At 73.7% G+C, this 56,444-nt stretch carries 58 protein-coding genes (1 of these 58 only partly in view); 17 read left to right on the forward strand and 41 right to left on the reverse strand.

Translation table 11 applies throughout. From position 1 onward, the window contains the following. The 3 genes from TOK_RS15305 to TOK_RS15315 all read right to left on the reverse strand — a co-directional run. Nucleotides 1-168 carry the start of an alpha-hydroxy acid oxidase gene (locus TOK_RS15305; RefSeq protein ID WP_098958507.1) on the reverse strand. The gene continues 1,059 nt to the left of window position 1, outside the view, so 168 of the gene's 1,227 nt are visible here — the first part of the coding sequence; it begins with the start codon at nt 166-168; its stop codon lies beyond the left edge, outside the window. 113 nt (nt 169-281) lie between these two features. After that, complete coding sequence (locus tag TOK_RS15310) at nt 282-2,108, reverse strand: DNA polymerase Y family protein (protein ID WP_098958508.1); 1,827 nt, start codon at nt 2,106-2,108, stop codon at nt 282-284. Then, entirely contained in the window at nt 2,105-2,866 is a 762-nt protein-coding gene (locus TOK_RS15315; protein ID WP_253258399.1) for a hypothetical protein, read from the reverse strand. Before TOK_RS15315 ends, TOK_RS15310 begins: the two co-directional genes overlap by 4 nt. Nucleotides 2,867-3,089: 223 nt before the next feature. Between TOK_RS15315 and TOK_RS15320 the strand changes: the two genes are divergently transcribed. Both TOK_RS15320 and TOK_RS15325 read left to right on the forward strand, forming a co-directional pair. Then, a complete protein-coding gene (locus TOK_RS15320) occupies nt 3,090-4,262 on the forward strand; it encodes a glycosyltransferase family 2 protein (RefSeq protein WP_098958509.1) in 1,173 nt (390 codons plus the stop codon). A 4-nt stretch (nt 4,263-4,266) separates the two neighbouring features. Then, nucleotides 4,267-4,449: a hypothetical protein gene (locus tag TOK_RS15325; RefSeq protein WP_098958510.1), complete on the forward strand. Its 183-nt coding sequence runs from the start codon at nt 4,267-4,269 to the stop codon at nt 4,447-4,449. Between the two features lie 12 nt (nt 4,450-4,461). Here the strand turns inward: TOK_RS15325 and purH are convergent, their stop codons facing one another. The 6 genes from purH to sucC all read right to left on the reverse strand — a co-directional run bounded on the left by purH (nt 4,462) and on the right by sucC (nt 11,452). After that, nucleotides 4,462-6,024 (reverse strand): bifunctional phosphoribosylaminoimidazolecarboxamide formyltransferase/IMP cyclohydrolase, encoded by a 1,563-nt coding sequence (purH, locus tag TOK_RS15330; RefSeq protein ID WP_098958511.1) that lies wholly within the window; start codon nt 6,022-6,024, stop codon nt 4,462-4,464. Beyond that, nucleotides 6,021-6,635 (reverse strand): phosphoribosylglycinamide formyltransferase, encoded by a 615-nt coding sequence (gene purN, locus TOK_RS15335; RefSeq protein ID WP_098958512.1) that lies wholly within the window; start codon nt 6,633-6,635, stop codon nt 6,021-6,023. Before purN ends, purH begins: the two co-directional genes overlap by 4 nt. 86 nt (nt 6,636-6,721) lie before the next feature. Continuing rightward, nucleotides 6,722-8,467 carry a DUF6350 family protein gene (locus TOK_RS15340; RefSeq protein ID WP_141566407.1) on the reverse strand — a complete coding sequence of 582 codons (1,746 nt, stop codon included), beginning with the start codon at nt 8,465-8,467 and terminating at the stop codon, nt 6,722-6,724. A 72-nt stretch (nt 8,468-8,539) separates the two neighbouring features. Further along, nucleotides 8,540-9,259 carry a DUF5336 domain-containing protein gene (locus TOK_RS15345; RefSeq protein ID WP_098958514.1) on the reverse strand — a complete coding sequence of 240 codons (720 nt, stop codon included), beginning with the start codon at nt 9,257-9,259 and terminating at the stop codon, nt 8,540-8,542. Between the two features lie 131 nt (nt 9,260-9,390). After that, nucleotides 9,391-10,278, reverse strand: a complete 888-nt coding sequence (gene sucD / locus TOK_RS15350; protein WP_098958515.1) for a succinate--CoA ligase subunit alpha — start codon at nt 10,276-10,278, stop codon at nt 9,391-9,393. Between the two features lies 1 nt (nt 10,279). Then, entirely contained in the window at nt 10,280-11,452 is a 1,173-nt protein-coding gene (sucC, locus tag TOK_RS15355; protein WP_098958516.1) for an ADP-forming succinate--CoA ligase subunit beta, read from the reverse strand. A gap of 253 nt (nt 11,453-11,705) precedes the next feature. On the opposite strand from sucC, the gene TOK_RS15360 reads away from it, so the two are divergent. Beyond that, nucleotides 11,706-12,659: a triacylglycerol lipase gene (locus tag TOK_RS15360; RefSeq protein ID WP_098958517.1), complete on the forward strand. Its 954-nt coding sequence runs from the start codon at nt 11,706-11,708 to the stop codon at nt 12,657-12,659. A 364-nt stretch (nt 12,660-13,023) separates the two neighbouring features. After that, nucleotides 13,024-13,773: a M23 family metallopeptidase gene (locus tag TOK_RS15365; RefSeq protein WP_098958518.1), complete on the forward strand. Its 750-nt coding sequence runs from the start codon at nt 13,024-13,026 to the stop codon at nt 13,771-13,773. A 6-nt stretch (nt 13,774-13,779) separates the two neighbouring features. On the opposite strand, the gene TOK_RS15370 is transcribed toward TOK_RS15365, so the two are convergent. Continuing rightward, complete coding sequence (locus tag TOK_RS15370) at nt 13,780-14,316, reverse strand: SRPBCC family protein (RefSeq protein WP_098958519.1); 537 nt, start codon at nt 14,314-14,316, stop codon at nt 13,780-13,782. A gap of 86 nt (nt 14,317-14,402) precedes the next feature. After that, nucleotides 14,403-16,805 (reverse strand): UvrD-helicase domain-containing protein, encoded by a 2,403-nt coding sequence (locus TOK_RS15375; RefSeq protein WP_098958722.1) that lies wholly within the window; start codon nt 16,803-16,805, stop codon nt 14,403-14,405. 277 nt (nt 16,806-17,082) lie between these two features. Between TOK_RS15375 and TOK_RS15380 the strand changes: the two genes are divergently transcribed. From TOK_RS15380 to TOK_RS15390, 3 genes are all read left to right on the forward strand, one after another. Then, the gene (locus tag TOK_RS15380; RefSeq protein ID WP_098958723.1) at nt 17,083-17,394 is read left to right on the forward strand and encodes a chorismate mutase; all 312 of its coding nucleotides are present in this window, start codon (nt 17,083-17,085) and stop codon (nt 17,392-17,394) included. Nucleotides 17,395-17,464: 70 nt separating this feature from the next. Next, nucleotides 17,465-17,788: a hypothetical protein gene (locus tag TOK_RS15385; RefSeq protein ID WP_098958520.1), complete on the forward strand. Its 324-nt coding sequence runs from the start codon at nt 17,465-17,467 to the stop codon at nt 17,786-17,788. A 492-nt stretch (nt 17,789-18,280) separates the two neighbouring features. Further along, nucleotides 18,281-19,426 carry a hypothetical protein gene (locus TOK_RS15390; RefSeq protein ID WP_098958521.1) on the forward strand — a complete coding sequence of 382 codons (1,146 nt, stop codon included), beginning with the start codon at nt 18,281-18,283 and terminating at the stop codon, nt 19,424-19,426. 113 nt (nt 19,427-19,539) lie between these two features. Here the strand turns inward: TOK_RS15390 and TOK_RS15395 are convergent, their stop codons facing one another. Continuing rightward, nucleotides 19,540-20,244 carry a response regulator transcription factor gene (locus TOK_RS15395; RefSeq protein WP_098958724.1) on the reverse strand — a complete coding sequence of 235 codons (705 nt, stop codon included), beginning with the start codon at nt 20,242-20,244 and terminating at the stop codon, nt 19,540-19,542. 17 nt (nt 20,245-20,261) lie between these two features. Continuing rightward, nucleotides 20,262-21,740 carry a PspC domain-containing protein gene (locus TOK_RS15400; RefSeq protein ID WP_253258400.1) on the reverse strand — a complete coding sequence of 493 codons (1,479 nt, stop codon included), beginning with the start codon at nt 21,738-21,740 and terminating at the stop codon, nt 20,262-20,264. A 93-nt stretch (nt 21,741-21,833) separates the two neighbouring features. Between TOK_RS15400 and TOK_RS15405 the strand changes: the two genes are divergently transcribed. After that, nucleotides 21,834-23,150, forward strand: a complete 1,317-nt coding sequence (locus tag TOK_RS15405) for a PspC domain-containing protein (protein WP_172457579.1) — start codon at nt 21,834-21,836, stop codon at nt 23,148-23,150. Then, on the forward strand, nt 23,143-23,355 hold the full coding sequence (locus tag TOK_RS15410) for a hypothetical protein (RefSeq protein WP_098958523.1): 213 nt from the start codon (nt 23,143-23,145) through the stop codon (nt 23,353-23,355). Before TOK_RS15405 ends, TOK_RS15410 begins: the two co-directional genes overlap by 8 nt. A gap of 172 nt (nt 23,356-23,527) precedes the next feature. On the opposite strand, the gene TOK_RS15415 is transcribed toward TOK_RS15410, so the two are convergent. Next, nucleotides 23,528-24,469, reverse strand: coding sequence for a methylenetetrahydrofolate reductase (locus tag TOK_RS15415; protein ID WP_098958725.1), 942 nt, complete (start codon nt 24,467-24,469; stop codon nt 23,528-23,530). A 187-nt stretch (nt 24,470-24,656) separates the two neighbouring features. Further along, a complete protein-coding gene (gene guaA / locus TOK_RS15420; protein ID WP_098958726.1) occupies nt 24,657-26,207 on the reverse strand; it encodes a glutamine-hydrolyzing GMP synthase in 1,551 nt (516 codons plus the stop codon). Between the two features lie 58 nt (nt 26,208-26,265). Here guaA and TOK_RS15425 point away from each other — a divergent pair, with 58 nt between their 5' ends. Further along, a complete protein-coding gene (locus TOK_RS15425) occupies nt 26,266-27,018 on the forward strand; it encodes an enoyl-CoA hydratase/isomerase family protein (RefSeq protein WP_141566408.1) in 753 nt (250 codons plus the stop codon). 18 nt (nt 27,019-27,036) lie between these two features. After that, on the forward strand, nt 27,037-27,504 hold the full coding sequence (locus TOK_RS15430; protein WP_098958727.1) for an SRPBCC domain-containing protein: 468 nt from the start codon (nt 27,037-27,039) through the stop codon (nt 27,502-27,504). Nucleotides 27,505-27,733: 229 nt separating this feature from the next. Here the strand turns inward: TOK_RS15430 and TOK_RS15440 are convergent, their stop codons facing one another. Both TOK_RS15440 and guaB read right to left on the reverse strand, forming a co-directional pair. Further along, a complete protein-coding gene (locus TOK_RS15440; protein WP_098958525.1) occupies nt 27,734-28,858 on the reverse strand; it encodes a GuaB3 family IMP dehydrogenase-related protein in 1,125 nt (374 codons plus the stop codon). 92 nt (nt 28,859-28,950) lie between these two features. Next, nucleotides 28,951-30,456, reverse strand: coding sequence for an IMP dehydrogenase (gene guaB, locus TOK_RS15445; RefSeq protein ID WP_098958526.1), 1,506 nt, complete (start codon nt 30,454-30,456; stop codon nt 28,951-28,953). A gap of 230 nt (nt 30,457-30,686) precedes the next feature. Here guaB and TOK_RS15450 point away from each other — a divergent pair, with 230 nt between their 5' ends. Next, nucleotides 30,687-31,043 carry a DUF5319 domain-containing protein gene (locus TOK_RS15450; protein ID WP_098958728.1) on the forward strand — a complete coding sequence of 119 codons (357 nt, stop codon included), beginning with the start codon at nt 30,687-30,689 and terminating at the stop codon, nt 31,041-31,043. A gap of 85 nt (nt 31,044-31,128) precedes the next feature. Here the strand turns inward: TOK_RS15450 and TOK_RS15455 are convergent, their stop codons facing one another. The 5 genes from TOK_RS15455 to TOK_RS15475 form a co-directional block, all read right to left on the reverse strand. Continuing rightward, nucleotides 31,129-32,556, reverse strand: coding sequence for an anti-sigma-D factor RsdA (locus TOK_RS15455; RefSeq protein ID WP_098958527.1), 1,428 nt, complete (start codon nt 32,554-32,556; stop codon nt 31,129-31,131). 2 nt (nt 32,557-32,558) lie between these two features. After that, the gene (locus TOK_RS15460; protein ID WP_098958528.1) at nt 32,559-33,131 is read right to left on the reverse strand and encodes a sigma-70 family RNA polymerase sigma factor; all 573 of its coding nucleotides are present in this window, start codon (nt 33,129-33,131) and stop codon (nt 32,559-32,561) included. An 888-nt stretch (nt 33,132-34,019) separates the two neighbouring features. Then, nucleotides 34,020-34,616: a response regulator transcription factor gene (locus TOK_RS15465; RefSeq protein ID WP_013677394.1), complete on the reverse strand. Its 597-nt coding sequence runs from the start codon at nt 34,614-34,616 to the stop codon at nt 34,020-34,022. Nucleotides 34,617-34,782: 166 nt separating this feature from the next. Next, entirely contained in the window at nt 34,783-35,988 is a 1,206-nt protein-coding gene (locus TOK_RS15470; protein ID WP_098958529.1) for a hypothetical protein, read from the reverse strand. A 2-nt stretch (nt 35,989-35,990) separates the two neighbouring features. Continuing rightward, nucleotides 35,991-37,016, reverse strand: a complete 1,026-nt coding sequence (locus tag TOK_RS15475) for a MerR family transcriptional regulator (RefSeq protein ID WP_098958530.1) — start codon at nt 37,014-37,016, stop codon at nt 35,991-35,993. A 218-nt stretch (nt 37,017-37,234) separates the two neighbouring features. Between TOK_RS15475 and TOK_RS15480 the strand changes: the two genes are divergently transcribed. Further along, nucleotides 37,235-37,549 carry a WhiB family transcriptional regulator gene (locus tag TOK_RS15480; protein ID WP_098958531.1) on the forward strand — a complete coding sequence of 105 codons (315 nt, stop codon included), beginning with the start codon at nt 37,235-37,237 and terminating at the stop codon, nt 37,547-37,549. Between the two features lie 106 nt (nt 37,550-37,655). Here the strand turns inward: TOK_RS15480 and groL are convergent, their stop codons facing one another. Continuing rightward, a complete protein-coding gene (groL, locus tag TOK_RS15485) occupies nt 37,656-39,281 on the reverse strand; it encodes a chaperonin GroEL (RefSeq protein ID WP_098958532.1) in 1,626 nt (541 codons plus the stop codon). Between the two features lie 118 nt (nt 39,282-39,399). Further along, nucleotides 39,400-39,690: a co-chaperone GroES gene (gene groES / locus TOK_RS15490; protein ID WP_013677399.1), complete on the reverse strand. Its 291-nt coding sequence runs from the start codon at nt 39,688-39,690 to the stop codon at nt 39,400-39,402. 160 nt (nt 39,691-39,850) lie between these two features. Here groES and TOK_RS15495 point away from each other — a divergent pair, with 160 nt between their 5' ends. After that, nucleotides 39,851-40,483: a zinc ribbon domain-containing protein gene (locus TOK_RS15495; protein WP_098958533.1), complete on the forward strand. Its 633-nt coding sequence runs from the start codon at nt 39,851-39,853 to the stop codon at nt 40,481-40,483. Between the two features lie 33 nt (nt 40,484-40,516). After that, nucleotides 40,517-41,452, forward strand: coding sequence for an aldo/keto reductase (locus TOK_RS15500; protein ID WP_098958534.1), 936 nt, complete (start codon nt 40,517-40,519; stop codon nt 41,450-41,452). A gap of 89 nt (nt 41,453-41,541) precedes the next feature. Here TOK_RS15500 and tsaD read toward each other — a convergent pair whose 3' ends face one another. The 8 genes from tsaD to TOK_RS15540 all read right to left on the reverse strand — a co-directional run bounded on the left by tsaD (nt 41,542) and on the right by TOK_RS15540 (nt 47,865). Continuing rightward, nucleotides 41,542-42,591: a tRNA (adenosine(37)-N6)-threonylcarbamoyltransferase complex transferase subunit TsaD gene (tsaD, locus tag TOK_RS15505; RefSeq protein ID WP_098958535.1), complete on the reverse strand. Its 1,050-nt coding sequence runs from the start codon at nt 42,589-42,591 to the stop codon at nt 41,542-41,544. Next, complete coding sequence (gene rimI, locus TOK_RS15510; protein WP_098958536.1) at nt 42,588-43,064, reverse strand: ribosomal protein S18-alanine N-acetyltransferase; 477 nt, start codon at nt 43,062-43,064, stop codon at nt 42,588-42,590. Before rimI ends, tsaD begins: the two co-directional genes overlap by 4 nt. Beyond that, nucleotides 43,061-43,735, reverse strand: a complete 675-nt coding sequence (tsaB, locus tag TOK_RS15515) for a tRNA (adenosine(37)-N6)-threonylcarbamoyltransferase complex dimerization subunit type 1 TsaB (protein ID WP_098958537.1) — start codon at nt 43,733-43,735, stop codon at nt 43,061-43,063. The genes rimI and tsaB overlap by 4 nt, the downstream gene beginning before the upstream one ends. A gap of 23 nt (nt 43,736-43,758) precedes the next feature. Beyond that, nucleotides 43,759-44,469 (reverse strand): HAD family hydrolase, encoded by a 711-nt coding sequence (locus TOK_RS15520; RefSeq protein WP_098958538.1) that lies wholly within the window; start codon nt 44,467-44,469, stop codon nt 43,759-43,761. Then, nucleotides 44,466-44,933 carry a tRNA (adenosine(37)-N6)-threonylcarbamoyltransferase complex ATPase subunit type 1 TsaE gene (tsaE, locus tag TOK_RS15525; RefSeq protein ID WP_098958539.1) on the reverse strand — a complete coding sequence of 156 codons (468 nt, stop codon included), beginning with the start codon at nt 44,931-44,933 and terminating at the stop codon, nt 44,466-44,468. The genes TOK_RS15520 and tsaE overlap by 4 nt, the downstream gene beginning before the upstream one ends. After that, entirely contained in the window at nt 44,930-46,051 is a 1,122-nt protein-coding gene (locus tag TOK_RS15530; protein ID WP_253258401.1) for an alpha/beta fold hydrolase, read from the reverse strand. Before TOK_RS15530 ends, tsaE begins: the two co-directional genes overlap by 4 nt. Then, nucleotides 46,048-47,232: an alanine racemase gene (alr, locus tag TOK_RS15535; RefSeq protein WP_253258402.1), complete on the reverse strand. Its 1,185-nt coding sequence runs from the start codon at nt 47,230-47,232 to the stop codon at nt 46,048-46,050. Before alr ends, TOK_RS15530 begins: the two co-directional genes overlap by 4 nt. A gap of 102 nt (nt 47,233-47,334) precedes the next feature. Then, nucleotides 47,335-47,865 carry a MarR family winged helix-turn-helix transcriptional regulator gene (locus tag TOK_RS15540; protein ID WP_098958541.1) on the reverse strand — a complete coding sequence of 177 codons (531 nt, stop codon included), beginning with the start codon at nt 47,863-47,865 and terminating at the stop codon, nt 47,335-47,337. 101 nt (nt 47,866-47,966) lie between these two features. On the opposite strand from TOK_RS15540, the gene TOK_RS15545 reads away from it, so the two are divergent. Further along, complete coding sequence (locus TOK_RS15545) at nt 47,967-48,620, forward strand: FMN-dependent NADH-azoreductase (protein ID WP_098958542.1); 654 nt, start codon at nt 47,967-47,969, stop codon at nt 48,618-48,620. 140 nt (nt 48,621-48,760) lie between these two features. Here the strand turns inward: TOK_RS15545 and TOK_RS15550 are convergent, their stop codons facing one another. Both TOK_RS15550 and TOK_RS15555 read right to left on the reverse strand, forming a co-directional pair. Further along, nucleotides 48,761-50,215 (reverse strand): NAD(P)H-hydrate epimerase, encoded by a 1,455-nt coding sequence (locus TOK_RS15550; RefSeq protein WP_098958543.1) that lies wholly within the window; start codon nt 50,213-50,215, stop codon nt 48,761-48,763. A 28-nt stretch (nt 50,216-50,243) separates the two neighbouring features. Then, nucleotides 50,244-50,987: a DUF4333 domain-containing protein gene (locus tag TOK_RS15555; RefSeq protein WP_098958544.1), complete on the reverse strand. Its 744-nt coding sequence runs from the start codon at nt 50,985-50,987 to the stop codon at nt 50,244-50,246. Between the two features lie 374 nt (nt 50,988-51,361). On the opposite strand from TOK_RS15555, the gene TOK_RS15560 reads away from it, so the two are divergent. Beyond that, the gene (locus TOK_RS15560; RefSeq protein WP_098958545.1) at nt 51,362-52,192 is read left to right on the forward strand and encodes a dienelactone hydrolase family protein; all 831 of its coding nucleotides are present in this window, start codon (nt 51,362-51,364) and stop codon (nt 52,190-52,192) included. Nucleotides 52,193-52,206: 14 nt separating this feature from the next. Here the strand turns inward: TOK_RS15560 and TOK_RS15565 are convergent, their stop codons facing one another. The 7 genes from TOK_RS15565 to TOK_RS15595 all read right to left on the reverse strand — a co-directional run bounded on the left by TOK_RS15565 (nt 52,207) and on the right by TOK_RS15595 (nt 56,398). Then, complete coding sequence (locus TOK_RS15565; RefSeq protein WP_098958546.1) at nt 52,207-52,701, reverse strand: WXG100 family type VII secretion target; 495 nt, start codon at nt 52,699-52,701, stop codon at nt 52,207-52,209. Beyond that, nucleotides 52,698-53,024, reverse strand: coding sequence for a hypothetical protein (locus tag TOK_RS15570; protein WP_098958547.1), 327 nt, complete (start codon nt 53,022-53,024; stop codon nt 52,698-52,700). Before TOK_RS15570 ends, TOK_RS15565 begins: the two co-directional genes overlap by 4 nt. 101 nt (nt 53,025-53,125) lie before the next feature. Beyond that, nucleotides 53,126-54,463, reverse strand: a complete 1,338-nt coding sequence (gene glmM, locus TOK_RS15575) for a phosphoglucosamine mutase (protein ID WP_098958548.1) — start codon at nt 54,461-54,463, stop codon at nt 53,126-53,128. An 11-nt stretch (nt 54,464-54,474) separates the two neighbouring features. Then, complete coding sequence (gene rpsI / locus TOK_RS34110; protein ID WP_098958730.1) at nt 54,475-55,095, reverse strand: 30S ribosomal protein S9; 621 nt, start codon at nt 55,093-55,095, stop codon at nt 54,475-54,477. A 35-nt stretch (nt 55,096-55,130) separates the two neighbouring features. Next, nucleotides 55,131-55,574: a 50S ribosomal protein L13 gene (rplM, locus tag TOK_RS15585; protein WP_098958549.1), complete on the reverse strand. Its 444-nt coding sequence runs from the start codon at nt 55,572-55,574 to the stop codon at nt 55,131-55,133. A 213-nt stretch (nt 55,575-55,787) separates the two neighbouring features. Further along, nucleotides 55,788-56,075, reverse strand: coding sequence for a WXG100 family type VII secretion target (locus tag TOK_RS15590; RefSeq protein WP_098958550.1), 288 nt, complete (start codon nt 56,073-56,075; stop codon nt 55,788-55,790). Nucleotides 56,076-56,086: 11 nt separating this feature from the next. Next, on the reverse strand, nt 56,087-56,398 hold the full coding sequence (locus TOK_RS15595; protein WP_098958551.1) for a WXG100 family type VII secretion target: 312 nt from the start codon (nt 56,396-56,398) through the stop codon (nt 56,087-56,089). Nucleotides 56,399-56,444: the final 46 nt, after the last annotated feature.

A 56,444-nucleotide genomic window follows, 5' to 3' on the forward strand; every position in this document is an offset into this window, starting at 1 on the left:
ACGGGGGCGCAGGGCGATCCGGTCGAGCGACTCCCGGTTGCGGCGCAACGTGACCTCGTCGCCCGCGCCGCCGTCGACGATGTCGAACACGGCCCGTGGCAGGCGCCGACGCGCGAGGCTGCGCATGTCCTCGACGTTGTGGACCTGCGCGAGTCTTCCGGACCTCATGACGACTCCTCCCGGACCGGCCGTGATCCGGGTCAACGTACTTTCGTCCTGTAGCTGATGAACGTCCGGGGTCCGCGGCGACGGCTCCGTACGGTACGGAACGGACAGGCCGCTCAGTCGTAGACGGCGGCGAGCCACCACCTGCCCCGGGCGGCCACCAGGAGCACGGCGACGCCGTCGTCGAGCACGACCTGCAGGCGTGCCGTGCTCACCGCTCCGGGCACCCACCAGCGTTGTTGCACCGGCCACGGCCCCGCCCAGCCGACGACCGCACCCGACGGTCCGCCGGAGGTGTCGAGCCGGGCGGGGACGGCGTCGAGCAGGTCGGCCGCGCGGAGCCCGACGGGCGCGCCCGCGGCGTCGAGCAGGACGGCGTGCCGCGGTTCCGGCAGGACCGACGCGGGCGACGGCGCGGGGAGCCGTCCGGGCCAGACGGGGGCCGGCGACAGCAGCCCGGGGCGGGCGGCGCGGACCGGTTTGGTGCGGCGGGTCCCGCGCCGGGCGTTGCGGCGCATGGGTCCGGCGGGCGAGAGCGGTGGCTGGACCCCGGGGCCCGGCTCGCGCGAGCGCCCCGGACCCGCGCTTCCCGTGCGACCCGGCCGGGCGGCGGGGCCGCCGCCCGGTTCGGACGGCCCCGGCTCCGCGGCCGGCGGCTCTCCCGACATCGGACCGGCCCGGTCGTCGGAGACGCCGTCGAGCGTCGCGCGGGCATCGCCCCAGGAGACGAGCCGGACCCGCTCGGCCGGGTCACGGCCGCCGGTGAGCACCGCGGTGACGACCCCGCCCGGCCCCAGCAGCGCCTGCACCCGGACGAGCGCGCGGCCTGCCCGCTCGTCGGCCACCCCGACCTCCCCCCACAGCCCGAGCTGCAGCGCACCTGCGGTGACCGTCTCCTCCGGGGTCAGCCGCATCCGCACGACGGCGCCCGACCCGCCGCGGGTGAGCCACGCATCGAGCTGCCAGCGCACCCGGTCGACCGTGCCCGACGGGGTGAGCGGCTCGGCGCAGCGCCAGATCCGCAGCAGCTCCTCCCCCTGTTCCGTGGTGGCCGCGACGCCCAGCCGGGTACAGGACAGCCCGTGCCCGGCGAGCACCCGGTGCAGCCGTTCGGCGAGACCGCGGGCGGCGAACGCGGCGGCGTCGACCCGGTCGACCGGCGGGTCGAGCTCCAGCTCCACCGCCAGCTCCTCCGGCGGGCACCGCCGCACCGGAGGCCTCGGGTCGAGCCCGCGCGCCAGCCGGTGGGCGAGGACGGCATCGGCGCCGAACCGGGACGCGACGTCGGCCGCGTCGAGCGACCCGAACGCGCCCAGGCTGCGCAGCCCCAGCCGGCGCAGCAGCCCGACCAGTTCGGACCGGTCGACCTCCGGCTCGCGGTCGAGCTCGACGACGTCCATCGCGGCGAGGAACGCCGGCGTGGCCCCGGCCTCGACGGCGACCCCGCGGCGGGCGGCGAGCACCGCGGCGAAGAGCCCGTCGGCCACCCCGACCTGGCACTCGACGCCGGTGCGCGCCGCGACCCGGTCGACCAGCCGCTCCGCGGCCCCGAGCTCCCCACCGAAGAACCCGGCGGGCCCGCGGGCGGGGAGCGCCACCAGCCCCGGCCGGACGACCTCCACCCCCGGCGCCAGCTCCTCCACCGCGACGACGACGGGCTCGAAGAGCCTGGCGTCGCGCTCCGGATCACGCCCCAGCACCGCGAGCTCCGGACAGCGCGACTGGGCCTCACGGCGGCGCAGCCCCCGGCGCACGCCGTGGGTCCGGGCGGTGGCCGAGCAGGCCAGCACCCGGTTGCCGACGACCACCGCAGCGGGCCGGTGCGACGGGACACCTTCGGCGCGGGCGGCGGCGGTGACCGGCCAGTCGGGCGACCAGAGCGCCAGCACCCGCACCGGTTCCTCTCCGCCCGGGGCGGCACGACACCGGGCGGCGGTGCTCATACGGCGGCCACCCGCGCCGGGACCGGGGCAGCAGCCAGGTCCGGCCCCGGTACGGCGATCGCCTCGGGCGCGCCCACCGGCCCGGGCAGCAGCAGCCGGGCCTCGCGCCCGCCCGGGGCGATCCCGCGACCGCGCACCCGCACCCCGGCCCGCCGGGCCCGCAGCCGCCCGGCACCGCCGCCGACCAGCCCGTCCCAGCGCTGCCGGGTGCAGGTCAGCTCCAGGTCGGCGCCCGGCCACACGCCCAGCGCGATCAGCACCGTGCCACGCTGCCGCGCCCGCGCGGCCAGCCGTTGCCGGTCGGCCGCACGGACACCCGCCCGTTCGTGACCGGCGAGGGCCACCACGTCGAGCCCATCGACCAGGGCGGCGACCACCGCGACGAGATCGCGCCCGGGGTCGGGCACGAGTGCCAGCCGGTCGAGCCGGACACCGGCCTCCGCGGCGGCGAGCGCCCCCAGGTCGGGGCGGCCGACCACCGCGGCCCAGGCCCCCGACGCGGAGGCCTCGACCAGCAGCGCGAACAGCAGGGACGTGGCCCCCGGCGCGGCACCGACCGCCACCGTCGACCCCCGGCGCAGCCCGCCTGCCGGCAACACCCGGGCCAGCGGCCCGGGTACGGGCAGGACCCGCCCGTCGTCACCCGGGGTGGGCGCGGCCCGGGCCGGGTCGAGCCGGGCGGGCCGCTCCAGCCGCCGCAGCAGCCCGCGCGCGACCTCGAGCCTGCTCGCCGCGTCGGCCCCCGCGGTCTCCGCCATCGCCCACCCCCGCCATCGTTCGAACCTATGTTCGAACAATAGGCAGCGACACCGACGAACTCAACCGCCCCCCGAGGGACCGTGGACGACCCACCGCAGACCACCGGCGACCGACAGTCACTCGATCGAGGAATGCCGCTCGCAGGTGCCGTGACTGTACGAATATCCCGCCGGGCGAAACGTCGTCCCGGGCCTTCCCTCCCGACTCATTGGAGCGACACACGTGACGCGGGGTCAGAAACGCCGGAGCCAGCTGGCCACCCTCACCCTCGACCTCCCCTCGGCCCCGCTCGACCACTCGCTCGCCCTCCACCACGCCCCCGCGCCGCGGGTCGTCGCCCTCGTCCCCGCCCACGACGAGCAGCGGGCGATCCCGGAGGCGCTCGCGTCGCTGCACGGGCAGACCATGGCGTTGCACCGCATCGTCGTCGTCGCCGACAACTGCACCGACGACACCGCGGTCGTCGCCCGCAGGCACGGGGCCGAGGTCGTCGAGACCACCGGCAACCGCGACCGCAAGGCGGGCGCGCTGAACCAGGCGCTCGACCTGCTGCTGCCCACGCTGTCCGACGACGACCTCGTCCTCGTCACCGACGCCGACTCGATGCTGGTCCCCGGCTTCGTCGAGACCGCGGAGCGGAGGCTGCGCACCGACCACACCGTCGGCGCGGTCGGCGGCGTCTTCCACGGCGAGGCGGGGGCAGGACTGGTCGGGGCGTTGCAGCGCAACGAGTACACCCGCTACGCCCGCGAGATCTCGCGGCGCGCCGACCGGGCGTCGGTGCTCACCGGCACGGCCACCGTCTTCCGCGTCGGGGTGCTGCGCGAGGTCGCGCGCGCCCGGGGCGACCGGCTGCCCGGCCCGGCCGGCCACGTCTACGACCCCGGCGCGCTCACCGAGGACAACGAGATCACCCTGGCCGTGCGCACCCTCGGCAGGCGCACGGTCTCCCCCGCGGGCTGCGGCGTCCTCACCGAGATCATGCCGACGTGGGGCGACCTGTGGCACCAACGCCTGCGCTGGCAGCGCGGCGCCCTGGAGAACCTGCGTGGCTACGGGCTGACCGCCGTGACCGCGCCCTACCTCGCCCGGCAGGTCGGTATGTACCTCGGCATCATCGCGGTCGCGCTCTTCCTGCTGGCCACCACCCTGTTCGCGACGGCAGGCCTGCTCGGTCCACCTGCCGGGATCTGGGTCGGCGTCACCGCGGTGTTCGTCGTCGAGCGGGTGTGGACGGTCCGCGCCCGCGGCTGGAGGGGGATCGCGCTCGCGCTGCCGATGGTGATCGAGTTCGGCTACGACCTGTTCCAGCAGGCGGTCTTCCTGCGCGCGGCTGCCGACGCCGTGCGCGGCCGCCGCGCCACCTGGCATCACCTGCAGCCCCAGGAGGCGTGACCCGGTGTACGCCAAGCTCTGCGCGGTGGGCGGAGGCGTCGCGGCACCTGTCGGGCTGGCCGCCTACGCCGTCGACGACCTGCCGTGGCCGCTGGCGGCACTGTGGCACGTCGTCGCGGTCACGACGCTGCTCGCCGCGGCCCTCGCCCTGCTGCGGGTGCTCCCGAGAGGGCGGGGCCGCGGGTAGCCCGGAACCGACTCAGTGCGCGAAGTGCCGGGTCCCCGTCAGGTACAGCGGAACCCCGGCGGCGGCGGCCGCCTCGGCGACGACGTCGTCACGGATCGAACCGCCCGGGTGCACGACGGCGGCGACGCCGGCCTCGAGGAGGATCTCCAGGCCGTCGGGGAACGGGAAGAACGCGTCCGACGCGGCGACCGACCCGCGAGCCCGGTCACCGGCCCGGGCGACGGCCAGGCGCGCCGAGTCGACCCGGTTGACCTGCCCCATCCCGACGCCGACGGCAGCGCCGCCCGACGCCAGCAGGATCGCGTTGGACTTCACCGCGCGGCAGGCCCGCCACGCGAACAGCAGATCGGCGAGCACCTCGTCGGAGACGGGCTCACCGGTCGCGAGCGTCCACGAGGACGGGTCGTCGCCGGGGGCGTCGATCGCGTCGCGCTGCTGCAGCAGCAGCCCACCGGAGATCGCCCGCTGCTCCACGCCGCCGCGGCGGACGTCACCGTCGATACGCAGGAGCCGGACGTTCTTCTTGCGCTGCAGGATCTCCAGCGCCTCGGGCGAGTAGGACGGGGCGAGGACCACCTCGGTGAAGATCTCGGCCACCTGGCCCGCCATCTCCGCGTCGACCTCGGCGTTGACCGCGATGACGCCGCCGAAGGCGCTCAGCGGGTCGGTGGCGTGGGCCTTGCGGTGCGCCTGGGCGACGTCCATGCCGACGGCGATGCCACAGGGGTTGGCGTGCTTGATGACCGCGACCGTCGGCACCTCGCCGTGGTCGTGCGCGGCGCGCCAGGCGGCGTCGGCGTCGACGTAGTTGTTGTACGACATCTCCTTGCCGTGCAGCTGCTCCGCGCCCGCGAGACCACCACCGGTGCCGTCGAGGTAGAGCGCCGCGGCCTGGTGCGGGTTCTCGCCGTAGCGCAGCGTCGCGGCGCGCTCCCAGGTCGCGCCGGCCCACTCCGGGAACGGCCCGCCCTCGGGGTCGGCCGCCAGCACGCTGCCCATCCAGGACGCGACGGCGACGTCGTAGGTCGCGGTGTGCCGGAACGCGTCCGCAGCGAGCCGGCGCCGGTCGGTCAGGTCGAACCCGCCCTGCTTCACCTGCTCGAGCACCCACGCGTACCGCGACGGGTCGACGACCACCGCCACGCTGTCGTGGTTCTTCGCCGACGCCCGGACCATCGCGGGGCCGCCGATGTCGATCTGCTCGACGCACTCCTCCGGCGTCGCGCCCGAGGCCACCGTCTGCGTGAACGGGTAGAGGTTCGACACGAGCATGTCGAACGGGGCGATGCCCAGCTGCTCCAGCTGGGCCAGGTGCTCGGGCTTGCGGGTGTCGGCCAGCAGCCCGGCGTGCACCCGCGGGTGCAGCGTCTTCACCCGGCCGTCGAGACACTCGGGGAAACCGGTCAGCTGCTCGACCGGTGTCACCGGGACCCCGGCGTCGGCGATGCGCTGCGCCGTCGACCCCGTCGACACGATCTCCACGCCGAGCGCGTGCAGGCCCGTCGCGAGATCGAGCAGCCCGGCCTTGTCGTACACGCTGATCAGGACCCGTCGAACCGGTCTGCGCTCGCTCACGGAAGGTCACCTCTCGTCCGGTCGCGCCCGTCGCGGACGAGCGCGGCGACGGTGCCCACCAGCAACCGCCGCTCTGTGATCTTGATGCGTTCGTGCAGCTCGGCCTCTGTGTCGCCGGGCAGCACCGGAACCGCCTCCTGGGCGAGGATCGGTCCGGTGTCGACGCCGCTGTCGACCAGGTGCACCGTCGCACCACTGATCTTGACCCCGCGGGCCAGCGCGTCGCGGACCGGATGGGCTCCGGGGAACGCGGGCAGCAGCGCGGGGTGGGTGTTGATCATCGGGCACGTGATGCCCGCGAGGAAGGCCGGCCCGAGGATCTTCATGAACCCGGCCGACACGACCAGATCGGGGCGGTGCGCCGCAACGGCCTCGGTGAGGGCGACGTCCCACGCCGCGCGGTCGGGATGTGCGGAGACGGGGACGGAGAAGGTGTCGACGCCCGCGGCGCGTGCCCGGTCGAGCGCACCCACGTCGGTGCGGTCGCTGCCGACGGCGACCACGCCCCCCGGGTAGCCGGGGTCGGCGACGGCGTCGAGGAGGGCCTGCAACAGGGTGCCGGTGCCCGATGCCAGGACCACTATCCGGCTGCGGACGGGCGACGCGGGCACACCACTCCTCGGGCACGGCGGGGCGACGGGTAGGAAGGTCGAGGTCAGCCTAGGCCGAGGTCGCCGTCACACCGTCGCCGCCCCGGTCACCAGTCCGCGTCGCCGTCCGCCTCTCGCTGGGCGACGAGCTCGGCGACGGTCTGCGGCTTCCGCGCCGCCGCATCCCCGTCCCGCTGCTCGCCCGCCCCGACGTCGGGCCCCGGGGCGTCGATGTCGATGACCGTGCCGGCGTCGTCGTTCGGGTCCGCGTCGTCGGGCACACCCTCACGGTCCTCCCGACGGCCCCGGGCAGCCGTGACGGTGCGCGCGGGGTCGTCGGGACCGGACTCGTCCGGCTCGGCCGCGTCGTCGACGTCGGAGTCGCGCTCGTCGGAGTCGCGCTCGTCGGTCTCGTCGGCCTCGGCATCGACCTCGGCATCGGCCTCGGCATCGACCTCGGCGTCGGCATCGGCCTCGGCCTCGGCGTCGGCGTCGGCCTCGGCGTCGGCCTCGGCATCGACCTCGGCGTCGGCATCGGCATCGGCATCGGCATCGGCCTCGGCGTCGACCTCGGCGTCGGCGTCCTCGATCTCCTCGAACTCGGGCTCCTCGACCAGCGCGACGGCGCCGGGCACTGAGCGCTGGAACGTCGCCACCAGGAGGGCTGGACCACCGACCCACAGCAGGACAGCGGGCAACAGCAGCTCCGGACGCAACCGGACCGGGTCGAACTGGCCCGCGGCGAGCCGGCCCCCGGCGAGCAGCGCGGCGACGACCATCCCGACCGCGACGAGCACTGCCGCGGCGGCGGTGGCACGCAGCCGGAGCCGGACGTCGGGGACGTCGGCCAGGGCGCGTCGGCAGGCGGCGCCGACCACGGCACCGACGGCCAGCGGGACGAGCAGGACCCCGAGCACCCAGGCCGGCGGCGGAGTATCGGGCAGCGCGGCGAGCAGCGGGAACGGCATCCGCGGCCCGGCGGCGACGGTGAAGGGCGACGCCGCGGCGGCCCCGACGGAGACCCCGGGCCCGAGCAGCCACGACGCCCCGGCGACGACGGCGTTGGGAAGGTAGGCCGTCGCGAGGACGAAGACGCCGAGCGTGGAGCCGAAGCCGGGCGCGAGCGTCGCGAAGGTGGCCTCGACCTCCCCCGCCCGCAGCACCATGCCGACGGCGAGGACGGCCGCCCCGGCGGCGAGGAGCGCGAGGAGCCCGGCGGCGGCGCCGTGGAGGGCGGGCGGCGCCCAGCGAGGGAGGCGGGAGCGCCACTCGGTGGGGACGCCGCACTGGCGCAGCAGCCCGAGCCCGGCGGCGAGGGTGGCGACGACGCCGGCCCCGACCATCGCGGCCCAGGGTGCGACGGACACGGGTGCGGCGGCGGGCAGCAGGGCGCTGGCGAGGACGGCGACGGCCGCGTGCGCACCGGCCTGGGCGGCGAGGACGGCTCCGGCGTCGGTGCGCAGCCGGCCGCCGAGGCGCCGGACCGACCAGCGGGCGCCGGCGGCGACGACGAGCACGAGGACCAGCGTCGGCAGCAGCGGGAGGACGCTCAGCGGGGCGCCGACGACGGTCAGCGGGATCTGGTGCGCGGCCAGCCACAGCGGGATGGCGGTGGCGAACACGCCGTCGACGGACATGCCGGTGCCCGCGGTCAGGACGACGAGCGCGGCCGCGGGCAGCAGGATGCCGTAGCTGACCAGCACGGTCCCCATGGCGGAGGCGAGGAGGACGCGGAGGCGGTCGAGGCCGTCGCCGGGGTTCCGGCCGGCGGCCGCATGGTTGTCCGGGGCCGGGTCGGGGGCGTCGGGCGTGGCCGGGACCGACCGGGGCCGGGGAGGGTGGGTGCGGCTCACGCCGTCCACCATCTCAGCGCGGGCGGCCCGAGTCGGTCAGGCACGCCGGGCGCTCGTGGAGGGCGGCGTGGCTCACTGCTGCTGTGTGGGGGGCTGCTGCTCGCCGGTGGCGCCGTGGTGGATGGTCTGCGTCGAGTCGCCCGCGGGCTGCGGGACGGCCTGCTGCTGGCCGGTGTTCGGGCTGCCCCAGCCCTGCGCGCCGTAGGAGGGCTGCGACTGCGGCTGGCCGTAGGGCGAGGGCTGCGGTCCGGTCGGTCCACCGTAGGCGGGCGGCTGCTGGGCGCCGTAGCCGGGCGGCGGCTGCTGCATGTATCCGCTCTGGTAGGGCTGGCCGTAGCCGGGGGGCGGGCCGTAGGCGGTGGGCGGCTTGGGCGCCGGGGGCTTGATGATGCCGAGGTCCATGAGCACGACGACGACGGCGCCGACGGCCTCCAGCAGGCCGAGGATCATGACGATGATGATGATCGTCGGCAGCGAGGCGCTGGAGGAACCGAGGCCACCGGAGACGGCCGACACGGCCGAGGACGCGGCGAGCGAGCCCTGCAGGACGGCGAGGCCGCCGACGAGGGCGACGACGGCGCCGGGCAGGACGAGCGAGCGCCGGATCAGGCCGGCCGCGACGAGCAGCCCGCCGATCATCAGCATCTGCTGGCCCTGGGTGAGGTACAGGAAGATCGCACTCGAGAACGAGCAGAGGTAGACGACGATCCCGAGCGCTCCGACCCCCATGGCGACGAACCGGACCGGGCCTTCCAGAGCCTTGGCCTGCTGGGCCTCGGTCTGCTGCGACATCGAGCTTCCCCCTCGTCGCGCGACCGGGGCCGCACGTCGTCCTGCGAATCAGTTTGGGACGGTAACCCATCCGGTGGACCCACCATTGGCGGGTCCACCGGAGGAGCCGGTGCCGGCCTCGGAGCGCGCTCCTAGAGGCCCGCGATGATCTCCCGCATCAGGTCGGCGGTCTCGGACGGCGTCTTGCCGACCTTGACCCCGGCGGCCTCGAGGGCCTCCTTCTTGGCCTGGGCGGTGCCCGCGGAGCCGGAGACGATGGCGCCGGCGTGGCCCATCGTCTTGCCCTCGGGGGCGGTGAAGCCGGCGACGTAGCCGACGACCGGCTTGCTGACGTTGGCCGCGATGAAGGCCGCGGCCCGCTCCTCGGCGTCGCCACCGATCTCACCGATCATCACGATCGCGGCGGTCTCGGGGTCGGCCTCGAAGGCCTCGAGCGCGTCGATGTGCGTGGTGCCGATGATCGGGTCGCCGCCGATGCCGATGGCCGTCGAGAAACCGATCTCGCGCAGCTCGTACATCATCTGGTAGGTCAGCGTGCCCGACTTCGAGACGAGCCCGATCCTGCCGGGGCCCGCGATGTCGGCCGGGATGATGCCGGCGTTCGACTTGCCGGGCGAGATGATGCCGGGGCAGTTCGGCCCGATGATGCGGGTCTTGTTGCCCTTGGCCACGGCGTGCGCCCAGAAGTAGGCGGAGTCGTGCACCGGGACACCCTCGGTGATGATCACCAGCAGCGGGATCTCGGCGTCGATCGCCTCGATGACCGCGTCCTTGGTGAACTTCGGCGGGACGAACGCGACGCTGACGTCGGCGCCGGTCTCCTTGATGGCCTCCTCGACGGTGCCGAAGACCGTGATGTCCTTGCCGCCGATGCCGACAGTGGTGCCGGCCTTGCGGGCGTTGACACCGCCGACGATGTTCGTGCCGGCCGCCAGCATCTTGGTGGCGTGCTTGGTGCCCTCGCCGCCGGTGATGCCCTGGACGATGACCTTGCTGTTCTCGTTGAGGAAGATCGACATGTCAGGCCCCCGCAGCCGCGAGCTCGGCGGCCTTGTCGGCCGCGTTGTCCATCGTGTCCACCTGCGTGACCAGCGGGTGGTTCGCCTCGTCGAGGATGCGCCGACCCTCGACGACGTTGTTGCCGTCGAGCCGCACGACCAGTGGCTTGGTGGCGGCGTCGCCCAGGATCTTCAGGGCCTCGACGATGCCGTTCGCGACCGCGTCGCACGCGGTGATGCCGCCGAAGACGTTGACGAACACGCTCTTGACGTCGGGGTCGCCCAGGATGACGTCGAGACCGTCGGCCATGACCTGGGCCGAGGCGCCGCCGCCGATGTCGAGGAAGTTGGCGGGCTTGACGCCGCCGTGCTTCTCGCCTGCGTAGGCCACGACGTCGAGCGTCGACATGACCAGCCCCGCGCCGTTGCCGATGATGCCGACCTGGCCGTCGTCGAGCTTGACGTAGTTGAGGCCCTTGGCCTTCGCCTTGGCCTCGAGTGCGTTCTCGGTGCGCTCGTCGACGAGCCCGGCGTGGTCGGGGTGCCGGAAGTCGGCGTTCTCGTCGAGGGTGACCTTGCCGTCGAGCGCGATCACCTTGTCCTGCGGGTCGCGGACCAGCGGGTTGACCTCGACGAGCGTGGCGTCCTCGGAGACGAAGGTCTCCCAGAGCTTCACGATGACGTCGGCCGCCTCGCCGGCGACGGCGGCGGGGATCTTCCCGGCAGCGACGATCTCGGCGGCCTTGGCCTTGTCGACCCCGGCGATCGCGTCGACCGGGATGCGCGCCAGGGCGTCGGGACGCTCGACCGCGAGCTGCTCGATCTCCATGCCGCCCTCGGCCGAACACATGGCCAGGAAGGTGCGGTTGGAGCGGTCCAGCAGGAACGAGAAGTAGTACTCCTCGCTGATGTCGCTGGCCGTCGTCACCAGGACGCGGTGAACGGTGTGGCCCTTGATGTCCATGCCGAGGATGGCCCCGGCCTTCTCCTTCGCCTCGTCGGCGGTCTCGGCGAGCTTGACGCCGCCCGCCTTACCGCGGCCGCCCGTCTTCACCTGCGCCTTCACGACGACGGCGGTGCCCAGTTCGGCGGCCACCGCGGCCGCGTCGTCCGCGGTCTCGACGGTCCGGCCCGGCAACACCGGGACTCCGTGTGCAGCGAAGAGATCCTTCGCCTGGTACTCGTACAGGTCCACTCGGCTCTTCTCCTGATCACTCCGGTGTGCCAAGGCGGCCGCGGGCGCGTGATCGGACGCGTCGCGTCGCCGACCACCGGACTCGACCGTGCTCTCCGCCCCAGGACCCTAGCGACGGTCGGTGCACCGGCCCTGACCTGGCCCGGTGAGACCAGTCACCTTGCCGGTGGGGCTGCTCACACCGGGTGATGCATCGCCTGGGGACGACATCCAGGATGGGCAGGACGTACCTCGTTGACCTACCGTTCAGTACATGGCGGCCCGCAGCGCTCTGGCCCGCCTCGCCACGGTGGCGGGCGGGGCGGGGTCGGTCGCCCGTGAGGCCGGCCGCGCCGCGGGTTACGCGGTGCGCACGTTCGGCTCTCCCGCGGGCCTGCGGGGTGTCGCGCTGGAGAGTGCGTGGCTCGCCGTCCACGTCGCGAGCTACCCGCTGGGGCTGCTCGCCGAGTCGGTCCGCGATCCCGACCACTACCGCACCGACGCCCTGCCCCCACGCAGCCGCAGCCTCGTCGTGTCCGACGTGGCCGCCGCCGGGACGCCGATCCTGCTGGTGCACGGGATCATGGACAACCGGTCGGTGTTCAGCGTGTTCGGCCGGGCGCTGCGCCGTCGCGGCTTCGGCCGGGTGCACGCGGTGAACTACGGCATCCTCACCGGTGACCTGCGCGACGCCGCTCGCGAGCTGCGCCGGGTGGTCGAGGAGATCCGCGAGTCGACGGGCGCGGACAAGGTGCACGTCGTGGGGCACTCGCTCGGCGGCATGATCGCCCGCTACTACGTGCAACGGATGGGCGGCGACGAGGCGGTCGACACCTTGGTGACGCTGGGCAGCCCGCACACCGGGACGGCGACCGCGTACCTGATGCCGACGCCGCTGGCGCGCCAGCTGCGGCCGGGCTCGCCGATCATGACCGAGCTCGCCGAGCCGGCGCCGCGGTGCAGTACCCGGTTCCTGGTCGTCTGGAGCCGGATGGACGAAATGGTCGTGCCGCAACGGAATGCCCGGCTGATCCATCCCGACCTGATCGTCGACGAGCTCGAGCTACGTGACGTGGGTCACCTCTCGCTCCCGATCGACCCGCGCACCGTCCACTGGGTGGCGACGGCCCTCGCACGAATCGATGCTCCGACTGATCACTTCAGCCGCAGGTCGCGCTCCCGAAGGCCTGGATCCACAACACTGCGTGACGAATCCTCGCTCGCCTGACCTCGTCCGGGTGCATCTACCCACACGCCGTCGGGGGATTTGCCACCCCACCGCGGAGCCCGCTAGTTTCGCCAGGTCCGGATCACGGACGGGTCACGACAGGTGACGAGCCGGCCCCGAATCGGCTCGCCGAGGGTCTCCCCACCCGACCTGCACGCCCACCGTGGACGGGCTGCCTCATCGTCATCGAGAAGGGCAGTTCTTGTCGTCGCGCCACCGCTCCCCACGCGGCGCCGACCGGGACCCCGACGTACGTACGCCTCACGGTGCACGTGCCGTCCGGGGAGGACACCGGTTACCGGCGCCACCGCCTGCGCACGTCCGTGGACGTGCGACGGTCGCCTTCGCGGCGGCCGGGGCGCTCGTGGCCGCAGGACAGTCGCTCGCCTCCCTCTGGGGAGCGAGCCACCCCGTCGACGAGCCGTACGCGAACCTCTCGACCAACGCGATGATCCCCGTCTCGACGACCACCGAGGCCGTCCCCGACGACGTCGGACCCGCCCCTGCGCAGCCCGCCATCGGCGCGAGCCGGCTGCGCACCGCCCAGGCCGGCGACGGCCTCGACGCGGGTGAGGACGTCGACGTCGCCAACCTGACCAAGGCCGTCGACATCGGCGCCAGGATCGCGCAGCAGGCAGGCGTACTGCGGCAGGCACTGGCCGCGGGCGCCCCGCAGGGCGTGCTGTTCCAGGGGGCGGCCTACGTCCTGCCGACCACCGGCCGCTTCACCTCCGGCTTCGGCGCCCGCTGGGGTGTCACGCACTACGGCATCGACCTCGCCAACAGCATCGGCACGCCGATCTACGCGGTCACCGACGGCGTCGTCACCGAGTCGGGCCCGGCCAGCGGATTCGGCATGTGGGTGGTGCTCCAGCATCCCGACGGCTCGCACAGCGTCTACGGCCACATCAACCGCAGCCTGGTCAAGGTCGGCGAGAAGGTCACCGCCGGCGAGAAGATCGCCGAGATGGGCAACCGCGGACAGTCGACCGGCCCGCACCTGCACTTCGAGATCTGGACGCCGAGCGGCGCGAAGATCAACCCGCTCCCGTGGCTCGCCGCCCGCGGCATCGTCATCGGCGGCACCGGCGACGACGGCCCCTCACACGACTGACCCTGCTCACACAGCAGGGGCCGCCGCGAGCTCTCCCAGGTGGCGCAGCGAGTTCGTGAGGTGCTCGGCCGGGAACGGCGGGAACGAGATGAACTCCCGGATCTGCGACGGGACCTGCGCCCAGTCGTAGGTGAGGACGACCTCCGTACCCGAACCCACCGGCGTCAGGTCGTAGCGCCACGTCCAGCCGCCGAACTCCAGGCCTGCGTCGCCCTCCTGGCCCGGTCGCCACCCGATCACGCGCGGCGCGTCGAGGATGTACACCTGGTTGGCCATGAGGTAGTCGCCGTCCGGATGGTTCGAGTGGAACATGTTGATCCGGAAGACCTGCCCCTCCGCCGTCAGCGGCGCCGGGTCGACGGCGTCGCGCACCCAGCCGGTGCCGTCGATCGCCGCGTGCGCCGCGGGATCGGCCAGCACCGCGAACACCGCCTCGACGGGCGCGTCGACGGTGACGGTGACGGTCATGGTCTCGTCGGCGGGCACGGTCTCGTCGGCGGGCACGGTCTCGTCGGCGGGCACGGTCTCGTTCTCGGCGCTCATGGCACTCCTCGTCGTCCGGGGCCTCCCCACGGGATCGCGGGAGGCCTTCCCCGGTACTGACGACGCAGCGGCCCGGAACTGAGCGGTCAGAGCTTCTGCAGCGGAACACCGCCGATGAGCATCAGCCGCACCGTGCCCGCGCTGCCGAAGTCGATCGTCACCGTGGCGCGCGCGCCCGCGCCGTCGGACGCCACGACCGTGCCCAGGCCGTACTTGTCGTGGTTGACCCGGTCGCCCACGTCGAGGCTGATCGTCGCCTGGTTCAGCTTGCGCTCCGGCACCCGCCAGTCGCCCCGGTCGGTCGCGCCGGGTCGGCGGCCGAACCCGAAGCGCCCCACCGGCGCCGACGGCCGCTGCGCCTCCTCGCGACGCCACTCCACCAGCTCGGCCGGCACCTCGTCGAGGAACCGCGACGCCGGGTTGACGCTCGGCTGGCCGAACGCCGTGCGCACGATCGCCCGCGACAGGTACAGCCGCTGCTGCGCCCGCGTGATGCCGACGTAGGCCAGCCGCCGCTCCTCCGCCAGCTCCGCCGGGTCGCCCAGGGCGCGCATGTGCGGGAAGACGCCGTCCTCCCAGCCGGTGAGGAACACGACCGGGAACTCCAGCCCCTTTGCCGTGTGCAGCGTCATCAACGTGACCATGCCCGAGTCGTCGTCGGGGATGGAGTCGGCGTCGGCGACCAGCGCGACCCGCTCCAGGAACGCCGCCAGCGACCCCGGCGCGGGGGCACCGACGTTGGTGTCGTCGGTGTCGAGCGCGAGCTCCCCCGTACCGATGACGGTGCCGTCGGGGTCGCCCGCGCCGCCGTCGGCCAGGTCGGCCACCGCGGCGTCGCCCGCGAACTCCCGCGCGACGGTCACGAGCTCGGCCAGGTTCTCCAGCCGGGAGCCGTCCTGCGGGTCGTCGCTCGCCTCGAGCTCGGACACGTACCCGGTCCGCCCGTAGACCGCCTCCAGGATCTCGGCGGTGTCGTCGCCCCGGTCGACGAGCTCACGCAGGTCGTCGAGCATCCGCTGGAAGTCCGCGATGTTGCGCTGCGACCTGGTGGCCAGCGCCGGCAGCTGCTCCGGCTGCTCCGCCGCGACCCGCAGCGCCCGGGAGAACGACGTCCGGTGCCGCTCCGCGTACTCCGCGACCACCGCCTCCGCCCGGTCGCCGATGCCGCGCTTGGGCACGTTGAGGATGCGCCGCAGGCTGACCGTGTCCTCCGGGTTGGACAGCACCCGCAGGTAGGCCAGCGCGTCACGGATCTCGCGGCGCTCGTAGAACCGCACCCCGCCGACGACCTTGTACGGCATCCCCACGCGCAGGAACACGTCCTCGAACACCCGCGACTGCGCGTTGGTCCGGTAGAAGACCGCCACGTCGCTGTTGCGGACGTCCCCCGCGTCGACCAGCCGGTCGATCTCCCCGGCGATGAACGACGCCTCGTCGTGCTCGTTGTCGGCGACGTAGCCGACGACCTTCTCGCCGTCGCCCTGGTCGGACCACAGCCGCTTGTCGCGACGGTCGGCGTTGCGCGCGATGACCGAGTTGGCCGCGGAAAGGATCGTCTGCGTCGACCGGTAGTTCTGCTCCAGCAGGATCGTCCGCGCGTCGGGGAAGTCCTGCTCGAACTCGATGATGTTGCGGATGTTCGCGCCGCGGAACGCGTAGATCGACTGGTCGGAGTCGCCCACCACGCACAGCTCCGCGGGCTTCCCGCCCGGCGTCGCCGGCTCGACCAGCTGGCGGACCAGCTCGTACTGCGCCTTGTTCGTGTCCTGGTACTCGTCGACCAGGACGTGCCGGAACCGGCGCCGGTAGTACTCGGCGACGGCGGGCAGCCGCGACAACAGCGACACCGTCTCCATGATCAGGTCGTCGAAGTCGAACGCGTTGGCCTGCCGCAGCCGTGACTGGTAGCCGACGTAGACCTCGGCGACCCGGCGCTCGAAGTCGTTGCCCGCCCGCTCCGCCGCGTCGTCGGCCGAGAGCAGCTCGTTCTTCAGGTTCGAGATGTGTGCGGCCAGCCCGCGCGCGGCGAACTTCTTCGGGTCGAGCTCCAGGTCCCGCGCCACGATGCCGACGAGGCGGCGCGAGTCGTCCGCGTCGTAGACGGAGAACGCGCTGCGCACCCCGAGGTGCTTGGCCTCCCGGCGCAGGATGCGCACACACATGGAGTGGAACGTCGACACCCACATGGCGTTGGCCCGGCGGCCCACCAGCGCGTCGACCCGCTCCTTCATCTCGGCCGCGGCCTTGTTGGTGAAGGTGATCGACATGATCTCGCCGGGATGCACGTGCCGCTCCGCGAGCAGCCAGGCGATCCGGTGCGTGAGGACCCGGGTCTTGCCCGAGCCCGCGCCCGCGACGATCAGCAGCGGCGACCCGGCATGGGTGACCGCCTCCACCTGCCGCGGGTTGAGCCCTTCGAGCAGCTTCTCCCCCCGCTCGGTGGTGGGGCGGGCGGGGTTCTCGGAAGGCAGTTCGAACAGCGCGCTCATCGTGTCGAACACGGTACCGGCGGGGTACGACGGAGCGCGCCGCGGCGCCGGTGTGGCAGACTTGCGGTCGTGTCGGCGGCGCAGCGATTTTCCCGCGGGTACCGGATCCCGGTCCCCGTCGCCGCCTGACGCACTCAGCCCCGACGCCCCGGAGTCCACTGGACCCGGGGCGCTTGCATGTCACGGGCCGGTGGAGCCACAGGAGGAGACCATGTCCGTGACCACCGAGCCGTCCCACGAACCGGCCGTACCCGCCGACGCCGCCACTGGAGCCGACGTGAGCGACAACCCGACCGCCGACACCGTCACCGGCGACGTCCCGACCACAGGCATCCCGACGACCCCGGACGAGATCGACGTCCTGCGCCGCGAGATCGACCGGCTCGACGCCGACATCCTGCGCCTGGTCCAGGAACGCACCGAGGTCTCCCGTCGCATCGGCGCCGCCCGGATGGCGGGCGGCGGACCGCGGATCGTCTACAGCCGCGAGATCCACGTCCTGGCCCGCTTCCGCGAGCTCGGCGAGGAGGGCCGCGAGCTGGCGATGCTGCTGCTGCGCCTGGGCCGGGGCCGGCTCGGCGGGCGCTGAGCACCCGCACAGGGCACACACAGGGACGAAAACCCGCCGCCACCGGGCGATCCGGTGGCACAGTGGAGGCATGGGGACCGTCTTCGGCATCGTCGCATTCGTCATCGCGCTCGTCGGCGTGCTCGCCGCGCTCGGCCACGTCGGCTACCTGGCGATGCTGAACAAGAGCGCCAAGGAGCGAGGCCTGTCCGGCGGCGCCACCGCCGAGTACGTGAGCGGCCGCTGGAAGGTCGCGGGTGGCACCGCGCTCGTCGCGCTCGTGGGCCTGCTGCTGACGACGGGCGGCGTCGTCCCCGACATCCTGGGCATCATCGTCGCCGGTGGCGCGGGCATCGCGGCCAAGGGCGCGCTCGACTCGACGCGGCGCGAGTTCCGCGGCCAGCTGCCGCGCTAGGGGGTCCCGCGGGAACCGCGGTCCCGCGTCGGCGCGCGACACCTCCGTGGCGTGGGACCGGTCCCGCCGTACCCCGCCGCCCCGGCCCGTCCGCGCGGATGAGCCGTTCGGCCGGTTCGTGTCGTCGTGACGTCCGCGCTCGGTCGCTGTGGGTCCGCTCCCCCGCACGGGTGGTCTTGCGGGGGACGCGGCTGATCGCCGCCGGCGATGCCCCGTTCGGACGCACCGCTCGGCGAGAGGTGACCCTCGCCACGGTCGATCGGGGGCGAATGGCCGCATCCGTGACGCTGCCTGGCCGTTCGTGCCTGCATCCGCCCCGTGAGTGATCGGCTCCGGAGCGCTACCAACGCTCAGCGGTCGGTGGCCATCGGTGAGCGGGATTCACCCTTCCGGGGCGGTAGCGATGAGCGGGCGAATGACACTTGGTGAACATTCTGCGGGTCCGGTAAGTGTGTTCCTTGCAAGTAATCACCCGAAGGAGGTCGGCGCACCGTGGTCCCGTTCGCTCAGCGTGGTTCGTCCCGGCGTGAGGCGGAGATCGTCACGGTCGCCGAGTTGGTGCGGCGCAACGTCCCGGCCCCCCGGGCGGCATCCGACGTCGACGATGACCGCCACCCCACCGACGAGGTCCACGTCCCCGACCAGCGCGGCCCGGACTACGTGTCCGTCGGCAGCCTGATGCGCCGCGAGGGTCGCGCCCCGCACACGTTCGACCGGCCCCTCAAGCCCCGCGCCTCCCGCGTCGAGCGCTCGTCCGACGATGCCGCCGACGAGCGCGCCTCGGGCCGGCGCAGGATGACCGTGGCCGCCGCGGCCATGCTCACGATCGGCGGCGTCCTCGGCGCAGCCGTGTTCACCGACGCGGCCTCGAACTCCTCGGCCGCGCAGGATCAGCTCGACGGCAGCTTCCCCGGCCGCGGCGGGACCGGCGACGGTTCCGGCTCCGTGGCGCTGCCGTCCCCGGGCAACGCCCTCGCCGCCGGTGTCGCGGCCCCGACCTCCTGGATGAACGTCGCGTTCCCGTCGGCCCTTCCGGCCGCCGGCGGCAGAGGCGGCGCCGGGGGCACGGTCTTCGGCTCCGGCGGTGCCGGGGGTGGCAGTGGCACCGGCGTCGTCGTCCCGCCGGTCGGGGGCTCCGGCGGCAACGCGGGCGGCACCGGCGGCAACGGCGGCGGCCAGGTCCCCGTCGACAGTGGGCAGCCGCAGCACTCGCCGATCGTCGACGACACCGTCACGAGCGTGACCCACCCGGTTGCAGGTGTCGTGCGCGACGTCGGCTCCGACACCCCGCTCGAGCCCCTGACCGACGGTGCGAGCGGTGCCGTCGAGGGGCTCGGCGACGGCCTGGGCAAGACGCTCGGCTCGGCAGTCGGCACCGTCAACAAGATCGCCGAACCCGTCACCAAGCCGGTCAACCAGGTGCTCGCGCCCGTCACCGGCCAGGTCAAGCAGCTCGCCCCGCCGCTGGCCCCCGCGCTCGACCTGCTCACCCCGTCCAACCCGGCCCCGGACAGCGGCCCGCAGCAGTCGGTCGTCGAGACCGTCGGCCGTGGCGTGAGCGACACCGCGGGCGGCCTCGTCGAGACTGCGGGCGGAACCGTCGGCGGGCTGGTCGGCGGCCTGACCGGCTCGCGCTGACCTCCGGCGGACCCGCCCGCCGCCACCGGGACACCCACCGCCGAGTTCGACGTGATGCTGCTCCGACGGTGTCGGGCACCAGTCCCAGGTCGAGCTCGGCGGTGTCGTGCGTGTCAGACCAGGCGGCGGTCCGACGCCCAGCGGGACAGCTCGTAGCGGTTGGACAGCTGCGTCTTGCGCAGGACGCTCGACACGTGGGTCTCGACCGTCTTCACCGAGATGAACAGCTCCCCCGCGATCTCCTTGTACGCGTAGCCCCGGGCGAGCAGCCGCAGGACGTCGCGCTCGCGGCGGGTGAGCAGGTCGAGCTCGGGGTCGCCGGGCGGGGCGGCACCGGGCCGGTCGGAGAACACGTCGAGCACGAAGCCGGCGAGCCGCGGCGAGAACACGGCGTCGCCACCGTGGACGCGGCGGACGGCGTCGGCGAGGTCGCGGCCCGAGATCGTCTTGGTGACGTACCCGCGCGCCCCGGCCCGGATGACGGCGATGACGTCCTCGGCGGCGTCGGAGACGCTGAGCGCCAGGAACACCACGCCCGGGGCCTCGGGCCGGACCTTGCGCAGCACCTCGGCGCCGCCACCGTCGGGCATGTGGACGTCGAGGAGCACGACGTCGGGGGTGAGGTGGCGGATCGCGGCGACGGCCTCGTCGACGGAGCCGGCCTCCCCGACGACCTCGACGTCGGGCACGCCGCGGTCGAGCTCGGCGCGCACCCCCGCCCGGAAGAGGCCGTGGTCGTCGACGAGGAAGACCGTGATCGGCGTCCCCGCATCCTTCCCCGAGCCGGTCGTCCCGGCACCGCCGGTCCCGCTGCCCATGTCGGTCTGCTCGTCGCTCACGACTGGACCTCCTGCCTGTCGTCGGAGCCGTCCGCGTCGACGGTCTCACGACCGGGGTCCTGCGGTGCGCGTTCGGCTGTGTCGGCGGTGCGGACCGGAACCGGCGCACCGGTGCCCTCCGTGCTCGCCTCGGTGATCGTCATGGCGAGGTGCACCTCGGTGCCCTCCCCCGGTGTGCTGCGCAGCCGGACACGTCCGCCGTGGCGGGCCATGCGGGCCTTGATCGAGCCGGCGACGCCGTGCCGGTCGGCGGGGACGTCGTCGGGGTCGAAGCCCTTGCCGCGGTCGCGGACGAAGACGTTGACCTCGTCGGGCTCGATCTCGACGTAGACGCTGATCTCGTCGACACCGGAATGCTTCGCCGCGTTGACCATGGCCTCGCGGGCGGCGAGGACGAGGGCACGCAGGTCGGCGTCGAGCGGGCGGTCGGCGCCGACGAGGACGGGGCTGACCGTCAGCGCGTAGGTGTCCTCGACCTCGGCCGCGGCCTTCGTGAGCGACTCGGCGAGACCCTCGTCGAGGGCGGGCGCCTTGACCCCGCCACCGGAGCTGCCGCGGCCGTAGCCCTGCGGACCGTAGAGCCAGTGCCGCAGCTCGCGTTCCTGCCCGCGGGCGAGCCGCGTGACCTCACGGGGCTCGTCGGCCTGGCGCTGGATGAGGGCCAGGGTCTGCAGCACGGAGTCGTGCAGGTGTGCCGCGATCTCGGCCCGCTCGGCCTCGATGATGCGCTGGCGACGTTCCTCGCCGAGGTCGCGGGCCAGCCGCAACCACCACGGGACGGTGAGCACACCGATGCCGACGATCGTCGCGATCACGGCGAGCAGGCCGAACTGCACCTGGCCGAGGTTGATGTTGCCGATCAGGAACACCGCGATGCCCAGCGCGACGAACAACGCCCCGGCGACGACGCGGATCAGCGCGGTGCGTCCGCCCCCGGCCGCCCCGGCGACCCCGGAGCGGGCGCCGGCGGCCCAGCGGCGACGCTGCGACTCGTCGGCCTCGCGCCACACGACCGCGGCGCCGAGTGCGGCGACTCCGAGGGGCCCGACGATCCAGCCGATGACGGCGTTGCCGAGCAGCGCGGCGACGAGCCCGATGCCGAGCCCGAGCGCGACCAGGCCCATGGCCTGCTGACGTTCACGGCGCGGGACGGTGCGTTCGGTGTCGGCGCTCTCCTGACGGACGAACATCCAGAGCAGGGCATAGCCGACGACGCCTGCGCCGTTGATGGCGGCGAGCACGACGAACGCGGCGCGCACCCACAGGACCCCGATGCCGAGGTGGTCGGCCACGCCACCGGCGACACCGGCGACGAGCCGGCCGGATCGGCGGCGTTCCAGCGGGCCGCGCGTCGGCACGGGCGGTTCCGGGACACCCGCGGCGGGGGTCCCGGGACGCGCCGCGCCGGGGGCGCCGCTGGTCGCAGCTGGCTGACTCACGCCACCATGGTCACACGCAGGACGGCCCCGGGGCATCGGGGACGACCTCCGGGGGACCTCAGGGTCGTCCCGGATGGGCGCGGGCCCGCCACGCGGGACGCTGGTGCCCATGGTGGAGGGGGAACGGCGATGAACGGAACGGACGTACAGTCGACCTTGCGGGAGATGTGGGAGACGCGCCCGGCGCGGCCTCGTCACGACCGCAAGGTCGCGGGGGTGGCGGCGGCGATCGCCCGCCGCTACGACATCGACCCGGTGCTGGTGCGGGTGGGATTCGTGGTGGCGGCGATCTACGGGATCGGCGCGGTGCTCTACATCGCCGGCTGGGTCCTGCTGCCGGAGGCGGACCGGGACGACCCGACCGACGGCGCCGCGTCGTCGCAGGGGCCGGGGAAGCGCCCGCACCCCGGGCTGCTGATCGCGCTGATCGTGGCCGCGGTCATCGGCACCGGCGCGGTCTTCGGTGACGGCGGCGGCATCATCTGGCCGGCGATCATCGCGCTGGGACTGCTGTTCCTGCTGCACCGGGCGCGGGGCGCCCGTGGCATCGCCGGACCCGGCAGCACACCGCAGGCCGCCGCGTACGACGCCGCCCCGACCGTCTCCCTCCGCAAGGACGGCGACGAGACGGTTCAGCAGGATGCGCAGCAGGCGACGACGGTCATCGACCCGGTGACGGGTGAGCCGACGCCGGTCCCGCCCGCGTGGGACCCGCTGGGCGCCGCGCCGTTCGCGTGGGACCTGCCCGAGCCGACGCCGCAGCCCGCGCCGGAGCCGCCCGCTCCGCGACGGCGCGCGCCGGTCACGGCGGTCACGCTGGCCGTGGCGCTCGTCGTCGGCGGGGTGCTGGGGGCGCTGCTGCTCGGCGGGGCGAGCCTGGTGCCGCTGCCGACCCTCTTCGCGATCGTGCTCGCGATCCTGGGCGCGGGGCTGGTCGTCGGGGCGTTCCTTCGCGCCGGCCGCGGGCTGATCCCGTTCGCGCTGATCATGGGCCTGCTGACATGGGGGGCGATGCACGTCCCGACGGACTCCCTGCGTGGCGGGGTCGGCAGCACCGAGGTGGCGCCGACGTCGATCGAGACGGTCGCGCCGTCCTACGAGCGGGCCGCCGGCAACGTCGGGATCGACCTGCGCGGGCTGGACCTCTCCCTGCCGGCCGGTGGTGACGGGGCGGCCCTGCCCGCGACGACGGAGGTCGTGCCCGTGCAGACCCGCGGCGACGTGGGCATGGGCAACCTGGAGGTGTGGGTGCCCGCGAACGCGGACGTCACCGTGTTCGGCTCGGCCGGGCTCGGGCACGTCCAGTTCGGCGACCGGGTCAGCGAGGGCAGCAACGCCCACGTCGACGTGATCGACGACCTGGGTGCGGACGGCGTCCGTTCCGGCAAGCCGATCGTCCTGTACCTGCACGCGGGTCTGGGCAACGTGGAGGTGCACCGTGGCTGACAAGCCGACCCCGGCGACGACCCGCCGGTTCCCCGACCTGTTCGCCCTGGTCGTGGGGCTGCTCAGCCTGGGGGTCGCGGGCGCCGCGCTGACCGGGCACGACCCGCTGCAGACCGGCTTCGACTTCCGGTGGGTGCTCGCGGGCGCGGCCGTCCTGCTCGGGCTGCTGATGCTCGTCGGCAGCCTGCGCCGGGGCAACCAGTAAGAACAACGGTGGCGTCAGGGGAGGCGCCGCCCGCCGGAACGGCCGTCCGGGCCGTCCCGCCCTCGGGGGAAGGCGGAACGGCAGGGGACCGGACGGCCCTGTGAGTGGCGATAGTCGCTGTAGCGACTATCGCCACTCACGACGTCGGCGCCACTCACGACGTCGGCGCCACTCACGACGTCGGCGCCACCCACGACGCCCGGGTCATCCCCGCGGCCTCGAGGATCTCGGGGACGCCGCGCTCGTCGCCGACGACCATCACGTGCACCCCGGCGACACCGGGCAGCTCCCGCAGCTCCTGCAGCGTCTCGACGCACGCCGCGACGCCCTCGGCCGCGACCCGGTCGGCCGGGACCCCGCGCAGCCGGCGCTGCAGCGCCTCCGGGATGACGACGCCGGGGATCGACGACATGAACTCCAGCGCCCGCAGCGACCGGATCGGGCCGACCCCGGCGAGGACACCGCAGCGGGTGTCGAGGCCCCGGTCGCGGACCTGGCCGAGCCAGCCGCCGAACGCCGCGATGTCGAAGACGAACTGGGTCTGCACGAACTGGGCGCCGCCGTCCACCTTCTGCTCGAAGCGGTCGGCCGACGGACCGGGGCTGTCGACGGCACCCAGCAGGTAGCGCGGCGGCGGTTCGACGGCGCGCCCCGACAGCAGTGTGCCGTCGTCGCGCAGGGTGCGGGCGGCGGCCATGAGCGCGCCGGAGTCGAGGTCGAACACCGGGGCGGCGTCGGGGTGGTCGCCCCGCTCGGGCCGATCACCCGTCATGAGCACCAGGTTGGGGACGCCGAGCGCCGACGCCGCGAGCAGGTCGGACTGCAGCGCGATCCGGTTTCGGTCGCGGCAGGTCATCTGCATGACGGGCTCGACGCCCTCGTCGAGCAGCGCGAGGCTCCCGGCGAGGCTCGACACCCGCACGTTCGCACCCTGGTTGTCGGTGACGTTGACGGCGTCGACCCAGCCGCGCAGCACCTGCGCGGCCCGGCGGACCGGCGCGAGATCGGCCCCGCGCGGGGGCCCGACCTCGGCGGTGACGGCGAACCGGCCCGAACGCAGCGCGTCCGCGAGCCGGCCGGGGATCTCCGGTGACAGGTCTGTGGGGGTGGTCACGGGTCCATCATCGCGGTCAGTCCAGACCGGTGCGCCCGGCCGCCCGGTACGCCTTCCCGACGACCCGGCCCGGCTGCCGCACCCGGCCGCGGACGTCGCGAGGGCGAGCCCGACGCTCGACTCGTCGCCGACGGAGACCACCCGCCCGGTGCAGGCCCCCGCCTGATCGGGTGACCCTCACCAGACGCTACTCCCACTCGATCGTGCCCGGCGGCTTGCTCGTGACGTCGAGCACGACGCGGTTGACCTCGGCGACCTCGTTGGTGATGCGCGTCGAGATGCGTTCGAGCACGTCGTAGGGCAGGCGCGTCCAGTCGGCGGTCATCGCGTCCTCCGACGACACCGGCCGCAGCACGACGGGGTGACCGTAGGTGCGGCCGTCGCCCTGGACGCCGACGCTGCGCACGTCGGCCAGCAGCACCACCGGGCACTGCCAGATGGTCTTGTCGAGGCCCGCGGCGGTGAGCTCCTCGCGCGCGATCGCGTCGGCGGCGCGCAGCGTCTCCAACCGGTCGAACGTGACCTCGCCGATGATCCGGATGCCCAGGCCGGGCCCGGGGAACGGCTGTCGGCCGACGATCGTGTCCGGCAGGCCCAGCTCGGCGCCGACCTTGCGCACCTCGTCCTTGAACAGCGTGCGCAGCGGCTCGACCAGGGCGAACTCGATGTCGTCGGGAAGCCCGCCGACGTTGTGGTGGCTCTTGATCGTCGCGGTGCCCTTGCCGCCGCCGGACTCGACGACGTCGGGGTAGAGCGTGCCCTGCACCAGGAACCCGACGTGCTCGGTCTCGGCGACCTCGGCCGTCGCGGCCTCGAAGACCCGGATGAACTCGCGCCCGATGATCTTGCGCTTCTGCTCCGGGTCGGTGACCCCGGCGAGCGCGCCGAGGAACCGGTCCGCGACATCGACGGTGTGCAGCTTCGCGCCGGTCGCGGCGACGAAGTCGCGCTCCACCTGCTCGCGCTCACCGGTGCGCAGCAGCCCGTGGTCGACGAACACGCACGTCAGCCGGTCGCCGATCGCCCGCTGCACCAGTGCCGCGGCCACCGCCGAGTCGACGCCACCCGACAGCCCGCACACTGCGTGCCCGTCGCCGACCTGGGCGCGGATCGCGGCGACCGAGTCGTCGATGATCGACGACGTCGTCCAGCTCGGGGCGACGCCCGCGACCTCGCGCAGGAACCGCGTGAGCACCTCCTGGCCGTGCGGGCTGTGCCCGACCTCCGGGTGGTACTGCACGCCGGCGAGCCGGCGGTCGACATCCTCGAATGCCGCGACCGCGACCCGGTCCGACGACGCCGTGACCGTGAACCCCTCCGGCGCGCGGACCACCGAGTCGCCGTGGCTCATCCACACCGGGTGCTTCACGGGCAGCCCGTCGTGCAGGGTGCCCACCGTCGACGTCAGGGCCAGCTCGGTGCGGCCGTACTCACGGGTGCCGTCGGGCGCGACCTCCCCGCCGAGCGCCCTGGCCATCGCCTGGAAGCCGTAGCAGAGGCCCAGCACGGGGATGCCCGCGGTGAACAGGGCGGGGTCGACCGCGGGGGCGCCGTCGGCGTAGACGCTCGACGGGCCGCCCGACAGGATCAGCGCGACGGGCTTGCGGGCCACGATCTCGGCGACCGGCGTGTCGGAGGGGACGATCTCGGAGTACACCTGAGCCTCACGCACCCTGCGGGCGATGAGCTGGGCGTACTGGGCCCCGTAGTCGACGACGAGGACGGTCGGCTGCTGCACCACCCAAGGATAGTTCGTGGCCCCCGCCACCCCGGGGGCGGCGACCTACGGTGTGACCATGACCGACGACCTGGTGCTCCTCGACCGTGCCGGCGCGACCGCGACGATCACCCTCAACCGGCCCGGCGCGCTGAACGCGCTCACCCCCGAGATGCTCGACCGCCTCGCCGCCCGGCTCGACGAGGCCGCCGCCGACGAGGCCGTCCGGATCGTCGTGCTCACGGGCGCCGGCCGGGCGTTCTGCGCCGGTGTCGACCTCAAGGCCCTCGGGCAGCTGCGGATCGTCGACGGCGCGGTGGGCGACGTGCTCGACGTCCCCGCCCGCGCCGTGATCACCCGGTTGACGTCGATGCCGAAGCTCGTCCTCGCCCGCATCCAGGGGGCGTGCTTCACCGGTGGGCTGGAGATCGCGCTGGGCTGCGACCTGCTCGTCGCCGCCGACGAGGCGAAGTTCGGCGACACCCACGCCAAGTTCGGGCTGCGACCGTCGTGGGGCATGAGCCAGCGGCTGATCCGGCTCGTCGGCGTCGCCCGGGCCCGGCAGCTGTCCTACACCGCGGCGACGTTCACCGGGGCGCAGGCGGCGGCGTGGGGCATGGTCACCCGCTCGGCACCGCTGACCCATCTCGACTCCGCCGTCGGCGACCTGGTCGACTCGGTGCTGGCCAACAGCCAGGGCTCGCTCGCCGCCTACAAGGACCTCTACGCGCACGCCCTCGACGGCGCCGGTCTGGCCGACGGGCTCGCCTACGAGTCGGCCACCGGCTACCCGATCCCCGACACCGAGGAGCGCGTCGCCGGGTTCCGGTGAGACCCTAGGGTGCCGGGCATGCACTCGACCCGTGTGTCCCTGCTGGTCCGGGCCCCGCGATCCGTGGTGTGGCGGGCGCTCGTCGACGCCGGGGCCGTCGCCCGCTGGCGCGTCCCCGACGGCATGACCGCCGAGGTCCACGAGTTCGACGCCCGCGAGGGCGGCCGGTTCCGCATCTCGCTGACCTACACCGACCCCGCCGCCGGGTCCGGCAAGACCGACGCGCACACCGACACCTACCACGGGGTCTTCACGACGCTGCGCCCCGAGGAGACGCTCGTCGAGGCGCTGGAGTTCGAGTCCGACGACCCCGCGGCACGAGGCACCCTGACCCAGACGACGACGCTCGCCGACGCCGGCGGCGGCACCGAGGTGACCATCGCCCACGACGGCATCCCCGATGCCGTCTCCCCCGCCGACAACGAGATCGGCACCCGCATGGCCCTGGCGAACCTGGCAACCCTCGTCGAGGGCTCCTACCAGTAGGCCCGGCCTCGGGTCAGGGTCGACGCGGGGCGATCATCTCCGCGAGTCGGGCACTGATCGGTTCGACCGTGTCCAGACGTCCGTCGGCGACGGCGATCACGAGGTCGTACAGCGGGTCGTCGCCGGCCGTGACGACCCAGCCGTTGATCCACAGGAACGTCTCCGTCGCGAGCCGGCCCAGCCGCTTGTTCCCGTCGACGAGCGCATGGTTGCCGACGAGCGTGCGACATCAGCCGCGGACGGTCAGGCCTGCCTTCTGGAACTCCTTGAGGTCGGAGTAGCCGGTCTTGGCCATGGCCCGGCGCAGCGCGCTGAAGAGCGCGACGTCGCCGTACGGGCTGTCCGACGGGCCGAACAGCACCTGCTCCAGCGTCCGCTCGCCGGTGTCCTGCACGGTGATCTCCGACCGCGGCAGCGACGGGTGCGCGGCTGCCGAGGTCCAGTACAGGCCCCCGCCGGGCGACTCCGCCGAGGCGGCGAGCTGCTCGCCGAGCATGACGGCATCGGCACCGCAGGCGATGGCCTTGGCCAGGTCGCCCGAGCCGGCCATGCCGCCGTCGGCGATGACGTGCACGTAGCGTCCGCCGGTCTCGTCGAGGTAGTCGCGCCGCGCGGCGGCGGCGTCGACGATCGCGGTGGCCATCGGCACGCCGATGCCGAGGACGGAGTCGGTGGTGGTGCCCGCCGACTCGCCGTAGCCGACGATGACCCCGGCCGCGCCGGTGCGCATCAGGTGCATCGCGGTGCGGTAGTCGCCCACCCCGCCGGCGACGACGGGCACGTCGAGGCCCTTGATGAAGTCGCCCAGGTTCAGGGGCTCCCCCTGCGAGACGTGCTCGGCGGAGATGATCGTGCCCTGCACGACGAGGATCTCCACACCGGCCGCGAGCAGCGTCGGGGTGATCTCCCGGGCCCGCTGCGGGCTCACGCGCACCGCGACGGTCACGCCTGCCTCGCGGACGGTCTTGAGCGCCTCGGTGAGCAGGTCGGGCTGGATCGGCGCGGCGTGCAGCTCCTGCAGCAGGCGGATCGCCGCGTGCTCGTCGCCGGAGTCGGCGGCGTCGAGTACGCGCTCCAGGGCGGCGTCGGCGTCGCCGTGCCGGGCCCACAGCCCTTCGGCGTTGAGCACCGGAAGGCCGCCCAGCTGCCCGATCCGCACCGCACTGGCGGGCGAGACGACCGCGTCGGTGGGGTGCGTCATCAGCGGGATCTCGAAGCGGTACGCGTCGAGCTGCCAGGCGAGCGTGACCTCCTTCGAGCTCCGCGTCCGCCGCGACGGAACGATCTCGATCTGCTGCAGGTCGTAGCTGCGACGGGCCGTCCGGCCCATCCCGATCTCAACGAGGTCACGCACGAGTGACCAGGGTAGGGGGTGTCCGATGGGGCGCCGTCGATGGGCCCGGGCGCCGGGACCGCGGCGGACGTTCCGTCGCGGACCCCCCGGGCCTACCTCGACGCGTAGTTCGGCGCCTCGACGGTCATGGTGATGTCGTGGGGGTGGCTCTCCTTGAGACCGGCCGCCGTGATGCGCACGAGCTGGGCCTGCTGCAGCTCCGGGATGGTCTGCGCCCCCGCGTAGCCCATGCCGGACCGCAGCCCGCCGACCAGCTGGTGCACCACCTGCGACAGCGGCCCACGGAACGGGATCCGGCCCTCGATGCCCTCGGGGACGAGTTTGTCCTCGCTGAGGACGTCGTCCTGGGCGTAGCGGTCCTTGGAGTAGGACTTGGCCGTGCCGCGCGACTGCATCGCCCCGAGCGAACCCATCCCTCGGTAGGTCTTGTACTGCTTGCCACCGACGAGGATCAGCTGCCCCGGCGACTCCGCGGTGCCCGCGAGCAGGCTGCCCAGCATCACGCTGGAGGCGCCCGCGGCGATGGCCTTGGCGATGTCGCCCGAGTACTGGATGCCGCCGTCACCGATCACGGGGATGCCTGCGGCCGCGCAGGCCTGGGCCGCCTCGTAGATGGCCGTGATCTGCGGGGCACCCACCCCGGCGACCACGCGCGTCGTGCAGATCGAGCCCGGCCCGACGCCGACCTTCACCGCGTCGGCGCCGGCCTCGACCAGCGCCAGCGCGCCCGCCCGGGTCGCGACGTTGCCGCCGACGACGTCGACCCCGTCGCCCACCTCGGCGCGGAGCTTCGCGACGGTCTCCAGCACGCGCCGCGAGTGACCGTGCGCGGTGTCGACCATCAGCACGTCGACACCCGCCTCCACCAGCAGCATCGCGCGGGCGTATGCGTCCTCGCCGACACCGACCGCCGCGGCGACGACGAGCCGCCCGTCGGGGTCCTTGGTGGCGAGCGGGTACTTCTCCGTCTTGTTGAAGTCCTTGATCGTGATGAGGCCCCGCAGGATGCCGTCACCGTCGATGATCGGGAGCTTCTCCAGCTTGTGCCGGCGCAGCAGGCCCAGCGCCGCCTCCGCGGTGACCCCGACGCGGGCCGTGACCAGCGGCGCCGGCGTCATCACCTCGTGGACGGGGCGGTCGTGGTCGACCTCGAACCGCATGTCGCGGTTGGTGATGATGCCGACGAGCTTCCCGTCGGCATCGGCGACGGGGACGCCCGAGATCCGGTACTTCGCGCACAGCGCGTCGACCTCGGCGAGCGTCGCGTCGGGCGAGCAGGTCACCGGGTCGGTGACCATCCCGGCCTCCGACCGCTTCACCACCTCGACCTGCGCGGCCTGCTCGTCGGGCGAGAGGTTGCGGTGGAGCACTCCCAGCCCGCCCGCGCGGGCCATCGCGATCGCCATGCGGGACTCGGTCACCGTGTCCATCGGCGAGGACACGACGGGAACCTGGATCTTGACGCGTCGCGTCACGTAGGTGCTGGTGTCGGCAGCGCTCGGGACGACGTCGGACTCCGCGGGGAGCAGCAACACGTCGTCGAACGTGAGACCCAGCATCGCGAACTTCGGCGGCAGTCCGGTGGTCTCAGTGGTCATCGCAGGCGTTCAGCCCCTCACCGGTCAGCACGTGCGGACGGCCCGGGCGCCGCCCTTCGTCCCATCGTATCCGTGCGGCTCGGCGGGACCGAACCGACGAGTCGCGCGGCACACCCGCACCCCGGGAGCACCTGCGCCGATCGGGGGGCCGTCGATCTTGCGGGTCTCTGTCGTCCCGGCCACGCGCCGGGCGTCGTCGGGGTACGGTGTCGAGCGTGTCGGCCGACGCGATGCCTCCGGATCCCTTCGCGGGTGATCCGCACGATCCCGCCCTCTCCCTCGACGACGCGGCGGACCACGACGACCTCAGCACGCAGGAACGCGAGGAGGTCGTGGCCGACCTCGCCGACCTCGCCGTCTACCAGGCGCTCCTGGAGTGCCGTGGGGTGCGTGGGATAGTCGTCGACTGCGGCGACTGCGGCGAGCAGCACTTCCACGAGTGGCGCCTCCTGCGTGCCAGCCTGCAGCAGCTGCTCGACGAGGGCCAGATGCGCCCGCACGAGCCCGCCTTCGATCCCGACCCGTCCGACTACGTGACGTGGGAGTACTGCCGCGGCTACGCCGACGCCACGATCAGCGACGACTGAGCCCGGCCCCTGACACGCGGGAAGGCCCCCACCCGGTCCGGGTGGGGGCCTTCTCCTCGATCGGTACGGCGTCGTCGTGCCGTGCTCAGCTGGGCGGCGTCACCGGGGTGCGGTCGGAGGTGACGGTCGAGCCCATCCCCGACGTCGTCGACGACGAGTCGGGCTGACCCTCCGAGGTCGGCTTCACCGTCCCCGACGGCGACTGGGTCGTCGTCGGCGACGTGGTCGTCGACGGCGGCGGCTCCGACGTGGTCGGCGGCGCCGTCGGTGTCGACGTCACCGAACCGCCGGGCGGCGCGGACGGTGAGGTCGGCGTGCTCGGCTTGCCGGGGATCTTCGGCGGTTCGGGTGCCGGGGTGCCGTCACGCAACGGCGCCTCGGGATCGGCCTTCTGACCCGCCGGCGTCTCCTGCAGCTTCGCCGTCAGGAACCGCTGGTTGGCCTCCAGGACGGGCGCACCGTCCTCGGGCTTCACCTTCGGCATCAGCTGCTCGACCGTGGTGAGCTGCTGCGCCGCGCCGCTCGTGTCGCCCGCGGCGAGCGACTCCTTGACCGCGACGATGCCGGCCTGCGCGTCGACGGCGGCCTGCCGCGACTGCGCGGTCTCGGTGTAGAGGACCTGGGTGACGCCGAACAGCGCGTCGCCGGGCTGGGCCCCGTGCGCCCCGATCGACACACCGGTGACGGCGACGACGATCAGTGCGGCCGCACCCGCGAGCGGGACCAGGTGCCGGGCCCGCTTGCCGGGACGCCTGCTCGGCCGCATCGGCGTGACGGTGCCACCGGAGTCCTGCGCCGGGCCGTCACCGCCGACGGCGCCCTGCGGGCCGGTGGCCACGAGGTCGGCCCCGGGCCTGACGACCGGGAAGACCGTGGTGTCGACGTCGATCGGGCCACCGGTGACGGCCATGATCGTCGCCAGCGCCGTGTCGGTGTCGACGAGCTCCGGGATCGGGTCGGCGTCGACCTCGGCCTTCCAGACGGCGAGCATCGCGGCGATCCGGTCGTCCTCGCCCCCGCCGCCCCCACCGCCGCCGTAGCCGCGGGACAGGGCGTCGATGAGCGCGTCGTCGGACTGCACTGCCATCAGGTCGGGCGCCTCCTCGGCACCCGCCACCGGCGTGGTCGCGGGCTGCGGGACCCGGGGCGGCAGGGGCCGGCCCATCGCCGGGACACCGTTGCCGCTGACACTGCCGTTCATGTGGCTGCCGTTGACCGGGCTGCCGTTGACCGGGCTGCCGTTGATCGGGCTGCCGTTGATGCGGTTGCCGTTGACCGGGCCGCCGTTGACGTGGCGGCCGTCGCCGTGGCTCCCGTCGACCGGGGGCTGCCACGAACCACCTGGCTGCGGGGAACCCGGGTGGGGCTGCTGCCAGCGGTCCTGCGGACCCCCGTCGCGCGGCTCGAAGGGCACACCGTTGTGCGGGGTACCCGGCGCTGCGCCGTCGGGACGGCGGCGGTGACGGCCGCGGCGGGGGGTCTCCTCGGGACCGCCGTGTTCACGATCGCTCATGTCTAGACCACCTCCTCCTCGGGCATCGACTTGCGCAATCGGGCGAGTGCGCGGTGCTGGGCGACGCGGACGGCGCCCGGTGTGGATCCGACGGCTTCCGCCGTCTCCTCCGCCGAGAGTCCGACAACCACTCTCAGCACGAGGATTTCGCGTTGCTTCTCCGGTAGCACCTCGAGCAGCCTGGCCATCTCGCCGGACAGCTCGACGCGCAGTGCGCGCTGTTCGGGTCCGTCGGAAACCTCCATGCCGTCGGGCACGTCAGCGACGGGTTCGGAACGGTTGCGGGTGGCGGCCCGGTGGGCGTCGATCACCTTGTGTGACGCGATGCCGTACACGAATGCGAGGAAGGGCCGCCCTTGGACCCGGTAGCCGGGCAGGGCCGTCAGCACGGCCAGACACACCTCCTGCGCGACGTCGTCCGCCGAGACGGACGATCGGTCCACCCGACCCAGCCGTGCGCGGCAGTAGCGCACGACCAGCGGCCGGATGATGGCCAGCACACGTTCGACCGCTCGTCGGTCACCTGCCATCGCAGATGCCACGAGTTCGTCGAGAACGTCTGTCGGTTCACTCATCGCAGGCCGTGCTCCGGGTGTTACGCAACATGGTCGACATCATCCGTTCGGTGAGGACGACTACGGACAGTGTCGTAATCAGTCCTCTGCAACGAACACGGTAGCGAAGCCCGGGCTCGAACTGCGGGCAAGGCCTCGATCGTGCGAACGAGCGACGACGCCGAGAGGTCACGCCGCCGAGTGGCGCAATTCTCCCGAGCGACGCCGCCGTTCGGTCTTGATCTCTCCACCGTACGGAGTCATCGAAGAGCGGTCACGGGGTCCCGGAACGGACACGGGCACATCAACCGGCGGGTCACGACGCTCCGCGACGACGGTCGTGGGGCAGGGCCGGAGCGGGACGGCGGAGTCGACCGGCGGCTCGTCGTGGGCGACGGAGCGCGACCGTCGGCGGGGTGCAGCCGGCCCGGCACAGCGGCCCCGGAGACAGACGACTGAGACACAGGACCGAGACACAGGACTGAGACACAGGACACGGCGCGCGACGACAGAAGGTGGCGGCGACCGCGTCGACAGTGTACGCACAGTGGACGGAGCGCACGCGGCGCTCGAGGCGGTCGGACCGCTGCTGCGGCGCCGGCGGTGGGAGGACGCGTCGGACCCGGCGCCCGGCTGGCCGGGATCGGCCGTGGCGACAGAAGGCCACGACCGGGGTCGCCGGGTGACCCGGCGACCCGCGGGGAGCGAGGGGACGTGCCACGACCCGGATCGAGCCCTCTGGGGCGGGAACTCGAGCCGGCCACGCGGAACGCCCGGGACGGAACGATCAGCGGCGACACCAGGGGGGCGCCGAACGTCCGTCGTGGTCGCGTACCGGTTCGGGGTCCGGCACGACGACCGGGTGCCCGGCAAGGGGGTACCGGGCGACCGCCTCTCGGCGGACGAACGTCAGGACACCAGGCCGCGACGGAAGCCGTGCGCGACGGCCTGGGCGCGGTCACGAACACCCAGCTTGCGGAACAACCGCCGCGCGTGGGTCTTCACGGTGTCCTCCGAGAGGTAGAGCTCGCGGCCGATCTGGCCGTTGCTCTTGCCCTGGCTCATCCCACGCAGCACCTGCAGCTCGCGCTCGGTGAGCTGGACGCCCGGGTCGGCCGGGGTACGCGGTGTCGGGACCGCGGTGCTGGCCAGTGTGTGGGCGAGGGCCGCGACGAGCTCCGGCCGGGACGCGTCCCAGCGGAGATAGCCGCGTGCGCCGCCCGCGATGGCCGCGGCGATGCTGCCCGCGTCGTCGGGGGCGCCGAAAACGATCACGTTGGCCTGTGGGTGGGCGGCGACCAGTCGTCGGGTCGCCTCCACCCCGGTGGGAACCGCACGCTGGGTCCCGACCAGAACGACGTCGACCGGCTGCCGGGAGAACCGGGCCAGCAACTCGTCGCCATGAGCCACACAGTCGATCCGGTGCACCCCCGGCACCGCGGACATCACGCGGGTAAGACCTTCGCGGACGCTGCGACGATCGTCGCAGATGAGTACCGTCGTCACGACGATTCCTTCCTGCAGCTTCCTGCAGCCGGGTGATGTGTCACCCTCCTCTTCGGCGGGTGACAGCCTCACCTTGACACGATCAGGGCGAGTTTGTGCCCTCCATTCGAGCGCGTTTCGCCGAGTGGCACTCGTCATGTGGGTGACGAACGTCCGAACGGAGTAATTACATTACCCCGAGCCACTGCGCCACCCACGCCGACTCCCCCATCAGGCGCCTGCCGATCGGGTCCGATCGGGAGTAGAGGACGCCGAGCGTCAGCGCGGCGGCGTGTCGTCGGCGTGGCGCGTCGCTCACCGTGTCATTCGGCGCATCGGAGGATCGATTCACCTGTCGGTCGTTTGCGCTTCCGGAGCACTCGGCGACGTCGGAAGGTCGATGACGCGAGGCGGACGGCAGGGCCGATCGGGTGGCCCCCCGACGGGGCTCCTGACGGCCGACCGGCCGTCGCACAGGGCCGTCCGGGGGATGGCAGGCAACCTCGGCGCCCGATGCGAGTCCCAGCGCATCGGCCCAGCGTCGAGCCTTCCGGACCCCCTCCGCGGACCTCTCCGCGGCGGCCTCGGCGACGCCCGGGCGGTCTGCCAGATCGGCCGCAGCGAGTGCGGCGGGCCAGTGCAGCGGGAGGAGTCCGAGGGCCAGTGCGGCGCCCGCGAGGGCGTCCAGTTCGAGGAGGGCCTCGGGAGCCGTCGCGGGGTCGGCCACCGCGCGCGACACGCCGGCGACCATCGCCGACTTCACCCGGTGCCGCGACGAACGGCTCCCCGCCGCGCGCCGCGCCGCCCCTGCGGCCGCGCGTGTCGCCGCAACGGCGTTCCCGGACACGAGCTCGAGCTCCGCGGTGACCCATCCGGCGCGGACCGTGCACCGACCCTCGTCCGGCGCGGTGGCGGCGTCGGCGGCCTCGCACACGGCGCGGGCGACGTCGAGCAGCCGCCGGGAACCGCACAGGTCACCGATGCCGAGTGCGTCGGCGGCGAGACCGACGAGCGCGTCGGCACGGGCCGCGACGGCGCTCGGACCGTCCGGACCGGCCGGCCGGGACGCGATCCCGGGGTCGGACGCGAGGCGCAGGCCCAGCGCGTCGAGCCGGCGCGCCGCGGCGTGCCCCCCGAGCTGCCGCCGGTGCGACGCCAGCGTGACCGCGGCGTGCGCGGCGACGACGCGCGGTGCGGCGGGGTCGTGCAGCAGGCCCAGCAGCAGCGTCGCGGCGCGGGCGTAGTGCCCCTGGCCGCCGAGGGCGACGGCAGCGGCCCACCGGTTCGCGGCGGGCGCGCCGGGGGCCACGACGACGGCCCGCCCCGGGTCGGCACCGAAGGCGACGTCCCGCACGTCGTCCACCGGGCTGCCGCCCACCGGGCTGCCGTCCACCGTCAGGCCCTCACGACCCCGGTGAGCATGTCGGCGGCCTCGACGAGGGAGGCCAGCCGTGTGGTCGTCGCCGGCAGCGTGACTCCGTCCCAGCCCCCACCACCGACGAACACCCGGTGCCGCGGACGGGTGCGGGGCAGCCCGGCGACGACGTCCGCATCGGCGGACCCGGCCATCTGCGACCACAGCACGAGCGCGGCCGGTGCGACCCGCCGGACGGCGGCGGTGAGGGCCTCCGCCGGCAGATCGGCGCCAAGGGGGCGGCAGGGCAGCCCGCGGGCCGAGAGGACGGCCGAGAGGACAGTCAGCGGCAGGACGTGGTGCTCGCCGGGCATCGCGGCGAGCAGCACGGGCCGCAGGTCGGGGTCGACGGCCGAGCCGGCGGCGTTCGCGTTGTAGACGGTTGCGACGGCGTCGCTGACCAGGTGTTCGATCTCGACGCCTCGACCGTTGGACTCCCAGCGTTCGGCGACGGCGACCAGGACCGGGCACACGACGTCGTCCCAGGTCGCGACGAGACCGTCGGCGGCGATCGACTCGGTCAGCACGGCGCGTACGGCGTGCACGTCCAACGCGAGGACGGCCCGGGCGAGGCCGCGCGCGCGTGGCCCGGCAGCCGGCAGGCGCAGCAGCCGCCCACCGCGGCGGGGACGGCCGCCGGGGTCGAGGTCGGCGGGCGCATGGGCTCGGAGGACCGGAGCGGGGTGGCCCGGGGAGGGATGGCCCAGGGCGTCGGTCCGACGCGGGGCCGCCGGTGAGCTCTCCCGCGGATCCGCCGGCGCGAGTGCCAGCCGGGCCGCCTCTGCGGGCCCGGCCCCGTGGGTGAGCGCGCGGTGCATGACCTCGAGACGTGCGAGGTCGGCGGCGTTGTAGCGGCGGTGATGGCCGGGGAGGTGACCGGTGGGTTCGAGTCCGTAGCGCCGGGCCCAGGTGCGCAGCGTGGCGGGAGCGACCCCGAGGCGGCGGGCGACCGCGGCCACGGGAAGCGCCACGTCGAGACCTGCCTGGTCCACATCGTCCTCGGTCACCGCCGCCTGCGCTCCCTCATCGGGATCCCGTCGCGGCCGGCCGGCCGGGGCGAGGCGGGGTCCGCTACCGGTCCGCGCCGGTCATCGTCGGCCGCCGACCGTCCGGCGGTCAAGCCGAAACGCGTCACGAGTACTCTTGTTGAAGTAGATTTGACGCGATTGACTACGGGTACTACGGCGTCGACGACAACGTTCGAGCAGACAGGCTGGTGAGGGTCGTGGCGGACACCCGACGACTTCCGGTCCCCGTATCGGAGACCTGGGACTGGCAGATGCGCGGCTCCTGCCGCGGCATGGACAGCGCGTTCTTCTTCCATCCCGAGGGCGAACGCGGTCCGGCCAAGGTCAACCGCGAAGCGCGGGCCAAGGCCGTGTGCCGGGCATGCCCGGTCGTCGAGGAGTGCCGCCGGCACGCCCTCGCCACGCACGAGCCGTACGGCGTGTGGGGCGGGCTGTCGGAGTCCGACCGTCTCGAGGTGCTGCACGCCCGCGACCGGCGGCTGCGTCAGCCGCGCCAGGGCGCGGTCCAGTAGCGCGCGCCGTCGTAGCGGAGCAGGAACGACGCGAGGGCGGGTGCGGACACGAGGTCCGCACCCGCCCTCGGCGGTTCATCGAACTGCTATGACATCCCGGGGACGGTCAGTGACCGTGCCCGTGACCGCCATGGCCACCCGCGGGGGCGGCCGCCGGCGGCTCCGGCTTGTCGACGACGGCGCTCTCGGTGCTGAGCACCATGCGCGCGATCGACGCGGCGTTGACGACCGCGGAACGGGTCACCTTCACCGGGTCGATGACGCCGTCGGCCAGCAGGTCGGAGTAGGTGAGGGTGGCGGCGTTGAAACCGTGGCCCCACTCCTGCTCGGCGACCTTGGAGACGACGACCGCGCCCTCGACACCGCCGTTGGAGGCGATCCAGAACAGCGGGGCCGACAGCGAACGACGGACGATCTGGACGCCGGTCGCCTCGTCACCCGAGAGGCCGAGGCCGTCCTCGAGCGCCTTCGCGGCCTGCACCAGGGCGGAACCGCCGCCGGGGACGATGCCCTCCTCGACCGCGGCCCGGGTCGCCGACACCGCATCCTCGATGCGGTGCTTGCGCTCCTTGAGCTCGGTCTCGGTGGCCGCGCCGACCTTGATGACCGCGACGCCGCCGGAGAGCTTCGCGAGACGCTCCTGGAGCTTCTCCCGGTCCCAGTCCGACTCGGCGTTCTCGATCTCGTTCTTGATGAGCGCGACGCGGGAGTCGACGGCGTCCTTGCTGCCGCCACCCTCGACGAACGTGGTCACGTCCTTGGTGACGACGACGCGCCGGACCTTGCCCAGCAGGTCGACGCCGGCCTCGGACAGCTTGAGGCCGACCTCGGCGTTGATGACCGTGCCGCCGGTGGCGACCGCGAGGTCGTCCATGAACGCCTTGCGGCGGTCGCCGAAGAACGGCGACTTCACCGCGGCGACGCGGACGGTCTTGCGGATCGAGTTGACGACGAGCGTGGACAGCGCCTCGCCCTCGACGTCCTCGGCCACGATCAGCAGGGGCTTGCCGTCGGCCAGGACCTTCTCCAGCAGCGGGAGCAGGTCGGCGATGGCGCTGATCTTGTCGCGGTGCAGCAGGACGTAGGCGTCCTCGAGCACGGCTTCCATCGACTCGGGGTCGGTGACGAAGTACGGCGAGAGGTAGCCCTTGTCGAACTGCAGGCCCTCGGTGATCTCCAGCTCGGTGGCGAGCGTGGAGCCCTCCTCGATGGTGACCACGCCATCGGAACCGACGGTGCCGAACGCCTCGGCGATCAGCGCGCCGATCGTCTCCTCGCGGGAGGCGATGGTGCCGATCTGGGCGATGTGCTCGGCCCCGTTGACCGGGGTGGCCTTGTCCTTGAGGAAGTCCGAGACCGCGTCGGCGGCCGCGGCGATGCCCTTGCCCAGCGCCAGCGGGTTCGCACCGGCGGCGACGTTGCGCAGGCCCTCGCGGACCAGCGCCTGCGCCAGCACGGTGGCGGTGGTGGTGCCGTCACCCGCGACATCGTTCGTCTTGGTGGCGACCGTCTTGGCGAGCTGGGCGCCGAGGTTCTCGTACGGGTCCTCGAGGTCGACCTCGCGGGCGATCGTCACGCCGTCGTTGGTGACCGTCGGGCCGCCGAACTTCTTGTCGATCACCACGTGCCGACCGCGCGGGCCCAGGGTGACCTTGACCGCGTCTGCGAGCTGGTTCACCCCACGCTCGAGCGCACGGCGCGTGTCTTCGTCGAAGCTGATCTGCTTCGGCATGTTCGCCTCTCTCGATGTTCTTGTCGTGCGGCGTCCCGCCACACACCACCGCCCCGGTTACCCGTCGGTCGACGGTCGGCCGGGGCGGTGATGACGGCCGGAGTTCAGCCGGGTGGTGTCAGTTGACGACCGCGAGGACGTCACGCGCGGAGAGGATGAGGTACTCCTCGCCGTTGTACTTCACCTCGGTGCCGCCGTACTTCGAGTAGATGACGACGTCGCCCACGGCCACGTCGAGCGGCACGCGGTTACCGTTGTCGTCGATACGACCCGGGCCCACAGCCAGGACCTTGCCCTCCTGGGGCTTCTCCTTGGCGGTGTCCGGGATGACGATGCCCGAGGCGGTAGTGGTCTCCGCCTCGCTGGCCTGGACGACGATCTTGTCCTCGAGCGGCTTGATGTTCGCCACTGGATGACCTCCCCTTCCATGGGGTACGAACTCAATTGACCTATGGCAACTGACAGTCGTCCGGGAGCCCCGCCGTCGCGGGTGCCGGGGCGTCCCGATCGCACTGTGCTCTGGCACTCTACCCATGAGACTGCCAACCGCTCAACGTCGGGAGTGAACCGTGTCGCAGGGAAGTGCCGGACCGGGCCGGACGGGGCCGGCATCCGGGTCCCGGCCACCCCCGACCGCGACCGCCGTCGCCGCGCTCGTCGCGTCGTTGCTGGTCCTGGCGTCGGCGTTGACGGTCTTCCTGCTGCGCGACGACCTGCTGAACCGCCGGGTCGTCGGCACCGCGTCCGCGGCGGCGGCCACCGTGGGCGGACCGGGTACCGGAGTCGGGGCGGGGACGACGACCCCGCCGGGGTCGCTGTCGGCGGGTGATCCGTCGGCGGCGCTGCAGCAGCAGGTCGGGAACGACCGCAGCCGCGCGGAGGGCCTCGTCGGGCGGTGGGTGCCGCAGATCGGGTCGAAGGCGCCGGGCCTGGTCGTCAACGGCCGGACGTTCGACGAGTCGTCGATCCTGGCCGACTTCACCGTGTCCCGCTCGCGGTTCCCGCAGGCGCTGCTGGTGCGCTCCGACGACTTCACGAGCTTCCGCCGCGGCGGCTTCTGGGTGACGCTCGTCGCGCAGCCGTTCGCCACCGCGCAGGACGCCAACGCCTGGTGCGACCAGCAGGGACTGCTGCGCGACGACTGCTTCGCGAAACGCCTGTCGCACACCGAGGGACCGGAGGGCAACAGCCTCGCCCGGTGATCGGTGCGGCGATCGGGCCGTACGGTTGTCGTCATGACGACGATCGGCTCCAGCGACCTGGACGTCTCCCGGCTGTGCCTCGGCGGCAACGTGTTCGGGTGGACCATCGACGAGGACGACTCCTTCGCGGTCCTCGACGCCTATGTCGCGGCGGGTGGCAACTTCATCGACACCGCCGACTCCTACTTCTGGCGCAAGCCCGGCAACAGCGGCGGCGAGTCCGAGACCATCATCGGCAACTGGATGGCCGCCCGCGGCAACCGCGACAGCGTCGTGATCGCGACGAAGGTCGGCAACCTGCCGAGCAGGCCCGGCCTGTCCGCGGCGAACATCGCCGAGGCCACCGACGACTGCCTGCGCCGGCTGCGCACCGACCGCATCGACCTGATGTACGCACACAAGGACGACGAGTCGGTCGCCCAGGAGGAGACCCTCGATGCGTTCGCGACGCTGGTGAAGGCCGGCAAGGTGCGGACGCTGGGCGCGTCGAACTTCACCGCGGAGCGGCTGCGCTCGGCGCTGGAGATCTCCGACCGCGACGGGCTGCCCCGCTACGAGGCCGTCCAGCCGCACTACAACCTGATGGAGCGCAACGACTTCGAGGCGTCCCAGGCGCCGCTGCTGCAGGCGGAGGACATCGCGTGCCTGCCGTACTACGCGCTCGCCAAGGGCTTCCTGACGGGCAAGTACCGCGACGGGGGCCCGTCGGTCGACAGCGTCCGCGCCGAGGGTGCCCTTGAGTACCTCGACGACCGCGGCAGGGCCGTACTGGCCGCGCTCGACGAGATCGCCGCGGGCCACGAGGTGCCGGTGGCCGCGGTGGCACTGGCCTGGCTGGCCGCGCAGCCGACCGTGGCGGCTCCGATCGCGAGCGCCCGCACGCCCGAGCAGCTGGCCGCCCTGCTGCCGGTGCTGGACCTGGACCTGACCGACGACGAGCTCCGGCTGCTCTCCCACGTGAGCGACTGACCCCTGTGCGTGGCGATGGTCGCTCCGGCGACTGTTGCCGCTCACGAGGGTCGGCCGGCACCGCCGCCTCGGGCACGGCGGTGCCGGGGTCAGCTCACCAGGACCTCGGTGACCGGCAGCGACGAGTCGGCCGGCAGGTCCATCGACGACGGTGTGGCGTCGCCCGCGAGCAGGTGCGCGCCGAGCGCGGCGACCATCGCGCCGTTGTCGGTGCACAGCGCCGGCCGCGGCACCCGCAGCACCAGACCCGCTGCGTCGCAACGCTCCTGGGCCAGCGCCCGCAGCCGTGAGTTGGCCGCGACCCCGCCGCCCAGGCACAGGATCTCCATGCCGTACTCGCGGGCGGCCTTCACCGCCTTGGCCGTCAGCACGTCGACGACGGCCTCCTGGAAGCTCGCGGCGACGTCGGCGACGGGGACCGGCGTGCCCGCCCGCTCCAGCGCCTCGACGTGGCGGGCGACGGCCGTCTTCAGGCCGGAGAACGAGAAGTCGAAGGGCGCGTCGCGGGGGCCGGTGAGGCCGCGGGGGAAGGCGACCGCGCGCGGGTCACCCTCGCGGGCGACACGGTCGATGTGCGGGCCGCCCGGGAACGGCAGGCCCAGCAGCCGCGCGACCTTGTCGAAGGCCTCGCCCGCGGCGTCGTCGATCGTCGCGCCGAGCGGGGTGACCGGCCCGGCCAGGTCGGGCACCGACAGCAGGCTGGAGTGCCCGCCCGAGACGAGCAGCGCGAGCGCGGGCGGCAGCGGCCCGTTCTGCAGGGTGTCGACGGCGACGTGCGCGGCCAGGTGGTTCACCCCGAACAGCGGGACGTCCCAGGCCGCGGCGTAGGCCTTGGCGGCGGCCACCCCGACGAGCAGCGCCCCCGACAGGCCGGGCCCGGCGGTGACGGCGACGGCGTCGACATCCGTCGCGGTCACGCCCGCCGTCGACATCGCGCGGTGCACCGCGGGCACCATCGCCTGCAGGTGCGCCCGTGACGCCACCTCCGGCACGACGCCGCCGAAGCGCGCGTGCTCCTCGACGCTCGAGGAGATCTCGTTGGCCAGCAACGTGGTCGTGCCGTCACCGTCGACGCGCACGATCCCGACGCCGGTCTCGTCGCACGACGTCTCGATCCCCAGCACCAGCCCGCTCGTCACGTCCGTGCGTCCCTCCGCATCGTGTAGGCGTCGGCCCCCGACGGCCGGTAGTACCGCTTGCGCACGCCGACGATCTCGAAACCCTCGGACTCGTACAGCCCGCGGGCCGGCTCGTTGTCCGTGCGCACCTCGAGGAAGATCGTGGCCCCCACCTGGTCGGCGGCGTCGAGCAGCCGGTGCAGCAGGACGCGGCCCAGGCCGCGGCCCTGGTGGGCGGGGTCCACGCCGATGGTGTGCACCTCGGCCTCCGGCTGCGGCGGACCCGCCGTGAACGCGAGCCCCGCGTAGCCGACGAGCAGGTCACCGCTGCGGACACCGACGTAGACGTGCCCGGCGCCGATCTCGTCACGGAACGCGCTCGCGCTCCACGGGTCGTCTCCGGGGAAGAGCAGTTCCTCCAGCTCGGCGCAGCGGGCGGCGTCGGAACGCAGCAGCGGCCCGACGACGACGCGTTCCTCGTCCGCGGAGGTCACGCACTCACCCGTTTCCGGGCCCCCGGCTCCACTGCGTCGGGTCGGCGCAGGTACAGCGGGCGCACCGGACCCGGCTCGGCGCCGGAGCGCAGCGCGTCGGCGGCCACCGCGACCAGCCCCGTCACCCCGGGTGTCGCCGGCCCGACGACGGGCAGGCCCGTGACCTCGGCTTTCTCCCCCGCCGCGGCGACCGACGGGAAGCCTGCCAGCCGCTCGACGAGTACCGCGGGCGCCTCGACGTGCGGACCCGTGATGCGGGCGCCCTCGGCGTCGTAGCCCGCCCAGTAGACCTCGCGGCGCCGCGCGTCGGTGACGACGAGCAGGTTGCCGGACAACCGTTGTGCACACGCCTCGCGGGCGATCGCGTCGTGCGAGCAGACGCCGTGCACGGGCTTGCCGAGTGCGTCGCCCAGTGCGGCGGCGGTGACCATCCCGACCCGCAGCCCGGTGAACGGGCCGGGCCCGGCACCGGTGACGATCGCGTCGACGTCGCGCAGCGCGACACCGGCCTCCGCGCAGGCGGCGAGCACGTTGGGCATGAGGAGCTCGCCGTGCTTGCGGGCGTCGGCGGACACCCGCTCCGCGCGTACGACCGGAGCTCCGGCGGGCGGCAGCTCCACCACGCCCGCGGTCACGGTCGACGTCGCGGTGTCCAGGGCCAGAACCAGCACCCGGCCAGCCTACGAGCCGTCGTTCACCAGCCGCGCACGACGTCCGGCAGCTCGGCGAGCCGCTGGATGACGGCGTCGGGCGAGACGTCGACAGGCACCTGCTGGTCGGGCGGGATCTCGCTGTGCGGCACCAGGACCGCTCGCATCCCGAGCGCCTTGGCCCCGCTGATGTCGTCGTAGGGACGGTCGCCGACGAACACGCATGCGGCCGGGTCGTCGACACCCACCGACGCCATCGCCGCCCGGAACGCCGACGGGTGCGGCTTGGTGAACGGCAGGTCGCTCGACCAGGTGCGGCCGTCGAACAGGTCGAGGACGCCGTCGCGGCGCAGCCAGTCGTCGTGCCAGTCGCCGGGCCACATCGTCGACGACAGGATGCCCAGCCGCAGGCTGTCGGCCTTGAGCGCGCGCAGCATCGGCGGGGCCTCGGGGTCGGTGTGGGTGGCCTGCACCCAGTGGTCGCGGTAGGCGGCCAACGCCTGGGCGTGCTCGTCGTCGCGGTGGTCGGCGGCGGCGTCGGCCAGGACGTCGGCGATGGTGAACGCCTTGGCGCCGTCACGGATGCCGGTCCAGCGGGCAGTGTCGGCGGCCGCGAGGGCGTCGGCCAGCTCCGCGGCCCGCGTCGCGTCGCCGGCGTGGCGCAGCTCGGCGTAGGCGCGCCAGCCCATGCGGAAGTCCATCGTGCGCCACGGGGTGAGGGTGCCGCCCCAGTCGAAGATGACCGCTCTGATCACGCGGGCGACACCCGCTGCACGGTGGCGACGCGCACGTCGTCGGGGCGCCGCTCCAGGCGCACCAGCACGTGCGACGACGACAGCCGCTCCGCCACGCCCTCGCCCCACTCGACGACGACGACGGCCGTCGTGAGGTCGGTGTCGAGGTCGAGGTCGTCGAGCTCGTCGGCGACGTCGATGCCCGACGAGCCGAGCCGGTAGGCGTCGACGTGCACCAGCGGCACCCCGGCGCCGCCCGGGGCGGGCCGGTGCTCGCGGGCGATGACGAACGTCGGTGAGGTGACCGCGCCGCTCACCCCGAGGCCCCGGGCGATGCCACGGGTCATGGCCGTCTTGCCGGCGCCGAGCGGCCCGGACAGCAGCACCAGGTCGCCCGCGCGCAGCTGGGCGGCCAGCGCCTCGCCGAGGGCCTCGGTGTCGGCCGGTGCGGGCAGCTCGTGCTCGGCCTCGAAGAGTGCGGTCATGCCCGCTTCCGCATCCGACGCACCGACCGTCCCGCCGCGACCCGCTTCGCCGCCGCGTCGATCAGCTCCACCAGTGCGGCGTCGAACTCTGCCGCCCGCTCCATCATCGGCATGTGCCCGACGCCGGACAGCCGCAGCAGCCGCGCGTCCGGCAGCTCGCCCGCGATCCGCTCGCTGTGGGAGTACGGGATCATCTTGTCGGCGTCCCCGGCCGCGACCAGCACCTCGCACCCCGCCAGCGCGGGCAGGGCGGCGATCCGGTCGTGCGTGCCGAGGGTGTCGACGAAGTCGGTGAGGGCGTCCACCGCGTTCGCTCCGATCATGGTGTCGACGAGGTCGACCAGCGCCGGGTCGACCGACCGGTCACCGTAGGCGTAGCTGCGGGTGATCGACCAGATGAGGTCGCCCGCCGCGCGCCGCACGCCCTCGACCAGCTTCGGCTGCACCCGGGCCAGCAGCCCGACGCCGCGCAGCAGCGGGTTGGTGCGCGACAGCAGCGTCGCGGACAGTCCCTGGGCGCCCATCTCACCCGCCGACGTCGACACCAGCGCCACACCCGCGACCCGTTCCGCGAACAGGTCCGGCCGCTGGTCGGCCAGCGCCATGACGGTCATGCCGCCCATCGAGTGCCCGACGAGCACCAGCGGGCCGTCGGGGGCGAGCGCGCGGATCACCGCGTCGAGGTCGTGGCCGAGCTGGTCGATCGTGCAGGTCTCCCGCGCCGCGCGCTCCGAGCGGCCGTGGCTGCGCTGGTCGTACATGACGATCCGCACGGCCGGGTGCCGCAGCGCGGTCAGCACCGGCAGCTGCAGCGACCAGGTCCGGCGGTCGAGGGCGAAGCCGTGCACCAGCACGACGGTCAGCACCGGGCGGACGTCGGCGGGCGGCTCGATCTCCTCGCACGACAGCCGGACCCCGTCGTCAGCGGTGACCGAGGACTTCTCGCTGCGCGGTGTCGCCTCGGCGGGCGGCGTCGCGGTCAGCTGGGCGGAGAGGCGGCGCCGGGCGGACGCGACCCGGTTGCGGCGCCGCGCCGCGACCCCGACCCCGACCGCGGCCCCCGCCGCGCCGGCGACCCCGCCGGCGATGCCGAGTGCCTGCCACACACCGGGTTTCACGCCGGGTCCCCCGCGGTGCCGGTCACGACGGTGCGGGTGACGCGGCGCGCCTGCACGCCGGTGACGACCTCGTAGTGGATGGTCCCCAGCTCGTCCGCCCATTCCTGGGCGGTCGGTCCGCCACCGTCCCCCGGACCGAACAGCACCGCCACGTCACCCTCCCGCACCTCGGGTTCGTCGTCCGGGCCGCAGTCGACGACGACCTGGTCCATGCACACCCGGCCGACCACCGGCAGCGACCGTCCCGCGAGCCACACCCGCATCCGGCCGCCGAAGTTCATGCGCCGCGGGACCCCGTCGCCGTAGCCGAGCGGGACCAGCGCGAGCGTCGTGTCCTGCGTCGTCGTGAACTCGTGCCCGTACGACACGCCCTCGCCGGCACGCACCCGCTTCACCATGACGACCCTGGCGCGCAATGTCATCGCCGGCCGCAGGGGGCTCTCGGCGACCGGCCGGTCGAACGGGTCGAGTCCGTACACCGCGATGCCGGGGCGGACCAGGTCGTAGTGCAGGTCCGGCCGCGCCATCGTGGCCGCGGAGTTGGCGAGATGGCGGATCGGTCGCAGCCCGCGCCCGCACGCGAGGCGCCACGCGGCGTCCAGGCGCGCCGCCTGGGCGTCGGTCACCGGGTGGTGGGCGACGTCGGCGAACGCCAGGTGCGACCACACCGCGACGACCTCGCACTGCCCCGACGCCGCCGCCTCGGCCGCCGCGTCGACCAGGTCCGGCCAGTCGTCCTCGGTGCTGCCGTTGCGGCTCAGGCCGGTGTCGACCTTCAGGTGCAGCCGCGCGGGCAGGCCCGCGCGGCGGGCGCCGTCGAGGACCCGGTCCAGGTGCGCGAGCGACGACACCGACAGGTCGACGCCCGCCGCCACCGCCGGGGCGAAGTCCTCACCGGGCAGGTGCAGCCACGACAGCACCGGGGCGTCGATCCCCGCCGCGCGCAGCGCGAGCGCCTCGTCGAGGGTGCACACCCCGAGCCACGTCGCGCCGGCCTCCAGGGCCGCTCCCGCGACGTCGGCCGCGCCGTGGCCGTAGCCGTCGGCCTTGACGACGACCATCGTCGCCGCCCCCGACTCCGCCGCCGACCGCGACAAGAGCCCGACGTTGTGCCGCACCGCCGCGAGATCGACGACCACCTCGGCACGCGGTCCGGGGTCGGTCGGTATCGGCTGCGCCACGTCCGCATCATCGCACCCGCACCCCCGCCCCGTCCGGGCGTTCGGCGCCGCCCCCGGCTCCGACGTGTGGCGGCGTGGCCACCGTCACCACGGGGCCGCCGGTCAGCAGTTCCCGGCGTCGGGGGCCGGGTGCGCCGCGCCGGCGCACCGGCCGTGGACGTGGGTGCGCAGCTGCTCGCCGATCTCACCGAGCGCCGCGATCTGGGTGGGGCCCAGCGGGTCGAGCACCAGGTGCCGGACGGCGGCCACGTGCCCAGGGGCCGCGTCGACCACCTTCTCCCAGCCGGCAGCGGTCAGGATCGCGACGGTGTAGCGGCCGTCGCCGGGGTCCGGTTCGCGCCGGACGAACCCCCGCTGCTCCAGCCGCTTGACGACGTTGGACAGCCGCGACAGCGAGCCGCCGGTCAGCTCGGCGAGCACGCTCATCCGCAGCGCCCGCTCCGGCGCCATGGAGAGCCGGCTGAGCGTCAGGTACTCGAACAGGTTGACGGCCGAGTCGTGCTGGAGCTGGGCGTCGAGCGCTGCGGGCAGCTGCAGGACGAGCTGGGCGACGGCGATCCACGCCTGCTGCTCGTCGTCGGAGAGCCAGCGCGGTGCGTCGTCGGCAGCCGTGTGGGTGGGGCGGGCGGCCATGTGACGGATCGTACGAGGTCGGCCTGCCACGCGAGTTGACTTCAAGCGTGAAGTCACGCACTCTAAGTTCAACATTGAAGTCGATACCGTGGGAGTTCCGCATGACCCTGTTCCGTCTCGACGCCAGCATCCGCACCGACGGGTCCGCCAGCCGCGAGATCGCCGACATCGTGGAAGCCGAATGGCTCACCGGCCACCCCGGCGACACCGTCGAGCGCCGCCACATCGGCGTCGACGTCCTGCCCGCCGACGCGTGGGCCGCCGCCGTCGGCGGCGCCATGACCCCCGCCGAGGACCGCACCGCCGAGCAGCGGGCCGCCGTCACGCTCGCCGCCACCCTCGTCGACGAGCTCGTCGCCGCCGACGCGGTCCTGCTCGCCGTCCCGCTCTACAACTTCGGGGTGTCCCAGCACGTCAAGACCTGGATGGACCTGGTGATCTCCGACCCGCGCGCCGGCGCCGGATCGGCCCCACTGCTCGCCGGCAAGCCCGTCGTGCTCTGCACCGTCCGGGGTGGGGCGTACGGAGGGGGGACACCCCGCGAGGGCTGGGACCACTCCACCGGCTACCTCCGGCGCATCCTCGCCGACGTCTGGGGTGCCGACCTCACCGTCGTCGAGCGGGAGTTCACCCTCGTCGGCGTCAACCCCGCACTCGACGACTTCACCGACCTGGCCGCCGACATGCACCAGGGCGCGCTCGCCTCGGCCCGCGAAGCGGGCAAGGCCCTCGCAGCGGCCCACGCGGCCGCCTGACCTGCCCGAGCACCCCGACCTGCCCCCTGACCCCGGAGCCCTGACCCCTCATCCGGCATCCCGCGCCCCGGCGTCCCGGCGTCCCGGCGTACCTGCCGCGCGTCACGTCGTCCGCCGGTCCCTCGTCCGCCGGTCCGTCGTCAGGTCGTCTCGTTCGCCGCGACGAGGGTCCGCAGCGCCGCCGGGACGTGCGTCTGGATCGCCGAGGCCGGGGCCGGGACACCCTGCGCGGCAAGGGACGCCGCCAACCCGTGGACGTGCGTCGCTGCCGCTCCCGCCCACACGGGGTCGCGGCCCGCGGCGAGCAGGGCACCGACGACGCCGGACAGCACGTCGCCGGACCCGGCCGTCGCCGCCCACGACTCCGCCGACGGATGCACGAAGACCGTGCCCGCCGGGTCGGCCACGACAGTCGCGTTCCCCTTGAGCAGCACCGTCACCCCGAGCTCGGCGGCGGCGCGGCGGGCGGCGGCGATCCGGTCGTCGCCCACCTCGCCCGCGACCCGGGCGAACTCCCGGTCGTGCGGGGTCACGATCAGCGGGCGTCCACGGACCGCCTCGCGCAGGTCGGCGTGCAACCCGAGCAACGTGATGGCATCGGCGTCGACGCACAGCGGCACGTCCTGGGCGATCACGGCGGCGAGCGCGTCGTGGCCGGCGTCGTCGGTGCCCAGGCCCGGGCCGACCGTCCACGCCTGGACCCGGCCCGCGTCGCCGAGCACGGCGGTCGCGACCACCTCGGGCCACCGCGCCCGGACCTCGTCGGCGGCCGATCCCGCGTAGCGGACCATCCCGCTCGTCGCCAGCACCGCGGCGCCGGTGGCCAGCACCGCGGCACCCGGATACGTCGACGATCCGGCCGCGATCCCGGTGACGCCCTGGGTGTACTTGTCGTCGGCCGGACCGGGCAACGGCCAGCCGGCGGCGACGTCGGCGTCGTCGAGGACGCGCGCGTGCGGCTCGGGCAACAGCGGTCCGAGCCCGATGTCGACGAGGCTCACCGACCCGCAGCGCGCCGCGGCCAGCACGTGCACCGGCTTGAGGGCCCCGAACGTCACCGTCTCGACGGCCGTCACGGCCGGACCCACGACGGCACCCGTGTCGGTGTCGACGCCGCTGGGCAGGTCGACGGCCACGACCGGGACCCCGGCCTCGGCGGCCGCGTCGACCAGCGCGGGCGCGGGATCACGCAGCGCGCCCCGCCCAGAGATACCGACGATCCCGTCGACGACGAGGTCCGCCCGGACGATCGACGCGATCGCGCCGTCCACGGTCACGACCCTGCCACCCGCCGCCCGCAACGCCGCCAGCCCGGCAGGATGCGCCCGGTCGGGCACGAGGAGCACCGCGGTGACCGCCACGCCCCGGCGGCGCAGCTCCGCGCCTGCCCACAGTGCGTCGCCACCGTTGTCCCCGGCGCCCACGAGCAGCACCACCCGCGCACCGGACACACGCCCCACCCGGTCGTCCAGGTTGCGCCTCAGATGTACGGCCAGCCCGAACGCCGCCCGGCGCATCAAGGTGCCCTCGGGAAGCCGGTCGATCAGGACCCGCTCGGTGTCGCGGACCTGCTGCGCGGTGAAGACGCCTCTCACACCACCGGAAACTAGTGCGTCGTGGGCGTCAGGTCTGCGGAATCCAGCTGAACTTGACCAGGCCCTGGTCCACCGCGGTGACCGTCACGTCGAACGCGACCTGCTCACCGGGCGCGACGACCGTGCACGTCGTCCGCGACCCCACCTGCGGCTGCAGGTCGTCGGTGCAGGTCGTGGACTGGATCGTCACGCCGGCCTGCTGGCCGATCTGCTCGGTCAGCGTCTTCTGCAGCAGGTCCTTCGACACCGGGCGGGCGACCAGCTCGACGTCGTAGCTGACGTTCGCGTCCTGCACCGAGGTCACGGTGACCTTCGCACCGACCGGCTGGCCGCCCGTGGTGAACGAGCACTCGATCGACTGCCCGTTCTGCGGCGCCAGCTCCGACGGGCAGGTCAGGTCGGAGGTCTGGACGTTCTGCTTCGCCAGGTCGGACGTCACCGACTTCGCGAGGACCGCGGGCACCAGCGCGCGTGCCTTGGGCTTCGCGGTGTAGTTGACGGTCGATCCGTCCACCGTGTCCACCGTGACGACGACGTCGACGGGCTGCCCGTCGGCCGTCGTGTACTGACAGGTGACGGACGCGCCCTTCTCGCCCTTGAGGTCCTCGGGGCAGGTCATGCTCTTCGCATCGACCTGCTGCTCCGAGAGCTTGGCCGTGACCGACTGCGCGAGGTCGTTCTTCGCGACCGTCACCCCGCACGCACTCAGGCCGAGGACCACGGCCGCCGCCGTGCCCGTCGCGGCGAGAATGCGGACCAGCCTGGACGTCATCGTGATCTCCTCGTCATCGCGGACCCCTCGGCCCGTCCCGGCGAGAACGGTAGAGATGATCAGCGCCGAGGTCAGGGGTACTGGCACCACCCTGACCGGGGGTGACCATCACGGTTCGGCGACGACCCCCGCCCGCGCCGACCCGCCGCCGAGTTCGACGAACGGGGCGGATCGGGTCGGGACAGTACTCGCCTTCCGCTCGGGGCCGGCCGGGCTGAGCAGGGCAGGCCCCCGGCGAGCTCGATGTGAGGTGCCTCCCGACGCCGGTGACAACGGTCCGAGGTCGAACCCGGTCGCTGCGGTGGCTCGGGGGTGACCCGGACGGGGCCCGCCCGGAGTGGGCGGGCGGTGATCGTCGGCGGTACCGTGCTGCGGTGACCCGGACCAGCACGTTCACCCGGCCCGAGCCGACGCGCGGCGCGAAGGATGCCGTCGCGCAGCTGTCGCGGCCGGGACCCAACACGGTGCTGCGGGGCGACCTCGGCCTCGTCGGCGTCCCGGGCGTCGTGTTCGCCCCCGCCGAGGGGCTGGGCCTGCCCGCGATCGCGTTCGGGCACGACTGGCTGCAGCCCGCCACCCGCTACACCGAGCTGCTGCGCCACCTCGCGTCGTGGGGATTCGTCGTGGCGGCGCCGTCGTCGCACCGCGGCGCGCTCGCCAGCCACGCCCGCTTCTCCGCCGACCTGCGCACCGCGCTCGACACCTGCGCCGGGGTCCGTCTCGGTGACGGGCACATCAGCGTCGACAGCCGCCGGATGGCGTTCGCCGGGCACGGCATCGGCGGTGGGGCCGCGCTGCTCGCCGCGGCCACCCACCCCAGGGCTGCGGCCGTCGTCACGCTCGCTCCCTCGCAGACCAAGCCGTCGGCCGTCGAGGCGGCGCGCGCCATCTCGGTGCCGACGCTGCACGTCGTCGCCGGTCAGGACACCGTCGCCCCACCCGGCGGGCACGCCGAGCCCATCATGCAGGCCGCCGGCGGTCCCGTGACGATGCGGACGCTGCCCAAGGCCGGGCACACCGCCTTCCTCGAGGGCATGCACTGGAGTGACCTGCTGCTGGCCACCAACAAGGACGGCAGGTCGCGGCGCCTGGCCACCGCGCTCATGACCGCGTTCCTGCTCCATCACCTGTGCGACGAGGACCGCGTGGACGTCCTGGTCGACGGGAAGGTCCCCGGCACCGAGCTGCTGGTCCACACCCCCTGACCCGACCGGCCCGGTCAGCGGGCGGGCGGATCGGGCAACGTCGCGATCCGCATCCCGGTCCCGGGCAGCACGCGACGTCCCTCGGTCCCGCCCAGCAGTGGTCCGGCCAGCAGGGGCCCGACCGGCAGGGCTCCGGCCGCGGGATCGGGGACCGTCCGGGCAGGTTCGACACCCTCGCGGAGGGCGTGCTGTCCGACGAGGGCCGCACTCTGCTGCAGGGCGCTCTCCTGCACGGCACGGGCCGCGCTGTCCTCTGCGGCCCGGGCGGTGCGCGTCGCGAGATCGGCGGCGTCGTCGGCGTGCCGGTCGAGGTCACGACGCACCAGGTCCGCGCGGTCGACCCAGCCGGCTCCACCCGGGTCCTGCCAGTCGGCGGCGACGTCGGCGACGAGCGCCCGCACCGACGTGAGCGCCTCCCGCAGCTCGCCGGCGTAGCTCCCGAGGAGCCTGGCGGCCTCGTCGAGCTGCTCGGTGGTCGCACCGGGATCCGCCGACTCCGGCGCCGTCACGACACGCCGTCCCGCACCCCTCGACCTGCGAGGGCGTCGGTGATCGGCGACCTGCCCCCGCCTCCCGAGGCGAACTGGAGCACGACGTCGCGCTGCGCCCGGTCGACCTCCTCCGCAGCGTGCGCGGCGGCCCGCAGCTCGGCCGCGAGCGCGCCGAGACGCCCGGCGACCCGGCGGACGCCGCCGACGATCCGCTCGAGCTCCGCGCGCCCGCTCGTTCGTCCCGGCACGTCCGGCCGACGCCCGACCAGGGTGTCGGCGAGCACCTCGGCGCGGCGCGCGAGCGCCCGCAGCCGGTCGGGATCGAGGTGGACCTCAGCCATGCCGCGGATCGTCGCCCGCCGAGGACCGTCGCGGGCCGGAACGGCGGAAACCGGATGCGCCCGGAAACGCGCGTCCCGGGGACCGGCCCCGGGACGCGGCCTCAGGACGCGGCTGCGACGACCTCGGCCAGGCTCGTCGCGGTCCGCTGCGCGGTCTCCGACGTCGGCGCCTCGACCATCACGCGCACGAGCTGCTCGGTACCCGAGGGGCGCAGCAGCACCCGCCCGGTGTCACCGAGTGCCGCCTCGGCCTCCGAGACGGCCACGCGCACGGCCTCGGACGCGGCGACGGTGGCCTTGTCGCCGACCGGGACGTTGATCAGCACCTGCGGCAGCGACGTCATGACGCCGGCCAGGTCGGCCAGCGACGACCCCGTCCGGACCATGCGCGCCATCAACCGCATCGCGGTGAGCAGCCCGTCACCGGTGGTGGCGTGCCGGGGCAGCACGACGTGACCCGACTGCTCGCCGCCCAGGCTGTAGCCGCCCTTGCGCAGGTCCTCCAGGACGTAGCGGTCTCCGACGCCAGTGGTGCGCAGCGTGATGCCCTGCTCGCGCATGGCCAGGTGCAGCCCGAGGTTGCTCATGACGGTCGCGACGAGGGTGTCGTCGACCAGCTCGCCCGCGTCGCGCATCGCGACGGCGAGGACGGCCATGATGTGGTCCCCGTCGACGTCGGCGCCGCGCGCGTCGACGGCCAGGCAGCGGTCGGCGTCGCCGTCGTGGGCGATGCCCAGGTCGGCGCCGTGCGCGACGACGGCCTCCCGCAGCGGGCCGAGGTGGGTCGAGCCCACACCGTCGTTGATGTTGAGGCCGTCGGGGGCGGCGTTGAGCGCGATGACGTCGGCGCCCGCCTTGGCGTACGCCTCCGGTGCCGCCTCGGACGCGGCGCCGTGGGCACAGTCGACGACGACGCGCAGCCCGGCCAGCGAGACCGGGGTGGCGGCGACGAGGTGCGCGCCGTAGCGGGCGATCGCGTCCGGCAGGCTGCGGACGCGGCCGACCGCGGCACCGGTCGGTCGGATCGCCGGCTGGGTGAGCCCCGCCTCGATCTCCAGCTCGACCTCGTCGGGCAGCTTCTGCCCGCCCGCGGCGAACAGCTTGATGCCGTTGTCGGGCATCGGGTTGTGCGACGCGGAGATCATGACGCCGAGATCGGCGCCCTGCTCCGCGACCAGGTACGCGACCGCCGGCGTGGGCAGAACACCGACGAGCACGGCGTCGGCGCCCGCGGACGTGAGTCCCGCGACGACCGCGGCCTCGAGCATCTCACCGCTGGCCCGGGGATCCCGGCCCACGACGGCGACCGGCCGGTGCGACCGGTCGTGGGCGGCGAGGACACGGGCGGCCGAGGCCGAAACAGCCACGGCGAGCTCCGGAGTGAGGAGCTCGCCGTTGGCCAGGCCCCGGACGCCGTCGGTTCCGAAGAGACGACGCATCCGGGTTCGTATCAGCGCTTGCTGTACTGAGGCGCCTTACGGGCCTTCTTGAGGCCGTACTTCTTGCGCTCGGTGGCACGGGCGTCACGGGTGAGGAAGCCGGCCTTCTTGAGCGGCGGGCGGTCCTCGATGTCGACCTCGATCAGCGCACGCGCGATCGCGAGTCGCAGCGCACCGGCCTGGCCGGAGATGCCGCCACCGTGGAGGTTGGCGAAGATGTCGAAGCGCTCGTTCTTGTCGACCGTGACGAGCGGCTCCCGGATGAGCTGCTGGTGCAGCTTGTTCGGGAAGTAGACCTCGAGCGGCTTGCCGTTCAGGGTGAACTGGCCCGAGCCGCTGACGAGGCGGACGCGGACGACGGCCTCCTTGCGGCGGCCGACGGTCTGGATGGGCCGGTCGATCAGGACGGCCGGGGTCTCCGCGGTGAAGTCGTCGTCCGCGGCGAAGTCGTCATCGGCGGCGAAGTCGTCGGCGACGGCCTCCTCGACGGCGACGTCCTCGGCAACGGCCTCGACAGCGGTCTCGTCGGCAGCGGTCTCGTCGACGGCAGCCTCGTCGGCTGCGGTCTCCTCGACGGCGGTCTCCTCGGCGGCGACGGTCTCGTCGACGCCCTCGGACTCAGGGCTGGTCACGTGCTGTCCCTCTTCGTTGCTCGGGTCGGCGGAGGTCACTGCGCGACCTGGGTGATCTCGAAGGCCTGCGGCTTCTGCGCGCTGTGCGGGTGCGACGGCCCGGCGTAGACCTTCAGCTTCTTGGCCATCGCACGGCCCAGGCGGTTCTTGGGAAGCATGCCCTTGATGGCCTTCTCGACCAGCCGGTCCGGGTGCTTCTCGATCATCTCGCCGACCGAGCGCTGCTTGAGGCCGCCCGGGAAGCCGGAGTGGCGGTACACGAACTTGTCGGCACGCTTGTTGCCGGAGACGGCGATCTTCTCCGCGTTGATGATGATGACGAAGTCGCCCGTGTCCATGTGCGGCGCGTACGTCGGCTTGTGCTTGCCCCGCAGCAACGTCGCAGCGTGCGTGGCGAGCCGACCGAGGACGACGTCGTTGGCGTCGATCACGTGCCAGGCGCGCGTGATCTCGCCGGGCTTCGGGCTGTACGTGGACACGGATGTACCTCGTCGTTCTCGGCTCGGGATGCCTGTCGTCGCTGGGTGCGGCTGACCTGAGGGCTACCCCGGGGGGCGAGCGCACCGCTCCTGATCCGGAACGGCGGCGGCTCGCCCGCCGCACATCGAAGGTCGAGGGTACCCGCCGCCTTCGAGGCGGGTCAAAACGCCCCCCTCCCCGCTGTGCGACGGGTCCCCCGGAGATGTCACGACTCATTGCCAGCGGCGGGCGTTCGCCTGCTCGACCTGCTGATAGTTGTCGTTGGCGGCGCCGAGCGCCACCCCGATCCGGCTCAGGACCGCGGCCAGGTCGGCCGCCGCGGTGTCCCACTGCCGCTGCCGCGCCCGGTAGTCGGTCGCGGCCTGCCCGTCCCACGTCGCGGCGAGCGGCGCGAGGAACCTCTTGAGCTCGTCGAGCGTCGCGGTGATGCGCTGTGCGGTGCTCGCCACGTTCTGCTGGGCGGCGCCCAGCTCACCGAAGGCGACCTTGATCTCCGACATCGTCGTCCCCCTCAGCCCAGTGCCGCCCGGATCGCGGACAGGCCTGCGGCCTGCTCGTCCTCCTGGCGCTGGTAGGCCGCGGCCGAGCCCTGCACGGCCGATCCGATCGCCTGCAGCGCCTCGCCGAGCTTGCGTGCGTCGGCGTCCCAGCGGGCCATCAGCCCGGTGAACGCCGACGCCGCCTCTCCGCGCCACGCCCCCGCGAGCGGCATCAGACCGTTGCGCAGGGCCGAGAGGTCGGCCTGCACCTGGTCGTTCACCTCCAGGACGTGCCGTCCGGCCCGCTGCATCTCCGCGGTACTGGTCCCGTACCCACCTGACATGTGTGCACCCTTTCCTTCCGTCGGGTGCCCACCGTCGCAGGACCGC

Source organism: Pseudonocardia sp. N23 (genome assembly GCF_002583555.1).
Lineage (GTDB): Bacteria > Actinomycetota > Actinomycetes > Mycobacteriales > Pseudonocardiaceae > Pseudonocardia.

Bases quoted from the DNA above. Each gene is read 5' to 3' on its own strand.
- TOK_RS15310 (WP_098958508.1), bottom strand. From the start codon at position 2,108: ATGAGCACCGCCGCCCGGTGTCGTGCCGCCCCGGGCGGAGAGGAACCG.
- TOK_RS15315 (WP_253258399.1), bottom strand. From the start codon at position 2,866: ATGGCGGAGACCGCGGGGGCCGACGCGGCGAGCAGGCTCGAGGTCGCG.
- TOK_RS15345 (WP_098958514.1), bottom strand. From the start codon at position 9,259: ATGTCGCAGCAGACCGAGGCCCAGCAGGCCAAGGCTCTGGAAGGCCCG.
- sucD (WP_098958515.1), bottom strand. From the start codon at position 10,278: ATGTCGATCTTCCTCAACGAGAACAGCAAGGTCATCGTCCAGGGCATC.
- TOK_RS15360 (WP_098958517.1), top strand. From the start codon at position 11,706: ATGGCGGCCCGCAGCGCTCTGGCCCGCCTCGCCACGGTGGCGGGCGGG.
- TOK_RS15370 (WP_098958519.1), bottom strand. From the start codon at position 14,316: ATGAGCGCCGAGAACGAGACCGTGCCCGCCGACGAGACCGTGCCCGCC.
- TOK_RS15375 (WP_098958722.1), bottom strand. From the start codon at position 16,805: ATGAGCGCGCTGTTCGAACTGCCTTCCGAGAACCCCGCCCGCCCCACC.
- TOK_RS15385 (WP_098958520.1), top strand. From the start codon at position 17,465: ATGGGGACCGTCTTCGGCATCGTCGCATTCGTCATCGCGCTCGTCGGC.
- TOK_RS15395 (WP_098958724.1), bottom strand. From the start codon at position 20,244: ATGGGCAGCGGGACCGGCGGTGCCGGGACGACCGGCTCGGGGAAGGAT.
- TOK_RS15400 (WP_253258400.1), bottom strand. From the start codon at position 21,740: ATGCCCCGGGGCCGTCCTGCGTGTGACCATGGTGGCGTGAGTCAGCCA.
- TOK_RS15405 (WP_172457579.1), top strand. From the start codon at position 21,834: ATGAACGGAACGGACGTACAGTCGACCTTGCGGGAGATGTGGGAGACG.
- TOK_RS15425 (WP_141566408.1), top strand. From the start codon at position 26,266: ATGACCGACGACCTGGTGCTCCTCGACCGTGCCGGCGCGACCGCGACG.
- TOK_RS15430 (WP_098958727.1), top strand. From the start codon at position 27,037: ATGCACTCGACCCGTGTGTCCCTGCTGGTCCGGGCCCCGCGATCCGTG.
- guaB (WP_098958526.1), bottom strand. From the start codon at position 30,456: ATGACCACTGAGACCACCGGACTGCCGCCGAAGTTCGCGATGCTGGGT.
- TOK_RS15450 (WP_098958728.1), top strand. From the start codon at position 30,687: ATGCCTCCGGATCCCTTCGCGGGTGATCCGCACGATCCCGCCCTCTCC.
- TOK_RS15455 (WP_098958527.1), bottom strand. From the start codon at position 32,556: ATGAGCGATCGTGAACACGGCGGTCCCGAGGAGACCCCCCGCCGCGGC.
- TOK_RS15460 (WP_098958528.1), bottom strand. From the start codon at position 33,131: ATGAGTGAACCGACAGACGTTCTCGACGAACTCGTGGCATCTGCGATG.
- groL (WP_098958532.1), bottom strand. From the start codon at position 39,281: ATGCCGAAGCAGATCAGCTTCGACGAAGACACGCGCCGTGCGCTCGAG.
- TOK_RS15500 (WP_098958534.1), top strand. From the start codon at position 40,517: ATGACGACGATCGGCTCCAGCGACCTGGACGTCTCCCGGCTGTGCCTC.
- tsaE (WP_098958539.1), bottom strand. From the start codon at position 44,933: ATGACCGCACTCTTCGAGGCCGAGCACGAGCTGCCCGCACCGGCCGAC.
- TOK_RS15540 (WP_098958541.1), bottom strand. From the start codon at position 47,865: ATGGCCGCCCGCCCCACCCACACGGCTGCCGACGACGCACCGCGCTGG.
- TOK_RS15545 (WP_098958542.1), top strand. From the start codon at position 47,967: ATGACCCTGTTCCGTCTCGACGCCAGCATCCGCACCGACGGGTCCGCC.
- TOK_RS15555 (WP_098958544.1), bottom strand. From the start codon at position 50,987: ATGACGTCCAGGCTGGTCCGCATTCTCGCCGCGACGGGCACGGCGGCG.
- TOK_RS15570 (WP_098958547.1), bottom strand. From the start codon at position 53,024: ATGGCTGAGGTCCACCTCGATCCCGACCGGCTGCGGGCGCTCGCGCGC.
- glmM (WP_098958548.1), bottom strand. From the start codon at position 54,463: ATGCGTCGTCTCTTCGGAACCGACGGCGTCCGGGGCCTGGCCAACGGC.
- TOK_RS15590 (WP_098958550.1), bottom strand. From the start codon at position 56,075: ATGTCGGAGATCAAGGTCGCCTTCGGTGAGCTGGGCGCCGCCCAGCAG.
- TOK_RS15595 (WP_098958551.1), bottom strand. From the start codon at position 56,398: ATGTCAGGTGGGTACGGGACCAGTACCGCGGAGATGCAGCGGGCCGGA.